The sequence below is a fragment of the Clostridium sp. ATCC 25772 genome (assembly GCF_001573875.1).
In the GTDB taxonomy this organism is placed as follows: Bacteria; Bacillota; Clostridia; order Clostridiales; family Clostridiaceae; genus Clostridium_J; species Clostridium_J senegalense.
In genome coordinates, this window is the sequence record NZ_LFRG01000021.1 from 1 (window position 1) to 57044 (window position 57044).

Sequence of the window (57044 nt, forward strand, 5' to 3'; positions counted from 1 at the left end):
ATAACTGCAAGTAGAGTATGCACATTAACTAATTATGGAATAGAGCTTCTCCGACATAATAGTAAATATAAAAACATATTTAAAAAGTTCATAGCAAAAGAAGCCTCAATAATTTAGTGATTTTTTGAAAAAATTAAAGAGTTGATATTATAGTAGCTTTAAAATTGTACAAGCTATCATAAACTATTTAAAAAAATCAATTTTGGTAAATTCAATTTACTACATACTAAAAATTAATGTATTTAAGTCGTATTTTTAGTGACGGTAATTAAATATTAAACTGATAATTATTATAAAAAGTGACATTTAATAAATATTAAATAAGTTAGTTAGTATATATAGTGACGGACAATAAGAAAAATATTGTATTATATAAAATAACTAATATTTTGGGGGGAGAATATGATTAAAGATAAAAGGGAATTAATAAATCTTTGGGATAAGGTTGGAGTGAATTTTAGTGAGATAGGGCCTAATTATTGGAAGAGGTTTGGAGAAAGACTTATAGAGTTATCAGATATAAATGCAGGGGATTTCGTTCTAGATATAGGTATAGGTCGTGGAGCATCATTGTTTCCAGCAGCTCAAAGAGTAGGGGAAAATGGACAGGTTATAGGTATAGATATCTCAAAGGTTATGGTAAATGAAACTAAAAAACAAATTATAAAAGAAAACATAAATAATATAAAAGTATTTCAAATGGATGGGGAGGATTTAGAGTTCAAAAATGAATATTTTAATAATGTAGTATCAGGATTTAGTATAGGATATATATTGAATGAGGATAAAGAGCTAAATAAGATTCTAAAAGTGTTAAAATTTAAGGGACAATTAGCTTTGAGTTTATGGGGGGTACAAGAAAGTCAAAATTGGTTAACAGATATAATAAATGAGTATTTATTTATTCATAGCAATAAAGGTAATAAAGTTAAAGATAAAAAAGAAGATGATACAGTATTAAATACTGTGTATGGAGTAAAAAGTTTTCTAAAAAGTCTAAATTTAAAAGATATTAAAGTGTATGAAGAAGATAATGAGGTAATATATTTAGATGAAAATCAATGGTGGAGTGAAATGTGGAATAATGCATTAAGAGGTATTTTAGAAAGTATAGAAAAATTAGGTGATGAAAAGTTTGAAAGTTTTAAATTAGCTGTAAATAAGACGCTGGAAAAATTTAAGACTGAAAAGGGTATATGCTTTAATATGAAAGTGATATATGCATATGGAAAAAAAGAATAGCCTTAATAATTTATTATCAAAAGTAAGTTCTATAAAATATACACTAAGAAAGGAAGTGGGCTTTTAGTGGGGGTATATAAGTATCATGCATTTTCTCACTAAACATAATTTATGTTGAAGCATAAGGGCACAAAGAATATAAAAACAGAAAGATTATTATTAAGAAAATTTAAAGCTTATGATGTAAAGGATATGTTTAAAAACTGGGCAAGTGATAGTGAAGTTACAAAATTTTTAACATGGGAACCACATAATAGTGTAAATGATACTAAGGTAATTATAGACCAATGGGTTAAGGAATATAAATATAGTAACAGTTATAATTGGGCTATAGAATTAAAAGAAACAGGAAAAGTTATTGGTGGTATTTCTATAGGTAAACTAGAAGAAGAACATTGCTGTTGTGAAATAGGTTATTGTATAGCTAAAAGTTATTGGAAAAAGGGGATAGCCACTGAAGCATTAACAGCAGTAATTGATTATTTGTTTAAAGTGGTTAATTTTAATAGGATTGTAGCAAAACATGATACTAAAAATATAGGTTCAGGAAAAGTAATGATTAAAAGTGGAATGAAGTATGAAGGAACTTTAAGACAAGCAAAAATACGTAAAAATAAGGAATTTTATGATTTAGCTGTATATGCAATATTAAAATATGATTGGTTAGAGAGAAATAAGTAATATTAAAGAAAAACTTATTTTGTAGCGATTATATAGATTGTATGTGTTAAAAATTTAATTTGTTTTTAGATCAGATATTTAGGAGGGGGTATTATGCCATTTAAGCATAAATCAATTTCATATGGGCTTCCTCAAGACCCATTTGATAATGAAAAATTAAAGGAATACTGTGAGGATTTACAATGTGCTTTAAATTTAAAAAGAAAACCTGTTGGGGTAAAATTTTATTTTACAGAAGAAGATTATAATAATTGTGAGAAAGATGAACCTTCAGGTCCATTGTCATATTGTTGTATAGTTGAAAAAGCTACCCGTGGAAAAAGTTTTAAAGCTAGATTGCAACATTTAAATTGTGATGGTGGAACTACTGCCTTAGGACTTGAAGATTCAACACCACGTATAGAATCAGGTATGGAGTATTTTTCATATAACTTATATAGTACTCCAGCAGTAGCGAGAAGAGTAAGAGAAGGTGTTATGGGATTATATAGAACAGGTGCAAGTACATATGGAATTGAAGTAGCATCGTTGGAAGACTTTATTGTTGCGCCTGATATAATAATATTTATTGTGAATCCTTATGAAGCGATGAGAATTCAACAAGGGTATGTATATCATACAGGAGAAAGAATAACAGCCACTCTAGCAGCTATGCAAGGTATTTGTGCTGAAATTACCGTTGAACCATATCTTACTGGAAAGATGAATATTTCTACATTATGTCCAAGCACTAGGTTTTTAGCTAAATGGGAAGATGATGAAATGGCCATTGGTATACCTTATGAGCAATTTGAAAGTACAGTAAAAGGTATAATAGCTACTATAAACACTACAGATTTAAAGTATAGAAAAGAAGAAATAGTAACGAGATTTGGAAATAAAAATAAAGATGCAGGTTTTATAATAATAGATAAATATTAAAAGAATATTAATTGTATAATCTATAAAGATTGTAACAAAATTAGTTTTGTATTTATTTTGGTAATGGGAGATATAAAAAAAGTGAAAAAAGATAGAAAAACAATACTTGCAAAAATTATATACTTGTTATTTGTAAGTGGAACTATTGGAGCAATATTTATAGTTTATAATGACATAGATAGTAAAATAGCTACAACTTTTATAATTAGTTATGTAATAATAGCCTTTATATTTATTATGTACAATGCAATTATGACAATTCTAAATTCAAGAAAGTTGCAAAGAAAAGATTTAAAAATAAGATTTTTTAAATTTTGTATATTATTTTGCATATTATGGGTATTAGGTTATGTTTTTGATTATTTTATAAGTCCATCAGGAATAAATTTAATGAAAGAAATTTCAATTGCCTTTGGAGCTTCATTTGGGATATGTTTTACAGAAGTGACATTATTAAAAGAAAAATAATTGGAATAAAGTATAAAAAATTAAAGGACTATTTTATTTAAAATAGTCCTTTAAAAAAGTTTAATTTAATAAATTAGAAGTATCTATATTTCAAAATCAATACATTTTTATATATTTATTCATGTAAGGAGAGTTTTTATATAAGGTTCTTTTTCCATGAATTTTTCTACAAGTATATTAGAATTTTTATGAAGTGTTAAATTATATATTTCAAAAGTAAATATTTTGTAAAACTAAAAAATGAGAAAGGTATGATAATGGTGAGAATAAGAAATTATAGAGAAGATGATAATTTAAAATGGGTAAGGTGTAGGGTTTTATCATTTTTAGACACTGCTTATTATGATGATGTATTAAAAGAAAAACAACATTATAAAAATTCTTCAATTGAATTAGTTGCAGAAATAGACGATAAAATAGTAGGACTTATGGACACAGAGTATGAAATAGAAAAAGGGGCAGTTTGTTATAAATCAAATGAGTTAGGTGCAGTAATATGGCATTTAGCAGTATTACCTGAATACAGAAACAAAGGTATATCAACTGCTCTTTTAAACCAAACAATTAATATATTGAAGGGAAAAGATATTAAAGTCCTCCAGGCATGGACAAGAGACGATATATGGGTAAATGATTGGTATAAAAAAAGAGGATTTAATTGGAGAGAATCATATTTACATGTTTATAAGAATAGGAAAGATTGTGATGAATTTGTTCAAATAAAAGTTGAAAATATGGTTATTTGTAGTTGTTTTGCACATTATGTAGGTACAAATAAGGAAGAAATAAAAGATACATTTGAAAGGGTACATGAATGCAATTTGTATGAGCTTACAATTTAATATATTATTTTAAATATAGAAAAAACATGATGATAAATAAATATTTATTGGAAAATATAATATATATTTATATAAATTGACATATAATGTAGAAAGTGGTATCGTTTACTTAGATGAAAGTTTCAATTTTTTATTATATTTAATTAGGGGGAGAGTTTAATGAAAAAAAATCCAAGGGAAATGTTAAATGATTTTCAACAAGGACTAAATGATTTTGGAAAAACTAATTTAAGTCATGTTAAAGGTTTTATGAATCTTTTAGGCACTACATATAAAGAAGGTGCATTATCAACTAAAAATAAAGAGCTTATAAGCGTTGCAATTGCAGCTTATAATCGTTGTGAATATTGTATAGTTTTTCATGTTTATAAGGCTTTAGAAGCTGGAGCTAAAAGAGAAGAAATATTGGAAGCAGCTATGGTTTCAGTAGCTTTTGGTGGTGGTCCAGCTATGGCATATACTGTTACATTATTGAAGGATTCATTAGATGAATTTGAGAAGGATTTTGCTAAATAAAAATTAAAAATTAATGTAATATAAAAAGAACTAGTAGTATGCTAGTTCTTTATTTTTTTATAAATTATAATGAATATGTTATTTTGAAAAAGTGTTTTTAAAGTTTAATGGAGATAATCCAGTTACTTCTTTAAATACATAAGAAAAGTAACTTTGTGTTTTAAAACCACAGATGGTAGCAATGTAGTGCATAGAGTAGTTTGTATTAGTTAGTAAATGTTTTGCCTTATACACTCTTAATTTTTTTATATATTCTGTAAATTTGATACCCATATCTTTAGTAAAGCAAAATGAAAGATAGTTTTTACTTACGTGAATTTGATTTGATACAAATTGTAAATTGAGATTTTTACTTAAGTTTTCATTTATTATTTCTACTGCGCTTTTTAATACAGTTTTATTGGAATTTATGCAACAATGAGAAATCTCAAAACTGAAGGTATCTATAACTACATTTCCATAATTTAAAAGTTCACTTTTATTATTTATTTTGTCTAAGTCCTTAATAAGTTCAAAAGCTGTTGTATGAAAGGTATATTCTATATCTGTGTTTAATGATAAGTTGATATTTAAATAATTTATAAAAGAAATAAGATGATTTTTTATAGAACAAATTTCAAAATTATAAGAAAGCTTTATCTCTTGAAATAGAATAGAAAGCTTTTCATAGTACTTTTTTGCACCGTCAAAATCTAAAAATTTAATTTTATTACATATTTCCTTTTGTAATGTTAAATAATCCAAGTTCATAAAAACCTCCAAAATTCTAAATTTACCTATTAAAAATAAATAAAACTCATATAATATAATGGTAAATGAAAATCATTTTCAATTATAACATAAATATTGATATTTTAAAATAAAAGAAATTAATAATAATTAAAATATTAATATAATATTTATAAAATTGGATAGTAAATACTTAGATATGTAATCTTAAAATAATTATTGAATCAAATATTAGTTAAGATTTAATTATAGTTCATTATAGTTCATTATATAAATAAAAGGGAAATAGTTTTATATTACTTAATTATATTGTTTTAAAATTTTTTTAACTTTTTCACATTTTAAAGTATTTTTAAAACTTTGTGATAAAATATAAAATAACTTTAATTATATATAATCTAAGGACTTAATATTAGAGGGGGAATAATGTGGAAATTTGTAGAGCATATAAAGATGAAGTTAGTTATTTAAAGTATGAAGAAAGTTATTTCCATAATACAGCAATTATAGCAAAGAATAAGGAAAATATTGTAGGTGTATTATAGGGAAACAAGCTCAAATTTAAATTTATTTAATAACTTTAAAATATTTTTATACAAAATATAGTGTTGAATTCCAAGTGATTCAGAGCATGTCTCACTATTTTGCATATCCAAGTTTTGGAATGGATAATTTTAAAAGTCAACTTGGAATCCTATAGAGTATAATATTTTGAATTTTAAAACTGCACAAATAGTTAACATAAGTATATTTGATGAAGAGGTTAAATATGAAACTTTGAAAGGGTTAATAGAAGAAATTAGTTATTGGAATCCTTATTTAAAAGAATATATTTATAAAGAACAAAGTGGAAATATTACTATAAAAGATTTAAATACTTTAGGCTTTATTAAGAAAGAAAATTGGGTTAAATTAATAGATAATAATATAAAAGTTTTTAAGATATATATGAAAGATATAAAAGTTGAACAGCTTACAGCTGATCGTGATAAATTAAAAAATGTAGAAAGGTGGATAAATGCTCCTGAAAACATAATTATTACCTGTGTTTTAATGAATGATAAAATTGTTCCTATAGATGGATATTCAAGACTTATTGCGGCATATAAAAAGGGATTTCCTTATGTTTATGGTTATCTGGAAAATGAAAAAGATGTGAATATGGATTTTTTAAAAACCTGTATTAAATGGTGTGAAAATGAAGGAATCTTTACTATAGATGATTTAAATAACAGAATAGTTTCAAAAGAAGAACATAAAAAAATATGGGTATACAGGTGTAGAAAATATTTTGAAAATAATTAGGCGCAAATGTAAGGGGTGTTATCTATGAAAGTTGAAAGAAGTTGTGGTGGAATTCTCTTTAGACGAAATAATAAAAAAATAGAATTTTTATTAGTAAAAAGTATAGGAAGAAGAGGATATTGGGGATTTCCTAAAGGTCATATGGAAAGTGGAGAGACAGAGCGTGACACAGCTTTAAGAGAGATTAAGGAAGAAACTGGATTAAGTAATATTAAGTTATATGAAAATTTAAAGATAACGGATAGTTATTCAATAAAAAAAGATAATATAAAGGAAGTTACATTTTTTATAGGAGAAGCATTAAGTTATAATGTAAAAATTCAAGAGGAAGAGATAGCAGATTATATGTGGGGAACTATAGAGAGTTGTCTTGATGTTTTAACTTTTGAAAGTATTAAAAATATGTTAGATTATAGTAACAACTTAATTAGAAAAGAAATAATTACTTATTAATAAGTAATTTAGATAAAATATTAAATTATGAAAGGAACTAAAGTGAAATATGAATTTTATTGTGAAAAAATTTGATGAATTAAAATTAGAAGAACTTTATGAAATATTAAAATTAAGAAATCAGGTATTTGTTGTTGAACAAAATTGTCCATATCAAGATTGTGATGATAAGGATAAAAAATCATATCATATATTTCTAAAAGATGGTAAAGAGGTATGCTCATATGTAAGAGTATTGCATAAAGGTGTTTCTTATGATGAAGTATCTATAGGAAGAGTGGTGGTTAGTCCTAAGCATAGAAAAGGTGGTTTAGGGAGAAAAAATATGTTAGAGGCTATAGATTTTATTAAAAATATTCTTAAAGAAGATAAAATTAGAATTTCTGCTCAAGAATATTTAATAGAGTTCTACAAAAGTTTAGGATTTGAACCTGTTTCAGAAGTTTATTTAGAGGATAATATTCCCCATATAGAAATGTTATGGAATTTAAATACAACTAACTTGTAATTCAAAAAACCAAAAAATAAGGGCGTGCAAAATTGTGCATACCCTTTAAATGGTATAAAAATAAACATATTGGTAATAAAATTTAATGATATGCATATAAGAATAAAATGATTTTTTATATGTATGTCTATAAATATGTCAAAATAAATTAGTTTTACAAATATGTTTTATTTTAAGGTTATTTTAAATTTTTAACTGATTATTGATTTCAAAAAAGAAGCTGCTTCTTTTTCACTTATGTTTTTGCTTAAAACTATTTCTTCAATTATAAGTTTTTTAGCATTTGTAAGTAATTGTTTTTCGCTTGAGTTAAGAGGTTTTTCGCTGTTAGCAGTAACTAAAGTAGAAATTACCTCTATTCCTTTTTCGAAGGAACCAGATTTGATTTTCTTCATATTTGTATTATATCTTTCTTTTGAATTAAGATTTTCCTCAAAGTCTAACTCGCCATTTTGAGCTCTTAATAATGTTTTTTCTAAATCCTCAGGCTCACATAATAAACGTAAGTTAGAATCAACTATTTTTTTAGCAGGAATCATAAGTTTCATGTTATTATTTAATATTTTTATTATATAGTATTGCTGTTTTTCACCATTAAACTCTTTTTCTTCTATATTTTCTATAACACCTGGCCCCTGCATTGGGTAAACAACTTTATCACCAATTTTAAACAAATTAAAGGCACCTCCTACAAATTTAAATTAATTTCTTAATATAATTATAACACAATTAGTAAAATAGTCAAATTTATAATGATATCACAGCTAAAATGACAATGTCAATAACTTTTTAGGAAAAATAGTAAAAATTTTTTCTCTGTTTTTCTATAACAAAAAAAATATATATATTAAGGTTAAAAAGTGATTTGTTATATTTGAATTTTTGATAAATTATTTATGTATTATAGAAAAACTATATAATATGGAAAGAAGAATAAATAGTCTATTTGGTGTAATATCTAAGATATAATTACTATATATTTTTAGGAGGAATTATGATGGAAAGACCTTTAGTAAATATAAAAATAAAAAGTGGAAAAAATATAAAAATAGAGCTATATCCAGATAAGGCACCAGAAGCAGTAAAAAACTTTATTATGTTAACAGAAAAGGGGTTCTTTGATGGCTTGTTTTTTTGGAGGGTAGAAAAAGGAGTACTTATTCAAAGTGGTTGTCCGGATAATGATGGTACTGGAACTTTAGGATATAGTATTAAAAGCGAATGTAAAGAAAATGGAGTTAATAATGATTTGAAATTTATAAGAGGAACTTTAGGACTTGGAAGATTCGAATTTAATACTGAATGTAGTGAGTTTTTTATTACTATAATAAATAGTCCTCAATTAGATGGAAAGTTTACTGCTTTTGGAAGAGTTATAGATGGAATGGATGAAGTTGAAAGAATAAGTAATGTTCAATGTGAGAAGGTTGTATTTTTTCATAGGGCTATAGAAAAAGTATATATTGAAAAAATAACAATAAATACATTTGGAAAAGAGTATGATATGCCAGAAAAGTTGCCAGGATTTACAAAAGAAGAAATGATTAAGAAAAACTATGAAATAATTAATCAGCGTAGGAAAAATGGAATTAAACTTGTTTAAAGTTATAAGGTTTCAAGTTGACTTTAAAAATAATCCATTCAAAAACTTGAATACCAAAATAATGAGATATGCTCGAAAATGCTCAAAATTCAACACTACATTTTGGATAACAATATTTTAAAGTTATTGAATAAATTCAAATGGGAACTTGTTTCTCTATACAATATTTATTATATATAATAATTTTTTAGAAAAAACTTAAAATTAAAAATATTAGAACTTAATATTGATAAATAATTATTTTTAAAAAGTAATGGATATTGTTTATAAAAAATAATATAATATACATATCTTAGAAAAATTATAAATTATAAAGGTAGTATTTAAGGAGGATTTTTTATGAAAGATTTACTAGAAAAAGGAGCTGTGCTTCAAAGAGATAAAGAAACTTATGCAATAGCACCTCATTTAACAGGTGGGCTTGTTACATCAGAACAACTTAGAAAGCTTGCAGATGTTGCAGATAAATACAATGCATCGGCAATAAAGGTTACAGGTGCTCAACGTATAGCAATAGTTGGCTTAAAAGAAGAGGATATAGATAATGCATGGGAAGATTTAAATATGAATCCAGGTGCAGCTATAGGATTATGTGTGAGAAGCGTTAAAATATGTCCTGGAACAACATTTTGTAAAAGGGGACTTCAAGATTCAGTAGGTGTAGGTGCTAAATTGGATGAAGCATATCATGGTAGAAACTTACCTAATAAACTAAAAATAGGAGTTAGTGGTTGTCCAAATAGTTGTGCAGACAGTCATACAAGAGATATAGGACTTATAGGTGGACCTAAAGGATGGTCTGTTTATGTTGGAGGAAAAGGTGGAGTTAAACCAAGGCTTGGTGATAAGCTTTGTATGAATGTAAGTGAAGAAAGGTTATTTGAATTAGTAGAAGAAATAATAAAAGTATATGATGAATATGCTACAGGAAAAGAGAGATTAGGTGACTATATAGATAGGGTTGGATTAGAAGTGGTTAAAGCTAAATTATCCTTAGAGAAATTTATATAATTTTAAAATAAAATGGTTGCAATGGAAATTCATTGATGTTAAAATAGTTGCTAACGCAACTATTTTTGTTATTTAAATTTAAAAAGAGAGGTATTTATGAAAGGAAAAAATAAATGTGAATCTTTAGGAAAATATATATCTGAACTGTACAGGGTTCAAAACAGTTATCTTAGTAAACGATTTAATAAATTAAATATAGGTGCAGGACAATATTTATTTTTATTACATCTTTATAAGTATAGGGGAGCAACACAGGAAGAACTTACTGAAATGCTAAAAGTAGACAAGGCTACAACTACCAGAGCTATAAAGAAGTTAGAAGATAACGGGTATGTAATAAGAGATAAAAGAAAAGAAGATAAAAGAGCATATAATGTGATACTTACAGAAAAGGCTTTAGATATAGAACCAAAATTTTTTGAAGTTTTAGATGAATGGAAAAAGAAACTTAAAGAAATTTTAACTGAAGAAGAAGAAAATACACTTTTAAAATTACTAAAAAAAATATCTATTAGCAATTTAATTTAGTAGTTGTGTTATTGAATACTAATAAAAATAAAGGAGGAATTTTATGAATCATCAAAATAAATTAGGTGAAGAAAAAGTATTTAAATTACTTTTAGAGTTTTCGGTACCTGCCATAATAGGCATGGTTGTTAACACTCTATACAACATAATAGATAGGATGTATATAGGGCATATACCAGAGGTAGGAAATTTAGCTATTACTGGTGTATCAATTACTATGCCTATAATGACTATAATGCTTGCCTTTGGTATGCTTGTTGGTATAGGAACTTCGGCAAAGATTTCTTTAAAACTTGGACAAAATGATAAAGAAAGTGCTGAAAAACATTTAAGTAATGCATTTACATTGTTAATTATAATAAGTATTTTAATTACCATTTTTGGACTATTGTTTATGGATAAGCTATTAGCAATATTTGGAGCTAGTGAACAAACTTTAGTTTTTGCTAGGGAGTACATAGAAGTTATATTTATAGGTACAATATTTAATATGTTAAGTTTTGGATTAAATCATTCCATAAGAAGTGATGGTAATCCTAAAATTGCTATGTGTTCTATGCTAATAGGGGCAATTACCAATATAGTTTTAGATCCTATATTTATATTCACTTTTAATATGGGAGTTAGAGGTGGTGCTATAGCAACTGTTATATCACAAATTGTAACAACTATATGGGTATTATATTATTTTATAAAAGGTAAAAGTGTATTAAAAATAAGAAAAAAATATTTAAAATTGGATAAAACAATAGTTTTAAGTATTTTTGCAATTGGAATTAGTCCTTTTAGTATGCAGATTGCTCAAAGTGTAGTACAAGTAATAGCAAATAATTCCCTAAGAAAATATGGTGGGGATAATGCAATTGGGGCAATGGGTATAATATCAAGTATATCTATGATTTTTTTAATGCCTGTGTTTGGTATAAATCAAGGCTCACAGCCTATTATAGGATTCAATTATGGAGCTAAGAAATATAAAAGAGTAAAAGAAACTGTAAAATATGCAGTTTCTGCAGCAACTGTTTTAACAGTTACAGGATTTTTATCAGTTCAATTAATTCCAAATGTACTTATATCAATGTTTAATAGTGATCCAGATTTAATAAATATAGGTGTTAGAGGCTTAAGAGTTTATCTTATGATGTTCCCTATATTAGGATTCCAAATAGTGAGTTCAAACTTTTTTCAATCAATTGGTAAAGCGAAAATTTCTATGTTCTTAAGTTTGTTAAGACAAGTTATAATATTAATACCATGTATGATAATACTTCCAATGAGATTTGAATTATTAGGAGTTTGGATGTCTGGTGCAGTATCAGATTTGGTAGCTGCAATTATAACAGGAACTATATTCTTTAAGGCAATGAGAAATCTTAAAGAAAAAAAAAAATTGGATATTCAAAAAGCTTATAGATAGGTTTAGGTAAAATGAATAATAAATAGAAAAAAAGCTGTCTTAAAATAGGAATAAGGTTCTATTTTGAAGACAGCTTTTTAAAGTCTTTAATTATGAATAGTTATTTTTTTATTAAGTCCCAAAATTTAAGTGTAGCTTCAAAATCTATAGTAATACTATTATCAGCTACAGATAAATCTTTTATATCTAAATATTTAATAGCCGAGAAATTTAGAATTATATTATCATTGGCTTTATCTACTTGAATAAAATCAGTATCTTCTATAGCTGAAAAAATTTTTTCACTTGAAACAGGAATAAAACCTATAGAGCCTTTTTGGTATTTAAGTAGAATTGTATTATTTTCTGCATAAGGTTTAAATACAAACTTTGTTCTAAAAGGAATTTTATTATATTTAACATTTGCATTTAAAATTAATGAATCACCATCTATTTCAATCTTTAAACCATCTAGATAGTTATTTAAATTAGAGTCTTTTTTTGCAGCTAAAATGCATAAATCTGTAAGTTCCTCCTCATTTAATGTTGTATGAGATTTTAAAGAAAGCTCACTAAGATTTAATTTAAAATCTTTTGGTAAAAATTTATCTACAAAGTCTTTCTCATTAAACTCTATAGTAGAATCCATAGATTTAAGTGTAGTATTTGGATAAAAACCGAAATAATATAAGGCGGCTAAGGAAAAAAATAATGATATAATAACTATTAAAATTTTAATTGATTTTTTCATAATAATATTAAGGCATTATAAAAATAACTGTTAAATTTTATTATTAAAAAGGTAGCTAGGATTTACCTTTTGTATATTTTATATATTTATTAAAATATACCGTAGTTAAATTTACTAAGGCCTCTTTCTCCTATAATAAATTATACCTTAATTTTATAATTTTTAAAGAGTGTATATAAAAATTAGCTTTTAAACTTAATAAATATTAATTTTAAGTATAAAAAAAACCTTTTTAAGTATAAAATGAAAATTTGTAATATAAAAGATGCTACAATATATTAAAATAATATAATAATTAGGGGGAGAGGAAGTTATGGAATATAATAAGCTCAATATTAACTCAAAAAAATCGTGGCTTATAGCAAGGTTAATAACAACTATTATATTTGGAGTTATTTTATACGGTGGACAGTGGTTTTTAAAAAAACAGTTTAATTGGAAGTGGTTAATTAATTATAATACTACTATAAACATAGTTATAGGAATAGTTATGGTATTTTTATTATTAAACACTTTTTTATATCCTATTATAGAATATAATCAATGGAAATACATAATAACTGAAGATAAGGTTGATTTTACAGAAGGGATTTTTATTTTAAAAAGAACTGTAATACCAATTTTAAGAATACAACATATAACAGTTACACAGGGACCTATAAATAAGTTATTTAATTTAGGTGATATATCTATAGTAACTGCTGGAGGTAGTCATAAAATCCCTAACATAGAAATGGCAAAGGCGGAAGAAATAAGTGAATATTTAAAAAGTAAGGTAAAACAAAAGGTGGAAGAAAATGAGTAATTTAGAAAAACCTAATAGAAATCATTGGGTTGTAATTTTATCTCAACTATTTAAAATTATTTATGAATCGATAGTCTTTGTTGCAATAGTCTTTGTTAAGTTAAAATGGTATTACGGAGTTATAATTACTGCTTTAATGGTTATATATTCTATTATTAAATGGAGACGAACTGTATTTTATATAAAAGATAATATGTTAGTCTTAAAGACTGGCGTAATTACTCTTTCAAAACAAGAAATTCCACTTTCTAAAATAACTACTGTAGATACACAGCAAAATATTATAAATAGAATACTTAATGTTTCTACTTTAAAAGTTGATAGTGGAGCTGTTGGTGAGGGAAAATCTGAATTAAAAGTAACAATAAAAACCAATCTTGCAAACAAATATAAAGATGCACTTTTAGAAAATAAAGTTGAGAGCATTAAAATAAAAGATAATGATGATAATGTTATAAAAGCTACAAAAAAAGACATTTTTATTTATGGTTTAACTAAAAACAAATTAGGATGGGTTTTCGGTTTATATGTTTTTCTTTCACAATTTACAGATTTTATAAGTGAAAAAATAGTAAACTCTGTTGGTGATAGTGCTCATAAAATTTTTCTTGGAATGCAGGGTACAATAAGTGGAAAATCTATAATTATTATAATAATGTTAAGCTTACTGTTAACAGTTTTTATATATATTATAGTGGCTTTAGTAGCTACATTGTTAGAGATTATAAAATATAATGATTTTAAGCTTTATAAAAAGAATAAAAAAGTAAATATAGAATATGGATTTTTTACAAAGAAAAAGTACTCATTATCACATAATAAAATACAAGGATTAAAATTAAAGCAAAACTTTATTCAACAATTTATGGGACTTTATACTATTGAAGGAATAATAGTTGGGTATGGTGACATGGAAGATAAAATTGCTATGATATTTCCTATAGCTAATAAAAATCAAAAGGATAAAATAATACAAAATATCTTTGATGATTTAGAATTTGAAGGAAATTTTAAAAAGCCAAAGAAAAGGGAGATTAGAAGGTTCATAATAAAAAGGTTGTTAATAACGATTATAATCACTTCTACCATTTGTTATTTTATTCCTAAAATTAATTATAAAGTAAAAATAGGAGTTGTTGTTATATTAGCTTTATGGCAAATAATATTAGGCTACTTAAACTATAAAAATACATCAATAGGTTTAGATGAAAATGTTATAGTTATGTCTAGTGGATCAAGAACCAAAATTACTCACTTAATAAAACAAAAAAGTGTACAATCTATAACAAAAAGTGAAAATTTATTTCAAAGATATTCAGGGGTTTGCGATTTGAACGTAGATATTTGTACAAATAATTTTGGAGAAGTGGTAACAGTTAGACATTTAGATAAAAAATTAATGATAACCTTAGAAGAAAATTTAATAATATAACATAAAAGGTGGATATATATCCACCTTTTATGTTATTTAAACAATATATTCATTAATAATATCTTTTAAAGTTTGTGTATTGTTATTTATAAGTTCGTCAAAAGTTATGTTTTTATTTTTTATTTCAAGTGCAAGTTTGTATAGCATTTTTGGAACACTATCTTCAGTGATATCACCATAAATTTCTCCAAGACATGCTTTCCCATATCCAAAAGCACCACCAATATGAAGCTCGAAACATTTAGTAGAAATATTATTAACTTTTTTCATTTTACCAGTTAATCCAATTTCTCCAACTTGGTGAACACCGCAAGAATTAGGACAACCAGAAATATGAATACTTGGAAGTATATCATCTTCAAGATTATTTTTCTTAAAATAGTCTATTATTGCATTAAGAGTATTTTGACTCTCTGCAACTCCCATTTGGCATATTGGTACACCTATGCAAGATACAGATTGTTCAAGTTTATTTTCTCCACCTAGATTTTTAGTAACTTTTAAAATTCTTTCAGCCTCTTCCCCATTTAAGTTTATAAAATATAATCCTTCTGTCATAGAAAGTCTAATCATTGGTTTTTCTATTTTTTCAAGTTCATCTAATATTAGTTTGAAATTATCCATAGATAATTGACCACCAATAGGATGGAAGTAAACACTATATAACCCTTGTCCTTTTTGAGGTATAAGTCTTGAATTTTTCAAGCCTGTATTTATACCTTTTTTATTATAATTTATAGGTGTAATATTTAGATCTAAATCATAGTTTTCTATTGCAAATGCAAGATGTTTTTTATATTCTTTTATAAAACCATCTACTCCAAGTTTTTCAACTATATATCTAATGCGGGCCTTACTTTTATTTTCATAATTTCCTTCGGCTACAAAAAAATTAGTCATAGCTTCTACATGATACATCACATCTTTAGGTTCTACTAGCTCATCTAGCTCTATAGCTACTTTACCATTTCTTCCAAGTCCACCACCTAAATATACTCTAAAGTAGTTTTTAGAATCTTTAGTGCAAGCTAAAAAGCCAAGATCTTGAATTGTGCAATGACCTTCATCATTGTTACTACTAGAAAAAGATACTTTTAATTTCCTAGGTAGTTTATATGTTGTGATTTTTTTAATGAAGTGTTCATTAACAGCTAAAGCATATGGTGTAACATCAAAGGCTTCATTTTTATCTACACCAGAAAGGGGAGACATAGCAACGTTTCTAGGAAAGTTTCCACCACCACCTCTAGTATATATTCCTTTATTTATGCTTTCTTTCATAACAGAACAGACATCTTCAATTGAAAGACCATGAAGTTGAATTGCTTGACGAGTTGTTAAATGAACTTTATCTAAATTATATTCTTTTGCAATTTTATAAATGTCTTTAAGATTTTCTAATGAGGCTACTCCAGAAGGAACTCTAAGTCTTATCATGAAATGTTTACCATCTCTGTGAGAATACACTCCGAAACCTCCAGAAATACCTTTGAAATCTCCTCTTGAAAGTTCTTTGTTAATAAATTTTAAACCGGTTTTTCTAAACTCAGGAATTTCACTTAAAAATAGTTTTTTTAACTCACTCATTCATATCACCTTATATCCTTTTATTTTAGACTTAAAATATTAATAAACTATAAAAAATTAAGTTTATACGTTTTCTTATACAATAATTATTTTAAAACATATAATTAAACTTTAAGTATTTTATAGGGATGTAATCTATAGCTTAAATCTACTCCTGTAGTAAAAAGTTTAGCTTTAAATATATATAGCGTTCTAAGTTGACTTTTAAAATTATCCATTCCAAAACTTGGATACCTAAAATAGTGAGACATGCTCCGAATCACTTAAAATTCAACACTGTATCTTGTGTGAAAATATTTTAAAGTTATTGAATAAATTTAAATTGGAGCTTGTTTCCCTATAGTTATATATTCTATAATCTAACCTACTTTTGAGTATGCAATTCGTATAAACTCATAAAATTGTAGTAAAGCACTTTAATCTTATATTGCAAATATACAACATAAGGTTTAAATATACAATATATGAAAATTTTAAATGAAAATCATTAAAAAAATTAATGGTTTAACTATAACAAATAATTTTATATAATAAATATATCATTTTAAGATTATCAATTAAAAAAATTGTATAAATAAAATAGGGGAATATGCTTTGAATTATTTTAAATTTAATAAAGTTATAAAAATAGAAAAAGCAGCTTTAAAAACTGCTTTCTGAAATTATTTTATTTTAAATTTATAATAAAATATTAAAACTACAATTATAAGTATAACTACTAAAATTAAATATGACGATATTCTAAATGTTGAGTTATTAAAATGTAACCATCTAGAACTACTACTTACTTTTGAAGTGTTTTGCTTATATGTAGAACTTTTAGAGTTTGTAGTGGTTTTATTTGTTTCACTACTATTACCTTTAGGAGTAGTAAAACTACCAGACTTTACTTTTGATTCATTTGGAGTTGTGTCATTTTTAGATTTTGAACTATTAGATTTCTGATTAGAGAAATTTCCAGAATTAATTTTTGAATCATTTACAGTTTTATCTGTAGACACACTACTTTTAGATTTATCAGTAGTAGATTTTGATTTGGTATCTGTTTTAGGTTTAGAAAAGCTACCGGAACTTGCTTTTGAATTAGTGGTAGATTTACTTTTAGTTATATCGCTTTTTGGTTTAGTTGAAGATTTTGAACTATCAGACTTAGAAAAACTACCAGACTTTACTTTTGAATTAGTTGTAGGCTTATTTTTAGTAACATTACTTTTAGGTTTAGTTGAGGATTTGCTCGTGGAAGTACTAGACTTGGAAAAGCTACCAGAACTAACCTTGGAACTACTTTTAGATTTACTTACAGAGGTAGTTTTTAATTTTGAATGGCTACTAGATTTAGCAAAAACAACTTCATCATTACTAAAAAATCCAGTGAAAACAAAAATAGATAAGAAAATTATAGCTAAAAATCGAGCTAATTTATTATTCATAACAATTTAGCTTAACAAAAGAATCATATATTTTATCTAAATCTTCTTTAGTAATAGGTAAATACTCTACTTCACCATTTAGATATTTTATATATTCTAATATATGTTGATTATTTCTATTATTGTTTTCTACTAAGTATATATAGTATTTATTTTCTTTTAAATTTTCTAACAGTCCTAGAGGTTCAAAGTTTACATCTCTTTCTTCATCGTTAGAATATAAAGTAATAGTATTTAGCCCCTTAGTTATACAGTTATCCATCTCATTGCAGTTATGAACATAGTAAGATGGAAGGCAATTTAAACATTTTTTAAAAGAACAGCTGGATATGCATTTTAAACATTTACACTTTCTACAAAGTTCTAATTTTTTCAAATCGTTAATTATAGTAGATTTATAATTTAAAACTTCAGTTTTATATTTTTCATCACTTTTTAAAAAATCAAAAAAGTCTTTTTTATCAGCTTTATAATCTGCATCATCTAACTTATCCAAATAATCTTTTATTATATGAACTTTCTTTATAAAAAATCTACTATTATAATCATCTTCATCTAGCAATTCGCTAATATTATCTATAGATAGTATTAAGTCGGTATACAAATCTTTATAGTGATCTCTTTCACTATTTGTAAATTCTTTTATTTTATTCAAATATTTCACTTCCTTGTTTTATTAAAGTATAAAGGTTTAAACTTCATTTTGAAGGTTGAATACATAAAAAAGTAATACAAGCTCCGAATCACTTAAAATTCAATACTATATCTTGTGTGAAAATATTTTAAATTTATTGAATAAATTTAAATTGGAGCTTGTTTACCTATAGCTATCTATATTTATCTAGTTCAGATTTTAAGTCCTGTGAATTTGAGTTTTCATTTAAATAGGACTTTAACTCATCTTCTGGATTTTCTTCTTTGAATGATTCTAGACCATTAGCATAATTCTCTTTTTCTTGTATTTTTCTTTCAATGTCATCTATGGAAATGTTAGAATCTTTATTTACATTAGTTAAAATCTCATTAACTTTAGCCTGAGCTTCAGCAGTAGAATATCTTGCAGCAAGTTCTGATTTTTTTGATTTTAATTCTTCAACTTCATTTTCAAGCTTTTTTATATTTTCTTTAACTAAATTAGCACTAGTAGAGATTTTTTCTATAGTAATATTTAAACTTTCAAGCTTTTTATCTAAATCTTTTTTCTTAACTAAAAATTTAGTTGCTTTTTCTTCATCGTTGTTAGATAAGGCTTTTTTAATACCTTCCTCATATTGAGAAATTGTACTTTTAAGTTCATTTACCTCTCTTCTTTTTTCATTGATAGAACCTATAAAAGATGCACTTTCTCTTTTAGCATTGTCTACAGCAGTTTGCCTATTTCTTATAGCTACATCTATTTGTTCAATAGGATTTTCTAATCCGTCTAGAACTTTATTTGCTTTACCACTAAGTATATTTGATAATCTTGTAAAAACTCCCATTTTTAATTACTCCTTTTAAAATAAACTAGTATTATAAAAAACTAATTTATTCTTTAAATTTAATATATTTTATTATATTATACATAAATTATTAAAAAAAACCAATAAATTCAATAAATTAACAGTGAAAATTAAAATATATTTGTCGAAGTTATAATAAGAATATCTTAATATGCGATTCAATAAGGGTATGTTGAAAAATTATAATTACAATTTCTTTGGATAAACTATTATTATTAAAGCTAAAAAGGTGGTGCAGTTTTGAAAAAATTAATTAAAGAATTTAAAGAATTTGCAGTAAAGGGTAATGTAATAGATTTAGCTGTAGGTGTAGTAATCGGAGGAGCATTTAGCAAAATAGTTACATCTATGGTAAATGATATAATAATGCCAATTGTAGGATTTTTTACAGGAGGAATTAATTTCTCACACTTTGCTATTGAAATTGTTAAGGAAACACAAAATAAGCCAGCAATAACACTGAATTTAGGAATGTTTTTGCAAAACGTGGTAGATTTTTTAATTATAGCATTATCTATATTTATAGTTATAAAATTTATAAATAAGTTTAAGAAAAAATATGAAAAAGAAGAATTGAAAGAAATGAAAATAAATGAAGAGTTAGAAATCTTAAAAGAAATAAGGGATCTTTTAAAAAATAAATAAAATAAATTAAAGTTTCACAAGTTGTTCCCATAAAAATATTATAGTTAGTGATAGTTATAATATTTAACTGCCTAGGGCAAATTTAAGGTGATTTATTAACTAGCAGTAAATTATTAATCCTAAATTCTAAATATATGTTTAAAAATAATTAGATATAAAAAAGATAAAGTCAGTATAGTTTGACTTTATCTTTTTTATAATTTTTACATTTAAATTAATAATTAATTCCAGATGCAAGTATATTTTCTTTATTCATAGAACTACAAGGTGTAACACCATAAGTCATATTACAGTGTGGACATTTATCCACATGTGTAGTCATTATAAATGTATTACCACAAGAACATTGTATTTCATGTTCAACTTTCATTTTTAAATCTTCTTTTTCTTTACTTCTTACTAAATCTACTATAGCCTTCCCGTCTTTTTCTAATCCAGTACATCCACAACTCATATTTAAATCCTCCTAAAATGTAAACTTTAAATTAAAACATTATTTTATTCATGTAATTTTTATAATTTAATAACTTGAATATATTAAGTTAGAAAGTATATTTTAACTCATTTATTTTATTATATAAAATATTTTCACGAAAATCCGTAACTAATGTTACCAATTCTTGATTTTCATAAAATATTATGCTCTTTATATATTATTAGATTTGTAGTATAATTTTAAAAGATTAATAAAAGGTGAATCATGATTCATAAAAAATAAATTCAAGAAGGAAGGAACTATTTATGGAGTCAAATAATACAGATTTAAGCAAAGGTAATATAGGAAACTTATTATTTAAATTAGCTACTCCAGCTATCATAGCTCAAATAGTAAATGTACTATATAACATAGTGGATAGAATTTTTATAGGAAGAATAGAAAATGGAGATATAGCTATGGCAGGTGTTGGTATTGCTTTTCCTATAATTATGATAATATCTGCTTTTGCAGCTTTAATCGGAATGGGTGGGGCACCACTTGCTGCTATAAAAATGGGTGAGAAAGATAATGATAGTGCAGAAAAAATACTTAGCAATAGTTTTTCAATGCTTATAATAATATCATTAATTTTAACGGTTACATTTTTAATTTTTAATGAACCAATATTGTGGGCATTTGGTGCAAGTAACGCAACTATAGGGTTTGCAAAGGATTATTTAATTATATATTTAATAGGTACACTGTTTGTTCAAATATCATTAGGAATGAACCCTTTTATAAATACTCAAGGTTTTGCAAAAATAGGAATGATTACTGTACTTATTGGCGCTGCTGTAAACATATTATTAGATCCGATTTTTATATTTGTATTTGATATGGGTGTTAAAGGGGCAGCAATAGCTACAGTTACTGCTCAATTTGTTTCAGCATTATGGGTTATATTCTTTTTATTTGGGAAAAAAAGTATTTTAAAAATAAGAAAAAAATATATGGTTCCAAATTTAAAAATTATTTTTCCAATTATAACGTTAGGAGTTGCACCATTTATAATGCAATCCACTGAAAGCTTAGTTTTAATTACATTGAATAATAAACTTCAGGTATATGGTGGTGATTTAGCAGTAGGAGCCATGACTATAATGAGTAGTATTAGTCAAATAGTAACGTTACCACTTACAGGGCTTACTCAAGGTGCACAACCGATAATAAGTTATAATTTTGGAGCAAAGAATATTGATAGGGTTAAAGATACTTTTAAATTGTTATTGAAATCTTCGATAATTTATGCCGTAGTTGTATGGATATCTCTTATGGTATTCCCAGAAGTTTTTGTCAGTATATTTAATGATAAAGCAGAACTTTTAGCTATAACTTCTTGGAGTATAAAAATATTCTTTGGTGGAATTTTTGCTATAGGAGCTCAAATAGCATGTCAACAAACTTTCTTAGCATTAGGACAAGCTAAAACATCGCTATTTCTTGCATTGTTAAGAAAAATAGTACTTCTTATACCGTTAACATTTATAATTCCTATTTTTATGGAAAATAAACTTCAAGGAGTATTACTTGCAGAGCCAGTTGCAGATATAATTGCAGCAATTACTACAGTAACTTGTTTTACTATATTTTATAAAAAAACATTGACTAAAATGGAAAATCAACTTAATTAACTATTTAATTGCTTAAGATATAACTTAGAAAATTATAGATGTAAAGAGGCTGTACAAGAATGTAATTTTATAACTTACTTCTGTATAGCTTTTTTATATTTATTTAGGTTATTTTTTTGTTTTAGAATTAATTTATACCTATATAGGAATAATAATTTTAAACATTACAGATAAGGAGGGTTTTTAGTGTCAATTGAAGAAAAATTAAAAGTTATTCCACTAGGTGGTTTAGGGGAAATAGGAAAAAATATTACAGCTATAGAATATAAAGAAGAAATTATAGTTATAGATTGTGGAGCAGCATTTCCAGATGAAGAAATGTATGGTGTAGATTTAATAATACCAGATGTTACTTATTTACTTAACAATAAAGAAAAGGTAAAGGGAATTTTTATAACTCATGGTCATGAAGATCATATAGGTTCACTACCTTATATATTAAAACAAATAAATGTACCTGTATATGGTAGTAAATTAACTTTAGGAATAATTGAAAAAAAGCTAAAAGACAGTAATTTAAAGTTTGAATATAAATTAAATGTAGTTGCTCCTGGTAATATTATAAAACTTGAAAATTTAGCAATAGAATTTATAAGAACAACTCATAGTATTGCAGATTCTTGTGCCATAGCAATTCATACTCCACTTGGAACAATACTTCATACTGGTGATTTCAAAATAGATTACACACCAATTGATGGATTATTTATGGATTTACAAAGAATATCTGAGATAGGAAAAGAAGGTGTATTACTTTTAATGGCCGATAGTACTAATGCAGAGAGAGGTGGCCATACTATATCAGAAAAATCCATTGGAGAAACTTTAAATAAAATATTTTCTAAAGCTGATGGCCGTGTAATTGTAGCTACATTTGCGTCTAATATTCATAGAATGCAACAAATAATAAACTCATCTATCAAACATGGAAGAAAAGTTGCTTTTAGTGGAAGAAGTATGGAGAGTATATCAGAAGTTGCAAGGGAGTTAGGATATTTACACATACCAGATGATTTTGTTATAGAAGTTGATGAAATTGCTGGAATGGATAATGATAAAGTTACTATAGTAACTACAGGAAGTCAAGGAGAACCAATGGCAGGATTGGCACGAATAGCTTTTTCTACTCATAAAAAAATCAAAGTAGAACCAAAGGATTTATTTATTATATCTGCATCACCAATTCCAGGTAATGAAAAATTAATATCAAGGGTTATTAATCAGTTATTTAAAAAAGGGGCAGATGTAATATACGAGGCTTTAGAAGAAGTACACGTATCAGGTCATGCTTTTAGGGAAGAATTAAAATTGATGCATAGATTAGTAAAGCCTAAATATTTCATACCGATACATGGAGAATATAGACATTTAAAACACCATAAAGATTTAGCAGAAAGCTTAGGTATGGAAGAAAATAAAATATTTATATTGGAAAATGGTAGTGTCTTCGAAGCAACAAAAGATAATGCAAAATTATGTGGAAAAGTTAAAACAGGGAATATACTAGTAGATGGTCTTGGTGTAGGTGATGTAGGAAATATAGTGCTTAGAGACAGAAGACATTTAGCACAAGAGGGAATGGTGACTATTGTTGTTGCAATAGAAAGAGAAAGTTATACACTAATTTCAGGTCCAGATGTCATAACTCGTGGATTTGTTTATGTAAAAGAGTCAGAAGAGTTAATAGGTAAAGTAAAAGAGGTTGCTAAGAAAGAATTAGAATATGCACTAGAAAATCAAATAATTGAGTGGTATCTTTTAAAATCTAATATGAAAAGAGCAGTTGAGACACTAATATACGAAAAGACTAAAAGAAGACCTACAATTTTACCTATTATAATGGAAATTTAAAAAAATAAAGAGACTGTATTTTATACAGTCTCAAGTTTTAGTTAACTATAGCTAGTAAAGTTTCTGGTTCAGTTATAAATTTAACACCTTCAGGAAGAGGTATATCTTTTACATAAATTTTATCGTTATATTCTTTATCGCCAACATATAACTCTATAAATTCAGGTATTTTTTCGACTTCACCTTGAAGTTCAACTTCATTTAAGAAGTTTTCTACAACTAATCTCTTTAAGGCAAGGTTTTCATGACCTTTAAGACTTACTGAAAGTTTTAATTTAATTATCTCTTTTTCAACAACTTGTTGGAACTCAACGTGCAATATCTTTCCTGACACTGCATCTTTATCAACTTTCTTAACGACACAAAGTTTTGAAGTTCCATTAAGATTAAGTTTTATTATTGAACCTTCAGAATTTGATCTAAGTAATTTAATTAATGTAGAATTGTCAATTTTAACTGGTATATTTGTTTCTAAACATTTCCCAAATATTATTCCAGGAACTTCTCCATGTGCTCTTACTTTTTTACCTTTTTCATTTGCATTTCTTTCTTTTATATCAACTATATTCATATCTTAAACTCCTTAACTGTAAAATTATTTTTTTTGTCATTATTACTTATAAAATTAAATTCTAAAGCAATTTAAGATAATACTTCACATATTAGGAGGCCTTAAATCTGCTTAAGAAATTGTAAGTACCCCTCCACATATGCATCACTCTCCTTTTAGGTTATAGTATTAACTCTATTTTAACTGGAAAAAAAATAAAATAAAGGGAATATAGTAAATGTTTACATTTTGTTAATAAATATTATAAAAAATGTTAAAATAAACAATAATTTGTAAAATATATTTGCAAATAGTAAAAAAAATATGTTATTATAATACATGAAACGCTATAGAATTATTTTATTAGGGAGAATTTATGATAGAAACTATTTTTTTAGCTTTTTTAATTGGAAAAATAAAAGGGTATAAAATAAAGCCTATATTTAAAACTTGGCAGATATATCCTCCGATATTATTAGAAATAATTTGCTTTATATTACAAGTTAATATTTTTCGTGGAAATTATCATACTATAATTTATTTTAAAAATATAAAGACAATTTATTTAATGTCCTATATATTTTTAATTTTAAAATATAAAGAATATGTACAAGCTATTATAGGGTCTGTATTTATTTTTATAGGTAGTTTTTTAAATAAAATAGCTATATTAAAAAATAATGGTAAGATGCCTGTGTTTCCAACTTTATCATATAAAACTGGGTATGCTACAAAGGAAGCTTTTAATATAGTTAAAGATATACATATATTAGGTGATGAAAATAGTAGTGTGATTTTTTTAACAGATATCTTTGATTTAGGATACAGTGTTTTAAGCATAGGAGATATATTAATTCGTGCTTATGTATTTATTATAATTTACACTTCTATTAAGTTGGCAAGTAAAAAACAAGAACAAGACGAAAATAGTTCATTAAAAGTAATATAAAATAAATATAATAAGATTTTAGGATTAAATTTTATACTTTTAAACAAACAAATGAGAAATTCCTGTATATATGGAGGTGTAAAAAAAGATGCTTAGTTTATCTTTTTTAGAAATAGTGTGCAGAGTATTGCCTGAAAGTCTTATAATTTTATTTGGCATGTATACATTTTCAAGAACAGAATTTAATATGAAAAATTATATAAATTCTAATATAGTATTGGTTATTTGTATATACATTATAAGGAAATTGCCTATAAATTTTGGAGTTCATACTATTTTAAATATACTTATATTAGTGGTGATAAGCCATATCTTGAATAATATAGATGTAATTTCAAGTGTTAAGATAGCAATTAAACTATCTATACTTCAATTTTTTAGTGAAGGTCTTAATATATTATTTATTAAAAACATTTTAAATAAAAATATAGTTTACATTTTTAATGATAGTTATATGAAAGTTATGTATGGTTTACCATCTTTGGTAATTTTCATTGCTTTAATAAGTTTAATAAGGTATGGATTTGGAAGGGAAAGTGAAGAGTTTTAAATTATGCTTAAAATAGTAAATGCAATCTCTAAATGGATGGCAATAAAATTAGATTTAGATGATGAAAAAAAAGATGTTATAGCGTATGGTATGTTTGCATTCTTTCAAAGTATATTTTGTATTTTATTAGTAATTATAGTAGGATTCATTTTTCATGTACTTGTAGAAGCATTAATAATATCATTTTCTATAGCTATTTTAAGAAAATCTTCTGGTGGAATTCATGCAAGTACTCCAGGAATATGTGCAATAGTAGGAACTTTAGTGCCTATAATTTGTTCTTTGATTATAAAAAATATTAATATAACATTATATGTAGTTATATTTTTTGGAGTAATAGCATTTTTAATATCTTATATGTTAGTATATAAGTTAGCGCCGGTAGATAGTATAAAAAAACCTATAAAAAATATAAAAAAACGCTTAAAACTTAAAAGAAAATCTATAATAACAATTAGTGTATATTTAGTTTTAGTCATATTAAATCTTATAGCATATTACATATGGGAAAGCTATGATTTAATGGTTTATTCTTTATGTATTTGTAGTGGGATGTTATGGCAAGTTTTTACGCTTACTAAAATAGGACATCTTTTGTTAAGTAAAGTAGATGATTTTTTAAGTAATATAATTAGTTATGAGGCATGTGAAAAAAGATAGTAGATTATAGTTACAAAAGAAACAAGTAAATTAATTTATTATTTAATTTAATATGCCATATAAGGGAGGGGAATTTTATGAGAAAATCTAGAAACAAAATATTAATGTTAGTAGCAACAGCTATGACAGTTGTAGCTTCAACAGTAGCATCAGCAGCATGTTACTGGGCATTTTATCAACCAGAAGAACCTAAAAGTTTAAGAGATGAATAGTAAATAAAGATCGGTTTATCCGGTCTTTATTTTAAAAATTAAGTAAAAAAGGGTAAATTCTATGAAAGATAGTGAAAAAGTAAAGATAAAACAAATCAATGATATTGTATCTATAGTAAAAATAGCATCATTATTTTTTGTTACTATAATATTTTTTGATGTGATGTTTCAAAAAAATGGATACTTAGATATGTTTATATACAATAATATAGATTTTATATGTTTTATGCTTCCTATTCTTTTATTAACAGGTATTTATACACTTTGGACATTTTCAATTAGCAGGAGATATTGTGAAAAAAGTCATAAGAAAATACATATAATTGAAAATATGATTTTTGTAGTATTATTATTCTTTTGTATAATTGTTTCAGGTGGTTATACTAGTGAATATAAATTAATATTTTTATTTATAATTATAACCTCTACCATACAGTGTGGCATGAATCATGGGTTGCTTATAGCGGCTAGTTCTTCCATCTTAATATTAGCATTAGATTTAATATGTGGACCTAATAAAAGTGTTAATCAATATTTTCAAAGGGATTTAATATTAAGTGGTATTTTTATGTTAACTGCTTGGCCCCTTGGTTATTATGTAAAAATAGAAAAAGAACACATCAAAGAGTTAGAAAAAGCAATTAACAAAGATGGATTAACAAATGTATATAATCATAGATATTTTCAAGATAAAATACGAGAACAAATAAGAATAGCAAAAGAAGCTAAGGATTCTGTTGGTATTATATTTTTAGATATAGATTTCTTTAAAAATTATAATGATCTTTATGGCCACCAAAATGGAGACAAGGTTCTTTTTAAGGTGGCAAAACTATTAGAACAAAACGTTAGAAAATGTGATATAGTTTCAAGATATGGCGGTGAAGAATTTTCAATTATTCTACCTTCAATAGATGAATGTGAACTTATAAAGATTGCTGAAGACATAAGAAAAATTATTGAAAAATATAAGTTTTATGGGGAAGAAAATCAACCTAAAGGTAAACTTACAGTGTCAATAGGGGTTTCTTTATATCCGTCTAAAGCTGATGATGCAGAAGAACTTATTAAAACCGCTGATGATGCTTTATACAGAGCTAAATTCTTAAGTAGAAATAGAACAGAGTTTTATGAGTGTATTTTTGAAGGAATTAATTTTAATGTATGTAAAGAGGATGCTGAGAAAATAACTTCTATAAAAACATTGATAAGTGTTATAAATTCTAAGGATAAGTATACCTATGGTCATTGTGAAAGAATGGTTTTTTACACTAAATTAATAGGTGATAAAATAAAATTAAGTAATAATGATATAAAAACATTAGTATATTCAGCTTATCTTCATGATGTAGGAAAAATTCATATTGATAAAGATATATTAACTAAAAAGTCCACTTTAAATGAGAAGGAGTGGAATATTATAAAGGAACATCCCATAAAAGGTGCTGAACTTATAAGCCAAATTAATCCATTAAAGGATATATCTGAAATAATATTGCATCATCATGAAAGGTATGATGGAAATGGTTATCCAAGTAAATTAAAAGGAGAAGAAATACCCTATTTATCTAGAGTATTGACGGTAATTGATAGTTTTGATGCTATGACATCAAACAGACCATATGGAAAAAAGAAAGATTATAAGGAGGCAATTGAAGAATTGAAAAGATGTAGTGGTTCTCAATTTGATCCGGATATTGTTAGGATTTTTATAGATGCTATATATGAAAAAAAAGATATGTTGGAATTTTAAACTTTATGAAAATATATGATTGTTTAAATTTAATAATAATCATATATTTTTTTATTTTTAAAAAGAATAACTTAAAATTTATGCTAAACTTTAAGTTATCCCTTTAAATCTTTAAATCATTGGTGTTAAGTAAGTTTTTTTAGTGGTTTTGTTAATAAGTTTTGAGGCTATATCATTTATAATTGCAACACCTGCTTTTATTTCATCTACATTAGTGCCAGCAAAACTAATTCTTATAGTCTTATTCATATTATCACATTTGGAAGTATAAAATATTTTACCTGGTACTAAAAGCACATCTTTTTTTGCACATTCTAAATAGAGTTTTGTTGCATCTAATTCTTTAGGTAGCGTTAACCAAAAATTAAGTCCACCCTGTGGTTTAAAAAAAGTTATACCATACTTTTCAAGTTTATTAAGTTCATATACCATTGCATCATATTTACTTTTATAAATATTTTTCATATAAGATAAATGATTTTCCCATTGTCCTTTTTCAAAATATATATGAAGTGCCCTTTGTATTAAACCTGATGAAGAAATATCAGTTGTGTGTTTAGCCATCATAAATTTATCAACAATTATTTCAGGACAAGTTACAAAACCTATTCTTAAACCTGGCATTAAAAGTTTAGAGAAACTTTTTACATATATTACACGGTCATTTGTATCTAATGATTTTAAAGTTGTATTCATAGAAAGGTTAGAAAATGAAAGACCTGCTAATGAATCATCTTCAACTATATAAAAATTATATTTATCAGCCATTTTTAAAATTTTGTATAGTTTTTCTTCACTATAAGATATTGTAGTTGGATTTTGAAATTTAGTCATAAGATACACAAGTTTTGGATGATATTTCTTTACATTTTCTTCTAAAATATCAGTATCTATACCATCCTGTAACATTGGTACTCCTACAATTTGAGCGTCTCTAGATTTAAAAACAGAAACAGCGCCACTATAAGTAGGATTTTCAGTTATAACATAATCACCAGGGTTTAAAAGGCATTTTCCAATAATATCAATACCTTGTTGCGCACCAGAAACTATTTGTATAAAATCTGATGGAACCTTTATTGAATTTGATCTTAATAAATAATCAGAAAGAGCTTCGCGTAAAGGTTCATAGCCATTACTTTCTTGATATCCGAATGCAAAGCCTTTATCTCTATCAAGAACTTCGTTTAATGCACTTTTAAATATATCTACAGGAAATATGCTAGGGTCTGGCGTAGCACTAGCAAAGTTAATTGCATTTTCAGAAATTTCAATTTGGCCACTAGTCATAAGTTTTATATTTTCGTATTCATAATCGTAGTCATCATTTTGTATCGGTGAAAAATATTCTTTTGTAGTATCGCTCGGTACAATTTTTTTAAATTTTTTATCTTTGATATAATATCCACTACCTTTAACAGCAGTAACATAATCATTAACTTCTAAATGCTTATATGCATTTACTATAGTTACATTATTTACATCAAGTTTTGTAGCTAATTTACGTATAGGTGGAAGCTTATCACCAATAGATAGTTCATTTTTATCTATAAGTTTTTCTATACTATTAGCAATTTGCATATACATTGGAACGCTACAATTTTTATCCAATTGTATCGATAAAGTATCCATTAAAAACATTCCTTTCGAAAATTGTATTATAAATCTTAAAATTGTATTGACAACCTTAAAATTGTATGCAATAATTTAATTGTTGAAACGATACAAAATATATTTTTAGTACATATATCTATAAATAGAAACAAATTGTATCGTTACACTTATTATATATTAATATTTTAGTTTTGTAAAGGGGAGATATTATGGGGAACAAATATGAATCAAAGAAAAATATTGCCGAAATGTTAAAAGGCGGAGTAATTATGGATGTTGTAAATGTAGAGCAGGCTAAAATAGCTGAAAAAGCAGGAGCTGTTGCAGTAATGGCTTTAGAACGTGTTCCATCAGACATAAGAAAACAAGGTGGAGTTGCAAGAATGTCTGATCCTAAAATGATAAGAGAAATAAAAAAAGCAGTATCTATTCCTGTAATGGCAAAAGTAAGAATAGGACACTTTGTTGAAGCTCAAATTTTAGAAGCGATACAAATAGATTATATAGATGAAAGTGAAGTTTTAACACCAGCAGATGAAGATTTTCATATAGATAAAAAAGCTTTTAATATTCCATTTGTATGTGGTGCAAGAAATCTTGGAGAAGCTTTGAGAAGAATAGGAGAAGGAGCCCTAATGATAAGAACTAAGGGTGAAGCTGGAACAGGTAATGTAGTGGAAGCAGTTAGACATATGAGACAAGTTACAGATGATATAAAAAAAGTAAAAAGTGCTACAAGGGAACAACTGATGACAATTGCCAAAGACATGGGAGCACCTTTTGATTTAATAGAATATGTTTATGAAAATGGAAAGTTACCGGTTGTTAATTTTGCAGCAGGTGGTATAGCTACACCAGCAGATGCAGCACTTATGATGCAACTTGGTTGTGATGGAGTTTTTGTAGGATCTGGAATATTTAAATCTTCTAATCCAGAAAAAAGAGCAGAAGCTATAGTAAAAGCAGTAAAATATTACAATAAGCCAGAAATTCTTGCTCAAATATCAGAGGATTTAGGAACGGCAATGGATAGTCTTGATATAAGAGAAATTCCGGAAAACAGTTTATATGCTAATAGAGGATGGTAGTATACAATTAGTAAAGATATTTATATGTTATTAAAAAGATTATAGGATTATTTCATTTAAAATTTTTATAGCTATAAATAAGTAAAAAGTAAAATGAAAATATTTTAGAGTTATTGAATAAATTTGAAGAGGAGCTTGTTTCTCTATAGACTATGTCAAAATAAAATTAAAGTTTTGGCATAGTTTTTATTTTTTTATCTAGATGTTTTCTATAGCTATAGATTTATTGTTAATAAGGTAAACTAATGTTATAATAAAGAACTAAAGGAATTTTTATGAAACGTAAATATTAAGGTCATAAATTACATATTAAGGAGATTTATATGCTTAGGTTTTTAGATAGTGGAGAATCCCATGGAAAAGCTTTGGTAGCAATATTAGAAGGACTGCCAGCTAATTTTTGTTTAGATTTAGATTTTGTAAATAATGAACTTTCTAGAAGACAATGTGGCTATGGTCGTGGCAACAGAATGAAAATTGAGAAGGATAAAGCGGAAATTTGGTCAGGATTAAGAGGCAATAAAACAACAGGAAATCCAATGTCTATTATAATTTTTAATAAAGACTATGAAAATTGGAAAGAATTTATGGAAAATGAGACAAAGGATGAGGAAAAAATAGTAATTCCAAGACCAGGACATGGTGATTTAGTTGGTTATTTTAAATATAATACTACAGATATAAGAGATACTATAGAGCGAAGTTCTGCAAGGGAAACTGCTATAAGAACAGCTGTTGGTGCCGTATGCAAAAATATGCTTTTAGAACTTGGTATTGAAATAAGAAGTAAAGTTAACTCTATTGGTCCTTATAAAGATAGTAATATGGATTTATTTGATAATAGAGTATATGAAAGAATAAATAATAGCGATGTTAGGGTGTTTGATAAAACAACTGAAATAAAAATGAAAAAACTTATAGACTATTGCAAAGATAAAGGGGATACTGTAGGTGGTAGTATAAAGGTTGAAGTGAAGGGTGTTCCACTAGGACTTGGAAGTTATGTCCACTATGATAGAAAACTTGATGGCATTTTATCAATGGCAATTATGTCTTTGCAAGGAATTAAAGCTGTTGAAATAGGGGATATATTAAATAAAGATAAAGTCTTTGGTAGTGAATTTTTAGATGAAATGTACTTTGAAGATAAAAAACTAAAAAGGGCTTCCAATAATGGTGGAGGAATAGAAGCGGGAGTTTCTAACGGTGAAAATATAAAATTAACAGCTTATATGAAACCAATCCCATCTGTAAAACTACCTTTACAATCTGTAAACTTAAAAGAAAATACTAATGTTACTACTCGTTATGAACGTTCAGATGTTTGTGGTGTTGTACCAGCATCAATTGTAATTGAAAACATTGTTGCATTTGAAATATTAAAAGAAATATTAAAAGTATATCAACAGGATGATTTTAACAAATTAAAGTGTGACATACAAAAACTTTAAGGCATATGAAAAGAGATAAGAAATTGAAGATTTTAGTCATATTTATAAGAAAACAAGAAGATGAAATTCAGATATAGTAGTTATATGTCTGGATTTTTCCAATGAAGTATTTGGAATAAATAGGCAAAAATATTCATTTATTATTTATTTCATTATTCCTAATATAGAAATATGAGGTGATTATATGAGTAAAGAAAAAATGCTTATTTTAGATGGTCATAGTTTAATGTATAGAGCATTTTACGCTATGCCTAATTTAAGTAATTCGGAAGGATTATTTACAGGTGCTATATATGGATTTTCTAATATGCTATTTAAAATGATAGATGAAATAGAGCCAGATTATATAGTAGCTACTTTTGATAGGTCTAAACCAACCTTTAGACATGAAAGCTTTCAGGATTATAAAGCCGGTCGTAAAACTATGCCAGATGAACTTAGAATGCAATTTCCAATTGTTAAAGATATGCTTAATAAGATGGCAATAAATATTTTTGAGTTAGATGGTTTTGAAGCAGATGATTTAATAGGGACATTAGCTACATATGTTGAAAAAGAAGGTATGGAAGTATATATAGTTACAGGAGATAAAGATGCTCTTCAACTTGCAACTGAAAATATAAAAGTTGTTATAAATAAAAAAGGTGTAACAGAAAAAGAAATTTATGATAAAAAAAGAATGATAGAAGAATATGGTGTAACTCCAGAAGAATTTATAGATGTAAAAGGACTTATGGGGGATAAATCTGATAACATACCAGGTGTTCCTGGAGTTGGGGAAAAAACAGCTTTTAAACTTATAAAAGAATTTAAAAGTATTGAAAATCTTCTTCAAAACTTAGATAAGGTAAGTGGTAAAAAACTTAAAGAAAATTTACTTGAAAATAGCGAGCAAGCTATATTTAGTAAGAAGCTAGCTACTATTGTAAAAAATGCTCCTATTGATATTAATATGGATGAAATAAAATCTAAAAAAGAGTATGATACAAATGGACTAAAAGAACTTTTCTTTAAATTAAAGTTTAAAGCTCATATAGATAGATTAAACAAAGAAGATGGAAATTGTAGCAAAGAAAATAACTGTGATATAGAGTTTGAATTAATAAAAAATATAGATGAATTAAAAAAAATATTAAATATAAATACGGAAAAATCATTTTTTACATTTAATATAAAAGATGAGAATGTTTTCTCTAAAATATATTTAGAAAAATTATATATGTGTTTTGATAATAAATATTATGTAATAAATATAAAAACTATAAAAGAAGAGAATTTAGAGGAAGCTTTAAAAGTTTTAAAAGAGTTCTTTGAAAATGAGAAAATAGAAAAAGTATCTCATAATGTTAAAAACCTTTATAAAGTTTTACAAAAGGATGGTATAGAGCTTAAATCATTAGAATTTGACGCAGAGATTGCAGCTTACTTAATAGATTCATCAAAGTCCGAATATAGTTTAAAAACTTTATCATCTAATCTTTTAATGGAAACTGTTGAATCAGAGGATGAAGATAAATTACAAATAACTTTACTTTCTAAACTAGAAAGAATATATGAATTAGAAAAAGAAAAAATTGAGCAGTTAAATATGCAAGAACTATTATACGATATAGAACAGCCATTAACTAAAGCTATTGCTGATATGGAAAAGGAAGGTTTTAAGATAGATAGAACTACCCTTGAAGATCTTGGAGTAGCATTTAAGGGAGAATTAGACAGTTATACTAGTGAAATTTATGGTCTTGCAGGGGAAGAGTTTAATATAAATTCTCCCAAACAGCTTGGAAAGATATTATTTGAAAAATTGGATTTACCTATAATTAAAAAAACTAAAACAGGATATTCTACAAATGCAGAAGTTTTAGAAGCTTTAAAAGAGAAGCATCCAATAATAAACAAAATAACTTATTACAGACAACTTTCAAAAATTTATTCTACTTACGTAGAAGGATTAAAACCTGTAATCGACGTAGATGATAAAATTCATTCTAGTTTTAATCAAACAGTTACTACAACAGGAAGGCTTTCAAGTACAGAGCCTAATCTTCAAAATATACCTATAAAATACGAAATGGGTAGAAAAATAAGAAAGGCATTTATTTCACATAATGATGAATCTGTATTACTATCTGCAGATTATTCTCAAATAGAACTAAGGGTTCTTGCCCATATTTCACAGGATGAAAATTTAATAAACGCCTTTAAAAAACACAATGATATTCATACTATAACTGCATCAGAAGTCTTTAATGTCAGTGTAGATGAAGTTACTAAAACAATGAGAAGTAATGCAAAGGCCGTAAATTTTGGAATTGTATATGGTATAGGAGATTTCAGTCTTTCTCAAGATTTAGGTATAACAAGAAAAGAAGCTAAAGAATATATAGAAACTTATCTTTCTAGATACCCAAAGGTAAAGGATTATATAGATAACATAGTTGATGAGGCAGAAAAAACAAGTTATGTTACAACAATTTTAAATAGAAGAAGATTTATACCAGAAATATTATCTTCTAACAAAATACTTAAAGCATTAGGTAAAAGATTAGCAATGAATGCACCAATACAAGGTAGTGCAGCAGATATAATAAAAGTTGCAATGGTTAAGGTGAACAATGAGCTTAAAAAAGGAAACTTTAAAAGTACACTTATACTTCAGGTTCATGATGAACTTATATTAAATGTATATAAAGATGAACTTGATGATATAAAAGAACTTGTAAAAAAATCAATGGAAGAAGTTTTAACTTTAAATGTCCCCCTAGAAGTAGACATAAATACAGGAAATACATGGTATGACACAAAGTAATACTATAGTAGTAGGACTTACAGGTGGTATAGGAAGTGGAAAAAGTACCATATCTAAAATGATAATGGAACAAGATATAAGTATAATTGATGCCGATAAAATCTCAAGGGAAGTTTTAAATATTTATCCAGAAATTCTTTTAAAGATAAAAAATGAATTCGGAGAAGAATATTTTTATGAAGATGGTTCTTTAAATAGAAAAAAGTTAGGACAATATGTATTTTCTAGTGAAATATTAAAAAAAACTTTAGAAAATATCATAATACCCTATATAAAAAGAGAAATATTTGATAAAATAAAAAAGTGCAGAGAAAATATGGAAGAAATTGCAATAGTCGATGCACCAACATTAATAGAAAATAATCTGCAAATTTATATGGATTATGTTATTCTAGTTATGGTTGATGAAAAAACTCAAATTCTAAGGGTAATAAAAAGAGATTTACAATCTAAAGAAGAGGTTTTAAAGAGGATAAGAAATCAACTTTCACTAGAAGAAAAAATCCAATACGCAGATTATGTAATTGACAATAGTAAAGATTTAGATTTTACTAAAAGTCAATTAGCACATATCTTAAATGATATATTACTAAGGGGGAAAAATGAGAAAATTTAAAGCATTAATTAAGTTAGCTTTGATAGCTTTAGTAATTATCTTAGTCTTTAATCACGATGCTATATTAAAAAATATGTATCCTCTACAGTATGAAGGTTACATAATAACCTATTCAAGAGAATATAGCGTTGATCCTAATTTAGTAGCGGCAGTCATTAAAGCAGAAAGTAAATTTGAAAACAAGGCAGTCTCTCATAGAGGTGCTTATGGATTAATGCAAATAATGCCTGATACTGCTGATTGGATCGCATCCCAAAGTGGAATGGGGGAAATAACTTATGATGCTTTGTATGACCCTGAAACCAATATAAAAATGGGATGTTGGTATCTTAATAATCTTAGCACTGAATTTGAAGGAGATTTAGACCTTATGCTTGCAGCATATAATGGTGGAAGAGGTAATGTTCAAAAATGGTTAAAAGATGATAATTATTCTAAAGACGGAGAAAATCTTCATGCTATACCATTCAAAGAAACTAAAAACTATGTAGAAAAAGTTAATAAGAATTATAATATGTATAAAAAAATATATGATTTGAAATAACTACAATTTAAAATGATAAAATTTATTGAAATAAATAACTAGTTTAGTCCTTAAAGATTAAACTAGTTATTTTTCTTTTTATTAAGTGTAGATAATGTTTTAAAATTAGACTATATAAAAAATTTCATAAATTTGTTATAATTTTAAATATGACTTCATATAAAAATAATTTTTATATGAAATCCAGTATAAATTTTAGAAGGGATGTGCCTTAATGGCTGAATATAATTTAAAAAGTAAAAAAAGTTTTTTAACTATATGTAAAGCTTTAAAAAAAGATGATATAAAACTTATAGCTATTCAAAGCTATAATAGATTCTATAAAATTGGTGAGTTTTCTGTTACTTTTGGTGAAAAGTGTTGTTATGAGTATGTTTTAGCTACAATATTAAAGCATTATAATAAAGATGTATTAAATAAAATAGATGAAAAAATTATGTTAGTATTTTTAGAAATGTATAATCCAACAATGTTTAAAGAAAGTTTAAAACCTATTATAAAGGAAAGTAAAATAGATTATAAAGAAGAATGGTTAGTAGCTATAGATTATTTTAGTAAATATCATAGTTGGATTGAAGATGAGATATATGGTAGAGAACTTGAAGATAGTTTAAAAAATAATCTAGGACCTTTTGCTTTAATTGATTTAGAGGTAAATAAAGCAGAGAGTGGTTATCAATGTCCATTCTGTAAAGAACATATGAACAGTATTAATTTTGCAGATAACAGACCCTTTGAACTTTCTACATATGAAGGGATAAAACATATTGATACAATATATAGTTGTAATAAATGTAAAGTATTTGTAGCACCACAACAGGATAAAAATATGAATGAGGATAAAATGTACTATAAAAAAATGATATCTTCTAATAATTACAAGATACATTTGGATATATTTAAAGGTAATTTATAAAATTTATTATATTTTAAAAAAATATATATAGTAAATGAAAGATTACATATACTATTATAAGGCAATGGAAATAATAAGCCTCTTTATCATGTAAAAAAGTAGGTGGTATTATTAGCAAGAATTATGCTTTATTAAAAAACAAACTTTTAAAGTACAATATATCAAGTGATATAGACATTGATAAAAAAGTATATCATTATACTAATATTAGTGCTTTATACCAAATTTTAACCCAAAAATCATTAATGGTTACTAATAGTGAATTTTTAAATGACAGAGAAGAAATATTATATAGTATAGATATTATAGAAGAAATATATAAAACTATAGACAATGGAGTTATAGACATAAAGACTTTAAAAAAACTACTAGTTGATTCATTAAAATATAAATTTATTTTAAGTTTTTCTTTAAATAATGATTCAATAGGACTTTGGGGAAACTATACTAACTTTGAGGGATATAACATTGAAGTTGATTTAAAAAATATAGTAGGTTCAAAAGAAAATTTTAAAAAATATATAATTGCAAATAATAAAAGCATTACTCCAAAAGGAAACAATGCATTTTATCATGAAGCTTTTGGAAAAGTTATATATGATACTGTAGAACAAAAGGAAATTTTAAAAAGTTTAATATTAATATTGAACCAATCTTTAGATAAAAGTTTCAATTTAACAGAAGAAGAAAGAAAAATTATTAAAGAAGATGTTTTATCAAAAATACTTTACTATATAAATATATTTAAACATCCTGGATTTAAACAGGAAGAAGAATATAGGCTTGTTTTTACTTTAAATAAAGATAGTTATGATAGAGTTATTAAATTTACTAATAGAAATGGTGTAATTATACCTTATATAGAGATTAAGTTTATAAACAAAGATGGTAAATGGGAAATTCCCATAACATCCATAACTATTGGTCCTAAAACCAATATAGAACTTGCTCAAAAGGGTCTTGAAAGATTATTAGAATTACATCAATTGTACCTAGATAGTAAAGGGGAAAAAGAAGATATAACTATAGTAAAATCTCAAATACCATATCGTTAATATTATTAATTCTAAAGAGTTACCATATTAAAAATATTTTATTATGGTAACTCTTTTTAAATTTATTTCCATATATGGTACTTATTAAGAGAAGATGATGTATAATTTATATATAATATTTTATTGTTGTATTAATGTTATGCATATGATTGCAACACTACAGCATTTTATAATAAGTTTTAATATGGAGTGAGGAAACATGGAAGAATGGTTTACAATTGAAAATATAGATGAGAATACCTACTCAATAAGTGAGTATGGTCATTGGGAAAAGGTACATTCATATTTGCTAATAGGAAAGGAATATGCACTTTTAATTGACACTGGATTAGGTATAGGAAATATAAAAAAAGAAGTTGATAAATTGACTAATTTGCCTATTATAGTTATTACAACTCATGTGCACTGGGATCATATAGGAGGACATAAATTCTTTAATCATATTTATGTTCATAAACAGGATGCAGAATGGCTAAGCAAGGGAATTCCCATTCCTAATAGTGTAGTTTGTAAAAATATAATGATGGAGCCTTTTATTAAAAATCCACCAATAGATTTTAAAATAGAAGATTATAAAGTTTACATTGGTAATCCAACTAAAATAATAGAAGATAATTATATTATAGATATTGGTTCAAGAAAACTTAGGGTTATACATACTCCAGGACATTCGCCAGGTCATATTTGCTTATTCGAAGAAGAAAAAGGGTATTTATATACAGGCGATTTAATATATAAAGGAACTTTATATGCGTTTTATCCAAGTACGGATCCTCAATTATTTAAAAAATCAATTGATAAGATAAGTAACTTAAAGGGGATAGTGAAAATATTACCTTCTCACAATGAGTTAAATATAAATGTAAATTTAGTTGAAAAAATTAAACATGGATTTAAAGAAATTGAAGACAATGGTGAATTAAATCAAGGAAGTGGCTTATTTGATTTTGGTGACTTCAAAATAAAAATATAGTAAGACAAATTACAATTTTAAAATAAATATTAAATATATTAAAGAATTCATAACGGTGTTATTTTTAAAGATATACTAAATTTATAATATATAATTTAAAAAACTGCCTAAAATAGAATGAAACTTCTATTTTAGGCAGTTTTTATAAGGTTCTAAGTTAACTTTTAAAATTATCCATTCAAAAACTTGGATACTTAAAATTATTATTTCTCTAATAATTCGTCATAAGGCCAGTTTTTTTGACCATCTTTAAGGATGAATAATCTTCCTTCGTCAATTCCTTTTTCTTTTAAATATCCATAAGTTCTTTCAGCACCACCAGCGCCACCAGGACAAACTATAACAATTGGATCCTTAGATTCATTAAGCTTGTCTAAAACTTTATCAAGCTTTGCTTTATCTTCATCAGTTTTCACTGGATAAGCATGTGTAGGGATTACACCTTTTATGTGGTGTTCGTTAAATTCTTCTTCAACTTGTATATCTAACATTACAACTTTATCTTTGTTTTCTATGGCTTTTTTTAACTCTTCAGCAGTGTAATATTTAAATTCACTTTTATTTTCATCTTCTTTTTTGTCTTCTTTTTGTTCACTACTTTGATTAGTAGCTGTGTTATTTTTACTTTCATTTTTAGTGTTGTTTGCTCCACATCCAGCAAGTGTAACAGATGTAGCAACAAGTAAAGCTAACATTAAACTAGCAGTTTTTTTCATAATATTCCCTCCTGTATAGAAAAATTTACATCTTTACAAACAATGAAAAATTTGTAAATTCAAATTACATTATACTATAATTTGATGAAATATACATATATGAAATACAAATAGAAACATATATAACTATTTGTATTTCATATACTGCTATTGTTAAATATTTATTTAGTTATATTTATTTTTCTTATCAGTTAAGAAAAAATAAGTACAACTATAGTTAGTTAAAAATTAAAATATAGTAATAAATTTAAGTTAAGATTCATACTAATGCAATAGGAATTTAAAATTGTAAAAACAAAACTAAGGTGTAAAGTGGGGGAACAATAATGGCAGTTGATACTATTAAAAATGACAAATGTTTAACTTTAAAAGATATAGCAAGTTGGGTTAAAAGTAAGGAGTGCCAGTATTATTTTGTAGAAGATATTATAGATTATAAGAGTACAAATCCTATTACTAATAAAGAATATAATAAGCTTATAGAACTATTTAAATCATATTCAGATAAAAATATAAAAGATATAAAAAAATTAAAACTTATAGAAAAAGATATACCCAGTGAAGAGGAATTTATTGATACTTTAAAAGAATATAAGATTTTAAAAAAATATATAGATAATATAGAATTAGAAGATATAAATTCAATTTTTAATAATAAAAATTTTAATATAAAAACTATAAAATATAGTTTAAATTCAATCAAAAATCAATTATTGTTTTTAAATAATAATGGCTTTGAAACTTTAGTTAGTCAATATGAAAAAGAAAAAAATGTGCCAGTTAAATTAAATAATTTTTATACAAATTCAATGAAACTTTTAAAAAAATTAGCATTTTTTAATAAAAGAATTTATTCTATGAATATCTATGTTCCTAAAGATATAGAAATATTGGACTTTAAAAAAGAGTTAAATGAAATATATAAAGATATAAAAGAAAATGGTAAATTAACATTAAAGTGCAAGATGAAAAATATAGCTATTTTTAATCTAATAAAAAGATGTAGAATAAACAAATGTAAAATAGAAACTGTAAATCACTATTTAGTAATGTATAATTATATGAAAATGAAATCAATGGAGAAAAAACTTATCAATTATTGGAATGAAAACTGTAATGAGTTCTATTTAGAAAGAATTAATGAAATAAATATAAGTAAGTTATTGTTTATAGAAAATAAGCTACAACAAATAAAAAATATTATAGATTTTGAAGATAGTTATAAATCACAAATTTTAAAAGAATTTGCTAGAGATAATTTAAGAGAATTTTCTATATATAACATAGATAATATAGAAGATTTATATAATTTAGTTTTAATAAAAGAAAGAGAATCTACATTGAAGAATTTAAAAAGAAAAATAGTAAAAACAAGTAGAATGTTCTCTGATATAAGTATTTTAAAAGAGTTCTATACCTATGCTTATAATTATAATTATGAAGGTATAAAGAAAATGTATACCATAATAGAAGATAATCTAAAAAAATATGAAGATATTATTATTATGGAGGAAATAATATCTAAAATAAAGTCAACACTTCCAATGTTTTATGTAAATTTAATGTCAAGAAAAAGTGAATATTTCAAGTTGGACTATGAAGAATTATTTGAGTATGTGAAGTATAAATCTTTATTAAGCGGAAATTTAAAAAAAAATAAAAATATTAGATGTAGTACAGCGATTAAAGAAAAGTATAGACAATGCTCTTAACATAAAAGTTATATAGGGAAAGAGCTCAAATTTAAATTTATTTAATAAGTTTAAAATATTTTTACTCAAGATGCAGTATTAAATTTAAAATGTTTTAGAGAAGTTCTCATTATTTAGGTATCCAAGTTTTAAAATAAATAAACTTAGTAGCTAAATTGAAATCTTATATACATGATTGATTAAAATTAAAGTCAATCATGTATTTTTATTTTTTAAAATTAGAAAATATTATATAAAATTTAAAAAATAATAAAAAATAAACAGTTCAATTAGCATAAATGTCGAAAATTGATATATTTTAACAATAATGATATAATAAATGCAAATTTATAGATTTTATACTATATTTTTAAAATTAAGATTACTTATCTATAAAGTATAGATATGAGGTGTTATTAATGAGCAAAAATACCAAAAAAGTATTGTCTTTTGTAGCGTTAACATATGTAATTACAATTTTATTTTTTATAATGCTTCAAGGAGTTGGTGGAAAGTCAAATCCAAAAACTTTAAATCTAATAGGATTATCAATGACCTTTCCTCTTATTTCAATTATTATTGTTGAAAAATTTATATTTAAAGATACTTTAAAAAATTTTATTAAGGTTTCTTTAAAATTTAATATTTGGTTTTTTATTGGAGTATTAATACCAGTGGTGATGGGATTAATTATTAACATAGTTAGCATTATTAAGTTTAATACTATTATTTTTTCACAAAAGGAATTTGTATTTAATGTGATAATAGGATTATCAATTGCAGCCATATCAGCCTACATAGAAGAAGTAGCATGGAGAGGATTTTTATATAATAATCTAAAATTTTTAGGAATATTTAAGTTGTCCTTATTAATAGGATTCATATGGGCATTATGGCATACCCCTGTTACTATTTTATATAAATACCCTAGTAATCCTATTATAGGAGTAGTTATCAATTTTCTACAAATGTTTATTATATCTATAATTATTACATATATTAGGGATAAATCAAGATCTGTATTTGCAGCAGCCCTAATACATGGAATGTTTAATACTATGATTTTGTCAAGTAACATGGATGATTTCAAAATTGTGTTAATAAAGATTTTTTTAGGTATTCTAATTATAACTGCATTAACTATATATGAATTTTATAAAAAAAGTGCAAATTTAATTAATTATAAAATATAGGGATATAGGGAAACAAGCTCCAACTTAAATTTATACATCAAGTTTTTGTTATCACTTAAGAAAAAATAAGCACAACTATAGTCAGTTTCTTTCAATTAGAGGCATTAAATCTTGAATTTGAGATATAAAATTAACTGAAGCTATATCCAAGATATACAGCCGTAATAAGAAGGACAGGCGTAACAAAATATATTATCCATAAATTATTTTTCAGTTAAATTGAAAATTTAGTAATAAATATATATTAAGTAAAGCCGGTTCTAGAAAAAGTATGTTCAGTATTACTAGGAGTACATCCACTAGTAATTAACCATAATTGTTAACATATAACAAAGAATTTATAAATTAAAATGGAATAAAAATGTGGTTTTATATTAAGTTTATGTTAAAAAATAATTAATATATTTAAAAAAGTAAAATATCGTATTATACTAAAATTGTATGTTACAAAATAATACAATATAGTACAAAGTTTTTAAATGTAGGGAGATAGATAAAATGTTCAATTTAAACCCAAAAGAAGAAAAGTTTTATAAGATGTTTTGTGAGCAAGCAACAAATGTATACAATTCAGCTTTAGTTTTAGGTGAGGCTATAAATGATTTGAAAAACAAAGAAAATGTAGCTAAGAAACTAGAAAAGTTAGAACAAGAAGGTGAAGATATTCTGTCCAAAGTGATTAAAGAACTTAACACAGCATTTATAACCCCAATAGACAGAGAAGATATTTATTCTATAAGTAAATCTTTGGAAAGTATTACAGATTTAATTGGTGGGACTATGCATAGATTTACAATGTTTGATATAAACGAATCTAATGTACAAGCTGAAAATTTATGTAGCATGATTGTTAATGTTACAAAAGAAATTATGGAATTAATGAATGAAATGAAATTATTGGATAAAAAGAATAATATACCTACAAAAATAAAAAATATAAAAAATATAGAATTAAACGGCGATAAATTGTTTAGAAAAACAGTTACAGAGTTATTTAAAAATGAAAAAGATGTCCTTACAATTATAAAGTGGAAAGAAATATATCAAATGTTAGAGGATACACTAGATAGTTGTGAAAATGTAGCAAATATAGTTGAAGGGGTTGTCATGAAACATGCATAGTACATTTTTAATAACTGCAATAATAGTTGTGTTAGTAATAATATTTGATTTTATTAATGGATTTCATGACACAGCTACAGCAGTAGCAACTTCAATTTCAACAAGAGCATTATCTCCTAAAGTGGCGATTTTATTATGTGCAGTATTCAACTTTATAGGAGCCTTTATGGGAACGGCAGTTGCTAAAACAGTAGGTGATAATATTGTAAGTCATAGTGCTATACCACAATGGGTTATTATGATAGTTTTAATAGCAGCTATTGCATGGAATCTTTTAACTTGGTATTTTGCAATACCAAGCAGTTCTTCACATGCCCTTATAGGAGCCTTAGTTGGTGGAGGAATTGCTTATACATATACACTGGATGTAGTTAATTGGTATAATCTTTTTCATAGTGTAATTTTATGGTTATTTTTATCTCCAGTTATAGGTTTTGTTGCAGGATATATAATAATGGTATTATTAAATTGGATTTTAAAACCATTTAAAGTACAGGTTGTAAATAAATTTTTCAAAAAACTTCAAATTGTAGCAGCATCTTTTATGGCACTAAACCATGGAGGAAATGATGCACAAAAATCTATGGGAATGATAACGATGGCCTTATTAAGCGGTGGATTTATAAGTGAATTTAAAGTTCCTACATGGGTTATAGCTAGTTGCGCGTTATCAATGGCTCTTGGAACTTCCGTAGGTGGTAAAAAAATAATAAAAACTATGGGAAGTGGAATGGCAAAGCTTAACCCGGTAAATGGTTTTGCAGCTCAAACAGGAGCGGCAACAGTAATATTAGGAGCTACGTTATTTCATGCTCCAGTAAGTACAACACATATAATTTCAACAACTATTATGGGTGTTGGAGCATCTAAAAATATAAAATCTGTAAAATGGTCTGTTGCTCAAAATATAGTATGGACATGGGTTTTAACTATACCTGTTACTGCTTTATTTTCAGCTATACTTGTATTAATAGCTAAATTATTTGTATAAAAGAAATCCTAAAATGTGAATTTAATAAAGCATTTTAGGATTTTTTTATGTAAATTAATATAATTATATACAGATTACTAATTTATTTAAAATATCTTATATGATATAATATTTTAAGTATATGAAAAAAATGCCAAGTAAAGCATATCAGTTAATTAAATTGTAAAAGTTGTAAGAGTTATAGGTTAATTTGGTTTTATACATAGAGGTGTAAGCTCTAATTATAATTTATACATGAAAAATTTTCACTTAATTTATGTATAGGTTAAAATTCTAGAGAAACTATAGTATGTTTATGTACAAGCTTTTAAAAATTAGGGGGAAAAATAATTTTTATGGAGGGCGAATAAGTGGCAAAAGAAAATTGGATTAACAAGAAAAGTATGAGAAAACGAATTTTAGTTATAATAGGAATTTCAATAACTCTATTTATATATTTATTTATAAGATTAGTATATGTAATGATAATTAAAGGTGATAACTATAAAAATCAGGCAGTTATACAATGGAATAATAATGTTACAGTAGGTGCTAAAAGAGGAAGCATATTAGATAGGGAAGGAAATGAACTAGCGGTAAGTGTAGATGTTTACAGGGTTGACGTAGATTTAAAATCACTTAGAGAGTCTTTAGAAAGAGAAAATATGAAGATGACAGAAGTTTCTTCTGCTGTTGCAGGTATATTAGGTATGGAGAAAGATGAAGTTAATAAAATGATGACAGCTAAATTACCTAATGGAGATCCAGTAAACAATATAATTTTAAAAAGAAGAATAGAAAAAGAAATAGCAGATAAAATTCAAGATTATCAAAAGAAAAATGGTCTTATAGGGTTTATAATATCTCCAGATACTAAAAGATACTATACAAATAATAATTTTGCATCACATGTATTAGGACATACTAATTCAGATGGTGAAGGATTAACTGGTGTTGAATTATACTATAATAAATATTTATCTGGTGTTCCAGGAATAAAAATTGATGAACTTGATGCTTTTGATGAAAATATTCCATATGAAACAGTAGATTATACACAACCGGTAGATGGCAGGGATGTTATATTAACATTAGATGAAAATATTCAACTTTTCACAGAAAAGGCTGCACAAAAAGCGTTAGATGATAATAGTGCAAAAGCAGTTTCAATTATAGTAATGAATCCTAATACTGGAGAAATTTTAGGAATGTCAAATAAACCAGATTATAATCCTAATGCTCCTTGGGACGGAGATTTAAATAGTGAAGAACTTCAACAACTTTGGAGAAATAGGGCAGTTAATGATGCCTTTGAACCAGGATCTATATTTAAGGTTATAACTTCTATAGCAGCACTAGAAACTGGAACAGCACACGCCGGTGATGTTTTTCAATGTAACGGAAGTTTAACAATAGATAATGAAACAATACATTGTTGGGATAGAAACGGTCATGGACCTCTTACTTTTGAACAAATTATGGAACAATCTTGTAATGTTGGGTTCATGGAACTTGGAGCAAAAATGGGTAAGGAAACCTTATATAAGTATATAGAGCAGTTTGGCTTTGGTAAAAAGACAGGAATAGATCTTCCAGGTGAAGCTATAGGAATTGTAAAAACTCCTGAGCAAATAAGTAATGTAGATCTTGCTACAATTTCTTTTGGACAAACTAATACAGTTACTATAATGCAATTTATGCAAGCATTTAACTCCATAGTTAATGGTGGAAAGCTTATAACACCACATGTTATGAAAGAGATAGCTCATTATGATGAGTCTGGAAATAAAATAGTAGACCAAAATTATAAAGCAACGGTTACAGATAATGGTGTTAAAAAAGAAAGCTTAGATGAAATAAAAAAACAACTTGAATCTACAGTTGAAGCTAATGGTGGAACAAGTGCATATGTAAAAGAATATAAGACTGGTGGTAAAACTGGAACTGCTGAGAAAGCTGGGAACGGTGGATATGCTGCTGGAAAATATGTTTCATCATATGTTGGCATGATGCCAGTAGATGATCCACAAGTAACAATTTTAATTTCTGTAGATGAGCCAGATTCATCAGCATATTATGCTAGTCAAACAGCAGCTCCAATAGGTAAAATGTTGTTTGAAGAGCTTGGTAATTATTTAGCTTTAAATCCTAGTTATTCATCTAATAAAGCTGGTACAGGTAAAGATGTAATAGTTCCAGAGGGTAGAGGATTAAAACAATCAGAAGGAATAGATTTAATAAAAGCAAGTGGACTAAATTACAAATTAGATGGTGAAGGTGAGTATATTACAGATATTTTACCAAAGCCAGGTCACACTTTAAGTGAAGGAACTGAAATAATTGTTAAATTAGGAAAGCTAAACAATGTTGATAAAATGGTTGAAGTACCAAATTTAGCTAATTATAGTGAGACAGAAACAAATGAAATATTAAATAAATTGGGATTAAAAGGTGAATTTGAAGGTACAGGAATTGTAAAATCTCAAAATATAGCTAAGGGAAAAGTTGTTAATAAAGGTACAGTTATAAAGTGTACTTTAGAAAAATAAATATGGATTTTAAATCCTTAACAGAATAAATTTAAACTGGTATTTAAGATGATATACTTCACCTTAAGTATCAGTTTTTTAAGATTGAAAAATTATGGAGGTTATTATGGAAAAAATTTTACTTGTAGAAGATGATAGTTCAATAATTTTAGGAATAAAATATTCATTAGAGCAGGAAGGCTTTTATGTGGATATTGCAAAGACTTTAAACATTGCTAGAGATTTTATAAAGGATAATAACTATAGTCTATTGCTTTTAGATATAAATTTGCCTGATGGAAATGGTTATGATTTTTGCAATGAAATTAGGGGAAATAGCGATGTAGGTATTATTTTTTTAACTGCTTGTGATGAAGAAGTTAATATAGTAATGGGATTAGATATTGGTGGAGATGATTATATTACAAAACCTTTTAGAGTAAGAGAACTTATTTCAAGAATTAATGCAGTTATAAGAAGGAAAAAGAAATTAATCAATTATGAAGAAAAGAAGATTTTAAAATTTGATGATTTAAAAATAGATACTTTAGCTATGAAGGTTTTAAAAAAAGGTGAAGAAATCATTTTAACATCATCAGAGTATAAACTTTTACTCTTATTTATAAATAACTTTGATATAACCCTTACAAGAGAAGTTATATTAGATAAATTATGGGATGATTCAGGTGAGTTTGTAAACGATAATACTTTAAGTGTTTATATTAAAAGACTAAGAAGAAAGATAGAGGATGATCCTTCTAATCCTAAATATATTATAACTATTAGGGGACTAGGTTATAAGTGGCAATGTAGAAGGAGTGAAGATTAATAAATGAGTAAAATTTTAAAAAATCCAGAGGTAAAGAAAATTTTAACTTTATTTTTAATAGTATTTTTAATAGCTACAGTTTTTGCTACAATCATGTCTATATATTTTTGTAATGCTATGAAAAAAGAAGTTATAAATTATAAATCAGCACTTGTAGGAGCTATTTCTGATAAATATCCTATGGAGAAAGAAACAATAGTAAGATTAACTATCTCTGATAATAAAAAAGATAAAATTCATGTTTTAAAAGGAACGAGTTTGTTAAAACAATACGGTTATTATAATGATATGAACTTTGAAAATGAACCTATAGTAAAACATACATTTAAAAATTATATGTTTTTTACCATGGCTTTAATTTTTACAATATTCATGTTGTTTCTAATTATCATAATCATAATACTAAAAATTTATTATAAAGAAATATATTTAGGTATAAATTTTACTGAAAGCATAATAAAGGGAAATTATAATTATAATTTAGATTCCTATAGTGATGGTGATATTGGTATTTTAAAAAGTAATATTGTTAAAATGACCTCCATTTTAAAGGAACATTTAGATAAAGAAAAAAGAATAAAAGTGTTTTTAAGTGACACTATGGCAGACATATCTCATCAATTAAAAACACCAATGACATCACTTATAATGTTTAATGAACTTATGATTAACCCTAAAATGGATTGGAATATAAGAAAAGAGTTTTTAGAAAATAGTGAAATTCAGCTTAAAAGAATGGAATGGCTTATAAAGAGTTTATTAAAACTTTCAAGATTAGATGCAGGTGTAGTTAAATTTAAAAAAGAAAAAATAAATATTAAAAATTTAATAAGTGAAGTTAAATCTTCATTATGGTCTTTTATAAAGGAAAAAAATATAGAAATTATTTTAAATGGAAATGAAGATTCTTATTATATAGGAGATACACAATGGTCTATAGAAGCCTTTACTAATATAATGAAAAATTCTGTAGAGCATACTCCCAAAGATGGAACTATAATTATAAATTATGAGGAAAACAACCTTTATTCTGAAATTAAAATAAAGGATAACGGTATTGGAATTAGTAAAAAAGATTTACATAACATATTTAGAAGATTTTATAAAAGTAGCAATATTAATAAGAGTGATAGTGTTGGAATAGGGCTTGCCCTTTCTAAAACTATAATAGAAAATCAGAATGGTTCTATATATGTAAAAAGTCATGAAGGTAAAGGTGCAGAATTTATTATAAGCTTTCTAAAATAGTTTATAAAGATTAGTGACTAATTTGTCACTAAAATATTCACTATAAAGTAATCTTAAAGGATTACACTTAATAATGTAAGTTGAAAAAATAACTTATTAAGTTTTAGAAAGGATGTTGTAAAAATGGAAATACTTAAAGCTAGAAATTTATCAAAAATATATGGAGATAATAATAATAAAGTATATGCATTAAAAGATGTTAATTTTTCTGTAAATAAAGGAGAGTTTGTTGCCATAATAGGTGCTAGTGGTTCTGGAAAATCAACATTATTGCATTTATTAGGAGGGGTAGACAAGCCAACTGAAGGAAAAGTTTTTGTTGAAGATGTAAATTTAGGTTCGTTAAAAGAAAAGAAATTAGCAGTTTTTAGAAGAAGAAATTTAGGAATAATATTTCAATTCTACAACCTAATTCCTGTATTAACAGCAAAGGAAAATATAACACTTCCAGCAGAATTAGATGGCAAAAAGATAGATAAAGAGTATCTTGAAGACATATTAAATACATTAGGACTTAAAGAGCGAGAAAATCATCTTCCAAATCAACTATCAGGAGGACAACAACAAAGAGTAGCCATAGGTAGAGCTCTTATAAATAAACCTTCTGTAATTTTAGCTGATGAACCTACTGGTAACTTAGATAGTAAAAGTACTAAGGAAATAATGGAACTTTTAAAATTAACAGTTAAAAAGTATAATACATCATTAATACTTATAACCCATGATTTAAATGTTGCATCTCAGGCAGATAGAATAGTTAGAATAGAAGATGGAATATTAAGTGAAGATGAGGTGATATAGTTATGGGCTTTTACTTATCACTGACAATGAAATATATTAAAAAAAATAAAAAAAGAACTATAGTAACTATTATAGGAATAATACTTTCTGCAGCATTACTTTCAGGAATAGGAACAATAGCTGTAAGTATGCAAGAAACTATGACAAGAGATGTTATTAATGACAATGGAGATTACTATGGTATATTCAAAAATCTAAAAGGAGATAAAGTTAATGTTCTAAAAAATCATGTAAAAGTTGAAAAGGAACTAATATGGAATACCTCTTATATAGGCGAAGTTCCTAATGAAAAAGGAAAAAGTATTGTTATAAACAAAGTAAATAAGTTTAATGAAACATTACAACCGTATAATGTAAAAGAAGGAGAATTTCCTAAAAAAGAAGATGAAATAGCAGTCACTAATAAAGCTTTAAAAGTGTTAGGCAATAAAAAAATAGGAGATAGTATAACTTTAGATGTATTAAATGAAAATAAAAAATTAGAAAATAGAACTTTAAAAATTGTAGGGCTATTAGATAGTATAGGAATAGAAAGTAGAAGTAATAATGTGTTTATGGCATTAAGTAATTTAAACAACGTTGATAATTCTACAAATTATGATGTATATGTAAAGCTAAAAAGTAACAGAAATATAAGAGCAGAATTTGAAAGTATTGCAAAGGATTTAAATATAGAAAAGATTGATGGTAAATTACCTATTGAGTATAATGATAGATTACTAGATTGTTATGGTCAAAGCGATTCAGAAAATTTAAACGGTGTATTATTAACTATGTCAATAATAATTGGATCTTTAGTATTAATTGCAACAATAGCTACTGTTTATAATTCTTTTTCAATATCAATAGTAGAAAGAAAAAAATTGTTTTCAACATTGGCTTCAGTAGGTGCAACAAAATCACAAATTAAAAAAATGGTTTTTGCAGAAGGAATACTTATGAGCTTAATTGGAATACCAATAGGGATTTTCTTTGGAACTGCAACATTAAATTTACTTTTTAAACTTATGAATTATTTTTTAAAAGATTCAATGATAGGGTCATTAAATTTACAAACTGTTATAAGTGGTAAAATTATTTTAATAAGTTTTATAGTTGTATTTATTACAGTGTTAATCTCTGCTTTAGCTCCTGCACAAAAAGCATCAAAGGTCTCTATAATAGATGGAATTAGAGGAAATACAGACTATAAATTAAAAAAAGTAAAATCAGGCAAATTAATAAAACTTGTTTTAGGTGTAGAAGGACAATTTGCATATAAAAATTTAAAGAGAAATAAAAGAAAATATAGAGTTACTATTGCATCTTTAGTATTTAGTATAATACTATTCTTAACTTTTAATGGAATGTTAAGTGTTTTTACTACTGCTTTTGACTCAATGTATTCTTTATCCAATTATGATTTTTTTATACCTATATATGATAATTTAAAAGATGATGTTAAAGATAAGATTTGCAAAGTAGATGGAATTGAACGTGTTTCAAATTTAAAACTTTTAAATTGCAATTCAATTATAAAATTATCAAATTTTACAGATGAGGCAAAGGAACTAGTTGAAAATGAGGAAAATGTAAATTTAGCTGCTAATTATATGACTGTTGGAGAGAAAGAGTTTGATATAATTAATAAAAAATTAATTGATGGAAATTTTAATGAAGAAGAAGCTTTAAAAGATAATGGTGCTATTTTAGTTTTCACAAATAAGATTATAGATAATGGTAAAATATCAGATATTGAAATGTTTAATTTAAAAGTTGGAGATTATATAACTTTAACCAAAAAGGATAAAAATATATCAGTAAAAGTTAAAATAGTGGCTCTTACAAATGAAGTTCCAACTGGCGTAGATAATGCTTTAAAAGGACCTATACTTATAACTTCTGATAAAGTTTTTGATAGTGTATTAAATGAAGTGAAAAAACAAGATAGTACTGTTGAAGTTAATAATTCAATAAGCATAAAGTCATCGAATCCAAAAGAAACAAAAACACAGTTAGAAAAAATATCACAGGAATATTCAAGCTTTAATATAATTGATTTAACAAGCGAAAAGGAATATATGCATAGAAGTAAGGTTGGTATAATGATATTTTTAAATGGATTTATAGCAGTGGTAACACTTATAGGTGTATCTAACATAATAAATACAATACAAACTAATATTGCTCTTAGAAAAAGAGAATTTGCTATGATACAATCCATTGGTATAACACCGCAAGGGTTAAATAAAATACTATATTTAGAGAGTATATATTATGGTGTTATGTCCCTTATAATAGCCATACCTATAGGGCTGCTTTTATGCTATGGCATTCAAAAATCAATGAGTATGTTAGTAAATATCAAGTTTGTATTTCCATATACATCAATAATAATTTCTATAATAGGGATATTCTTTATAGTTCTTATAGCTGGATATTTTCCAATTTCAAAATTGAAAAAAGAAAATATAATAGAAAATATAAGATTAGAAAATGTATAAAATATAAATTAACTAAGCCACCTTCTCAAAATTTTGTGAAAAGGTGGCTTGAAACTTTTAAAAAAGCTAAAACAAATATAGGGAAACAAGCTCAAATTTAAATTTATTCAATAACTTCAAAATATTTTTATACAAAATATAGTGTTGAATTCTAAGCGATTCAGAGCATGTCTCACTATTTTAGGTATCCAAGTTTTGGAATGGATAATTTTAAAAGTCAACTTGGAACCCTATATAGGGAAACAAGCTCCAATTTAAATTTATTCAATAATCTTAAAATATTTTATACAAGATGCAGTGTTGAATTCTAAATGAGTCTGAGCATGTCTCACTATTTTAGGTATTTAAGTTTTTGAATGGATAATTTGGAAAGTCAACTTGAACTCTATAAAATATAGTAAAAGTAGTAACATTATATATAAAAGTTAATAATTGTATATATAATGTTGTAAATATATTATATAATGAGTAGTATTAAGGAAAAATAAAATTTAGAGGAGGACTTAATGGTTAAAAAAAGATATGAAACTAAAATACCAATTATAATTATGATTATATTATTTGCTATAGTTGGATTTTTTTCTGGAGCTAAATTAAGCGTTTTTCAAATACCAATAATTCTTAGATTATGCTTAGTAGTAATTTTTACTTCTATATCTATGATATTTAATATAATAATTCATGAAATAGGACATATAGTATTAGGAGTAATAAGTGGATATGAGTTTAAAGAGCTAAAAGTATTATCGTTTACTATTTTAAAAGATGATAATGGTAAGTTAAAGATAAAAAAGGATACAAAATTAAAAGGTACTGCTTATGGTGGACAAGCTGTTTTAAATATAAATAGTAAAAACTTTCATAAAAACTCCATGATAAAGATGTTTTTAGGTGGTGGGCTTTTTAATTTAATATTTTCAATTATAACTTTAATTTTAATCTTTATTATAAACAATCCATACACTAATATATTATTTGCTTTAAATTCAGTTGTAGGAATTATGTTATTTATACTTAATTTAGTAATTTACAAATCAAAGTATATGTTAAATGACGGTTATTGGATATATTCTTTAGTTAAAGATAATGAAGCAGTAGATTTATTACTTTTAGAATATTTAATAAAGGAAGGGGTAGAACCTAATAAATTAAATGATAAATATCTAAATGGTAATAAAGAAAAGGCTTCAAAATATTGCTCTGTTGCCTTAGAATATTATAGATATCTTAAAGCTATACATAATTTAGATATGGAAAGTGGAAAAGAAAAAATTAAAACTATAATAGAATTTGATAGTGAATATGATATAACACCACTTACAGGAACAATGTTTACCTACACACATGATATATTCTTTTATTATGCAGTAATAGAAGATAATATAGAAAAAGCAAAAGAATATTATGATAACAACAAAAGTTTTATAGAAAATAGCAAAGCTATAACAAAAGCAAGAGCATTAGCTACCTATGAAGCAAAAATAAATAAAGATACAGAAAAAGCTAAAGTAGTCTTTAAAGAAGAGTTTGAAAAAATAAAAAATAATGAAGATAAGGGTCTAATCACCTTTGAAGAGGAATTTACAAATAAAATGTTATTTTAAATAAAATAATGAATTTTACCAGTAAAATATTCATTAAAAACTTGTAATGCTTTGAAATTACTGAGTTTAAAAGGTGTTTTGCTGGTTTGCTTTAAAAAATAAAAATCACTGGTAAAAAAACAATAAAACCTAGCAAAATCAATGGTTAAGATGTATAATAAAAAATAAAGAATGGCTATTTTTCAATGGTTGAACCTTAACATAAGATGTATTTAAATTAAATTACTTCTATGTAATTTTTACCTGTTGTCCCGTTGAACCTTAACATAAGATGTATTTAAATCTTATTAAAAGTGGAGCGTGTGAAATGTCTAAAATATGTTGAACCTTAACATAAGATGTATTTAAATATGGTAAAATATGGATTATAAAAAGTATACATCAAGTTGAACCTTAACATAAGATGTATTTAAATATGTTTAATACTTCTTTACCGTCCATTATTCTTCTAGTTGAACCTTAACATAAGATGTATTTAAATCAATTAGGAATGCCAAGTTTTGAGAAAGCTGATGAGTTGAACCTTAACATAAGATGTATTTAAATTATGATATTAACCACTAATCCAGTCTCAAAAAGTAAGTTGAACCTTAACATAAGATGTATTTAAATTTAAATCACCATCATTATATTCATATATATTGTAAGTTAAACCTTAACATAAGATGTATTTAAATTCTCTTTTCACTTTCATTTATTTCATAATTTAAATTTGTTGAACCTTAACATAAGATGTATTTAAATAAAGGAAAAACTTCGTATATTGATTTTAAATCCTGGGTTGAACCTTAACATAAGATGTATTTAAATGGTGATAATCCTTCATCCATTATGATTTTGCTACCAGTTGAACCTTAACATAAGATGTATTTAAATGCAGTTTAAATTTAATTTATTATAGTAAAGGTTATAGTTGAACCTTAACATAAGATGTATTTAAATAGCAATAGGAATTATTGAGCAATGAAAAAATATAAGTTGAACCTTAACATAAGATGTATTTAAATTTTACTGCTTCTGGGTCTAATATTTCTAATCTTGGTTGAACCTTAACATAAGATGTATTTAAATAAATTTACATCGTAAGGAATTATTCGATCATAAAGTTGAACCTTAACATAAGATGTATTTAAATGAAAAAAAATGAAATAGCTAATATTAATGAAATATAGTTGAACCTTAACATAAGATGTATTTAAATAAGGAAAGAGCTAGAGAGGTTCTTCATAAAATACAAGTTGAACCTTAACATAAGATGTATTTAAATTTTGTAACTTTCATGAATCTAGCGTAGTTATCTACCATTAAATCTTAACGTCAGATGGAGTGAAGGTTCATTTTCTTAGAATCATGTAATGGCAAATATTTAATAAAAGTACTAGTGATTTGTTTATTTTATTATATAACTAGCCACAAATGAACCTATCCATCTTGTTATGGCATAGAGATCTTTAATCATTGTCCGTTTAAAAGTTTTGATTTAGATTTAAAACTTCTCATTGATAAACGGATAAGTTTTAGAATTACAATCTTATGGCTGGTGCATTAACAAAAATCATAACCTAAAAGTTCTTTTTCTAATTTATCAAAATCATATTTCCTTTGATGAAAATTATTAAATGTATCGTTGTTAGAAGATGAATTTTTATATTGCCTTTGCATTATCTTTTTACCGTTAATTTTCCAATTTTTAAGAATACCTTCAACATAGCAAAGTCTAACATTTTCTTTGCTAATTGCTTCTTCCATAGCATCTATAACAGTAAATGTGTCATTATCATCTACAAGCCTATCTAAAGTTAAA

General features: G+C 25.6%; 53 protein-coding genes and 1 CRISPR repeat array. Of the genes, 41 read left to right on the plus strand and 12 right to left on the minus strand.

Going from position 1 to position 57044, the window contains the following annotated elements:
• Positions 1-402 precede the first annotated feature (402 nt).
• The 6 genes from AZI32_RS09565 to AZI32_RS09590 all read left to right on the plus strand — a co-directional run bounded on the left by AZI32_RS09565 (position 403) and on the right by AZI32_RS09590 (position 4670).
• Positions 403-1242, plus strand: a complete 840-nt coding sequence (locus AZI32_RS09565) for a class I SAM-dependent methyltransferase (RefSeq protein WP_061995619.1) — start codon at positions 403-405, stop codon at positions 1240-1242.
• Positions 1243-1353: 111 nt separating this feature from the next.
• Positions 1354-1923 (plus strand): GNAT family N-acetyltransferase, encoded by a 570-nt coding sequence (locus AZI32_RS09570; protein WP_061995620.1) that lies wholly within the window; start codon positions 1354-1356, stop codon positions 1921-1923.
• A gap of 93 nt (positions 1924-2016) precedes the next feature.
• Positions 2017-2844, plus strand: a complete 828-nt coding sequence (locus AZI32_RS09575; RefSeq protein WP_061995621.1) for a DUF169 domain-containing protein — start codon at positions 2017-2019, stop codon at positions 2842-2844.
• An 81-nt stretch (positions 2845-2925) separates the two neighbouring features.
• Entirely contained in the window at positions 2926-3312 is a 387-nt protein-coding gene (locus AZI32_RS09580; RefSeq protein WP_061995622.1) for a hypothetical protein, read from the plus strand.
• 251 nt (positions 3313-3563) lie between these two features.
• The gene (locus AZI32_RS09585; RefSeq protein ID WP_242865290.1) at positions 3564-4154 is read left to right on the plus strand and encodes a GNAT family N-acetyltransferase; all 591 of its coding nucleotides are present in this window, start codon (positions 3564-3566) and stop codon (positions 4152-4154) included.
• 159 nt (positions 4155-4313) lie between these two features.
• Positions 4314-4670 carry a carboxymuconolactone decarboxylase family protein gene (locus AZI32_RS09590; RefSeq protein WP_061995623.1) on the plus strand — a complete coding sequence of 119 codons (357 nt, stop codon included), beginning with the start codon at positions 4314-4316 and terminating at the stop codon, positions 4668-4670.
• A 78-nt stretch (positions 4671-4748) separates the two neighbouring features.
• Here AZI32_RS09590 and AZI32_RS09595 read toward each other — a convergent pair whose 3' ends face one another.
• Entirely contained in the window at positions 4749-5420 is a 672-nt protein-coding gene (locus AZI32_RS09595) for an AraC family transcriptional regulator (protein WP_061995624.1), read from the minus strand.
• Between the two features lie 690 nt (positions 5421-6110).
• Between AZI32_RS09595 and AZI32_RS09600 the strand changes: the two genes are divergently transcribed.
• The 3 genes from AZI32_RS09600 to AZI32_RS09610 are packed head-to-tail and all read left to right on the plus strand — an operon-like array spanning position 6111 to position 7665.
• Entirely contained in the window at positions 6111-6704 is a 594-nt protein-coding gene (locus AZI32_RS09600) for a hypothetical protein (protein WP_061995625.1), read from the plus strand.
• Positions 6705-6728: 24 nt separating this feature from the next.
• Positions 6729-7157, plus strand: coding sequence for an NUDIX domain-containing protein (locus AZI32_RS09605; protein ID WP_061995626.1), 429 nt, complete (start codon positions 6729-6731; stop codon positions 7155-7157).
• Between the two features lie 49 nt (positions 7158-7206).
• Positions 7207-7665, plus strand: coding sequence for a GNAT family N-acetyltransferase (locus AZI32_RS09610; protein WP_061995627.1), 459 nt, complete (start codon positions 7207-7209; stop codon positions 7663-7665).
• A 191-nt stretch (positions 7666-7856) separates the two neighbouring features.
• On the opposite strand, the gene AZI32_RS09615 is transcribed toward AZI32_RS09610, so the two are convergent.
• A complete protein-coding gene (locus AZI32_RS09615) occupies positions 7857-8339 on the minus strand; it encodes a CarD family transcriptional regulator (RefSeq protein WP_082761207.1) in 483 nt (160 codons plus the stop codon).
• A 323-nt stretch (positions 8340-8662) separates the two neighbouring features.
• On the opposite strand from AZI32_RS09615, the gene AZI32_RS09620 reads away from it, so the two are divergent.
• From AZI32_RS09620 to AZI32_RS09635, 4 genes are all read left to right on the plus strand, one after another.
• Entirely contained in the window at positions 8663-9268 is a 606-nt protein-coding gene (locus tag AZI32_RS09620; protein WP_061995628.1) for a peptidylprolyl isomerase, read from the plus strand.
• A gap of 339 nt (positions 9269-9607) precedes the next feature.
• Positions 9608-10279, plus strand: a complete 672-nt coding sequence (locus tag AZI32_RS09625; protein ID WP_061995629.1) for an NAD(P)/FAD-dependent oxidoreductase — start codon at positions 9608-9610, stop codon at positions 10277-10279.
• A gap of 96 nt (positions 10280-10375) precedes the next feature.
• Positions 10376-10807 (plus strand): MarR family transcriptional regulator, encoded by a 432-nt coding sequence (locus AZI32_RS09630; RefSeq protein ID WP_061995630.1) that lies wholly within the window; start codon positions 10376-10378, stop codon positions 10805-10807.
• 43 nt (positions 10808-10850) lie between these two features.
• Positions 10851-12224: an MATE family efflux transporter gene (locus tag AZI32_RS09635; protein ID WP_061995631.1), complete on the plus strand. Its 1374-nt coding sequence runs from the start codon at positions 10851-10853 to the stop codon at positions 12222-12224.
• A 100-nt stretch (positions 12225-12324) separates the two neighbouring features.
• Here the strand turns inward: AZI32_RS09635 and AZI32_RS09640 are convergent, their stop codons facing one another.
• A complete protein-coding gene (locus tag AZI32_RS09640; protein ID WP_061995632.1) occupies positions 12325-12954 on the minus strand; it encodes a hypothetical protein in 630 nt (209 codons plus the stop codon).
• Positions 12955-13267: 313 nt separating this feature from the next.
• On the opposite strand from AZI32_RS09640, the gene AZI32_RS09645 reads away from it, so the two are divergent.
• Entirely contained in the window at positions 13268-13759 is a 492-nt protein-coding gene (locus AZI32_RS09645; protein ID WP_061995633.1) for a PH domain-containing protein, read from the plus strand.
• Positions 13752-15191: a PH domain-containing protein gene (locus AZI32_RS09650; RefSeq protein ID WP_061995634.1), complete on the plus strand. Its 1440-nt coding sequence runs from the start codon at positions 13752-13754 to the stop codon at positions 15189-15191. The genes AZI32_RS09645 and AZI32_RS09650 overlap by 8 nt, the downstream gene beginning before the upstream one ends.
• 36 nt (positions 15192-15227) lie before the next feature.
• Here AZI32_RS09650 and AZI32_RS09655 read toward each other — a convergent pair whose 3' ends face one another.
• From AZI32_RS09655 to AZI32_RS09675, 4 genes are all read right to left on the minus strand, one after another.
• Entirely contained in the window at positions 15228-16778 is a 1551-nt protein-coding gene (locus tag AZI32_RS09655; RefSeq protein ID WP_061995635.1) for a nitrite/sulfite reductase, read from the minus strand.
• Positions 16779-17440: 662 nt separating this feature from the next.
• On the minus strand, positions 17441-18208 hold the full coding sequence (locus AZI32_RS18415) for a hypothetical protein (protein WP_157450883.1): 768 nt from the start codon (positions 18206-18208) through the stop codon (positions 17441-17443).
• A complete protein-coding gene (locus tag AZI32_RS09670) occupies positions 18201-18863 on the minus strand; it encodes a hypothetical protein (RefSeq protein WP_061995638.1) in 663 nt (220 codons plus the stop codon). Before AZI32_RS09670 ends, AZI32_RS18415 begins: the two co-directional genes overlap by 8 nt.
• Before the next feature lie 172 nt (positions 18864-19035).
• Entirely contained in the window at positions 19036-19689 is a 654-nt protein-coding gene (locus tag AZI32_RS09675; RefSeq protein ID WP_061995639.1) for a PspA/IM30 family protein, read from the minus strand.
• A 261-nt stretch (positions 19690-19950) separates the two neighbouring features.
• Here AZI32_RS09675 and mscL point away from each other — a divergent pair, with 261 nt between their 5' ends.
• Positions 19951-20355, plus strand: coding sequence for a large-conductance mechanosensitive channel protein MscL (gene mscL, locus AZI32_RS09680; RefSeq protein ID WP_061995640.1), 405 nt, complete (start codon positions 19951-19953; stop codon positions 20353-20355).
• Positions 20356-20569: 214 nt separating this feature from the next.
• Here the strand turns inward: mscL and AZI32_RS09685 are convergent, their stop codons facing one another.
• Positions 20570-20809, minus strand: coding sequence for a hypothetical protein (locus AZI32_RS09685; protein WP_061995641.1), 240 nt, complete (start codon positions 20807-20809; stop codon positions 20570-20572).
• Between the two features lie 287 nt (positions 20810-21096).
• On the opposite strand from AZI32_RS09685, the gene AZI32_RS09690 reads away from it, so the two are divergent.
• Both AZI32_RS09690 and AZI32_RS09695 read left to right on the plus strand, forming a co-directional pair.
• Positions 21097-22464 (plus strand): MATE family efflux transporter, encoded by a 1368-nt coding sequence (locus tag AZI32_RS09690; RefSeq protein ID WP_010295534.1) that lies wholly within the window; start codon positions 21097-21099, stop codon positions 22462-22464.
• A gap of 186 nt (positions 22465-22650) precedes the next feature.
• Entirely contained in the window at positions 22651-24315 is a 1665-nt protein-coding gene (locus tag AZI32_RS09695; RefSeq protein WP_061995642.1) for a ribonuclease J, read from the plus strand.
• A 37-nt stretch (positions 24316-24352) separates the two neighbouring features.
• Here the strand turns inward: AZI32_RS09695 and AZI32_RS09700 are convergent, their stop codons facing one another.
• A complete protein-coding gene (locus AZI32_RS09700; protein WP_061995643.1) occupies positions 24353-24886 on the minus strand; it encodes a 50S ribosomal protein L25 in 534 nt (177 codons plus the stop codon).
• A gap of 355 nt (positions 24887-25241) precedes the next feature.
• Between AZI32_RS09700 and AZI32_RS09705 the strand changes: the two genes are divergently transcribed.
• The 5 genes from AZI32_RS09705 (at position 25242) to AZI32_RS09725 (ending at position 28989) form a co-directional block, all read left to right on the plus strand.
• Positions 25242-25814 carry a DUF5317 family protein gene (locus tag AZI32_RS09705; RefSeq protein WP_061995644.1) on the plus strand — a complete coding sequence of 191 codons (573 nt, stop codon included), beginning with the start codon at positions 25242-25244 and terminating at the stop codon, positions 25812-25814.
• A gap of 88 nt (positions 25815-25902) precedes the next feature.
• Positions 25903-26364, plus strand: coding sequence for a hypothetical protein (locus AZI32_RS09710; protein WP_061995645.1), 462 nt, complete (start codon positions 25903-25905; stop codon positions 26362-26364).
• Positions 26365-26367: 3 nt separating this feature from the next.
• Entirely contained in the window at positions 26368-27024 is a 657-nt protein-coding gene (locus AZI32_RS09715; protein WP_061995646.1) for an accessory gene regulator B family protein, read from the plus strand.
• Between the two features lie 77 nt (positions 27025-27101).
• A complete protein-coding gene (locus AZI32_RS09720) occupies positions 27102-27236 on the plus strand; it encodes a cyclic lactone autoinducer peptide (RefSeq protein WP_010295521.1) in 135 nt (44 codons plus the stop codon).
• Between the two features lie 61 nt (positions 27237-27297).
• Positions 27298-28989, plus strand: coding sequence for a diguanylate cyclase (locus tag AZI32_RS09725; RefSeq protein ID WP_061995647.1), 1692 nt, complete (start codon positions 27298-27300; stop codon positions 28987-28989).
• 111 nt (positions 28990-29100) lie between these two features.
• On the opposite strand, the gene AZI32_RS09730 is transcribed toward AZI32_RS09725, so the two are convergent.
• Entirely contained in the window at positions 29101-30621 is a 1521-nt protein-coding gene (locus tag AZI32_RS09730) for a PLP-dependent aminotransferase family protein (protein WP_061995648.1), read from the minus strand.
• Between the two features lie 191 nt (positions 30622-30812).
• Between AZI32_RS09730 and pdxS the strand changes: the two genes are divergently transcribed.
• The 8 genes from pdxS to AZI32_RS09770 all read left to right on the plus strand — a co-directional run bounded on the left by pdxS (position 30813) and on the right by AZI32_RS09770 (position 40055).
• On the plus strand, positions 30813-31691 hold the full coding sequence (gene pdxS, locus AZI32_RS09735; RefSeq protein WP_061995649.1) for a pyridoxal 5'-phosphate synthase lyase subunit PdxS: 879 nt from the start codon (positions 30813-30815) through the stop codon (positions 31689-31691).
• A gap of 323 nt (positions 31692-32014) precedes the next feature.
• Positions 32015-33142 carry a chorismate synthase gene (gene aroC, locus AZI32_RS09740; RefSeq protein WP_061995650.1) on the plus strand — a complete coding sequence of 376 codons (1128 nt, stop codon included), beginning with the start codon at positions 32015-32017 and terminating at the stop codon, positions 33140-33142.
• Positions 33143-33326: 184 nt separating this feature from the next.
• Positions 33327-35951, plus strand: a complete 2625-nt coding sequence (polA, locus tag AZI32_RS09745) for a DNA polymerase I (protein WP_061995651.1) — start codon at positions 33327-33329, stop codon at positions 35949-35951.
• Positions 35938-36567, plus strand: coding sequence for a dephospho-CoA kinase (coaE, locus tag AZI32_RS09750; RefSeq protein WP_061995652.1), 630 nt, complete (start codon positions 35938-35940; stop codon positions 36565-36567). Before polA ends, coaE begins: the two co-directional genes overlap by 14 nt.
• Entirely contained in the window at positions 36554-37111 is a 558-nt protein-coding gene (locus AZI32_RS09755) for a lytic transglycosylase domain-containing protein (protein ID WP_061995653.1), read from the plus strand. Before coaE ends, AZI32_RS09755 begins: the two co-directional genes overlap by 14 nt.
• Before the next feature lie 214 nt (positions 37112-37325).
• The gene (locus AZI32_RS09760) at positions 37326-38027 is read left to right on the plus strand and encodes a hypothetical protein (protein WP_061995654.1); all 702 of its coding nucleotides are present in this window, start codon (positions 37326-37328) and stop codon (positions 38025-38027) included.
• Between the two features lie 245 nt (positions 38028-38272).
• Positions 38273-39082, plus strand: a complete 810-nt coding sequence (locus AZI32_RS09765; RefSeq protein WP_061995655.1) for a DUF2971 domain-containing protein — start codon at positions 38273-38275, stop codon at positions 39080-39082.
• A gap of 199 nt (positions 39083-39281) precedes the next feature.
• On the plus strand, positions 39282-40055 hold the full coding sequence (locus tag AZI32_RS09770; RefSeq protein ID WP_061995656.1) for an MBL fold metallo-hydrolase: 774 nt from the start codon (positions 39282-39284) through the stop codon (positions 40053-40055).
• Between the two features lie 203 nt (positions 40056-40258).
• On the opposite strand, the gene AZI32_RS09775 is transcribed toward AZI32_RS09770, so the two are convergent.
• Positions 40259-40771 carry a rhodanese-like domain-containing protein gene (locus AZI32_RS09775; protein WP_082761209.1) on the minus strand — a complete coding sequence of 171 codons (513 nt, stop codon included), beginning with the start codon at positions 40769-40771 and terminating at the stop codon, positions 40259-40261.
• 326 nt (positions 40772-41097) lie between these two features.
• Between AZI32_RS09775 and AZI32_RS09780 the strand changes: the two genes are divergently transcribed.
• From AZI32_RS09780 to AZI32_RS09825, 10 genes are all read left to right on the plus strand, one after another.
• On the plus strand, positions 41098-42483 hold the full coding sequence (locus AZI32_RS09780) for a hypothetical protein (protein WP_061995658.1): 1386 nt from the start codon (positions 41098-41100) through the stop codon (positions 42481-42483).
• 398 nt (positions 42484-42881) lie between these two features.
• Positions 42882-43655: a CPBP family intramembrane glutamic endopeptidase gene (locus AZI32_RS09785; RefSeq protein ID WP_061995659.1), complete on the plus strand. Its 774-nt coding sequence runs from the start codon at positions 42882-42884 to the stop codon at positions 43653-43655.
• 498 nt (positions 43656-44153) lie between these two features.
• On the plus strand, positions 44154-44777 hold the full coding sequence (locus AZI32_RS09790; protein WP_061995660.1) for a DUF47 family protein: 624 nt from the start codon (positions 44154-44156) through the stop codon (positions 44775-44777).
• Positions 44770-45768 (plus strand): inorganic phosphate transporter, encoded by a 999-nt coding sequence (locus tag AZI32_RS09795; RefSeq protein WP_061995661.1) that lies wholly within the window; start codon positions 44770-44772, stop codon positions 45766-45768. Before AZI32_RS09790 ends, AZI32_RS09795 begins: the two co-directional genes overlap by 8 nt.
• Positions 45769-46118: 350 nt before the next feature.
• Entirely contained in the window at positions 46119-48296 is a 2178-nt protein-coding gene (locus AZI32_RS09800) for a stage V sporulation protein D (RefSeq protein ID WP_061995662.1), read from the plus strand.
• 106 nt (positions 48297-48402) lie between these two features.
• On the plus strand, positions 48403-49104 hold the full coding sequence (locus AZI32_RS09805; RefSeq protein WP_061995663.1) for a response regulator transcription factor: 702 nt from the start codon (positions 48403-48405) through the stop codon (positions 49102-49104).
• A 3-nt stretch (positions 49105-49107) separates the two neighbouring features.
• A complete protein-coding gene (locus tag AZI32_RS09810; RefSeq protein ID WP_061995664.1) occupies positions 49108-50352 on the plus strand; it encodes a HAMP domain-containing sensor histidine kinase in 1245 nt (414 codons plus the stop codon).
• A gap of 123 nt (positions 50353-50475) precedes the next feature.
• Positions 50476-51153 (plus strand): ABC transporter ATP-binding protein, encoded by a 678-nt coding sequence (locus AZI32_RS09815; protein WP_061995665.1) that lies wholly within the window; start codon positions 50476-50478, stop codon positions 51151-51153.
• Between the two features lie 2 nt (positions 51154-51155).
• Positions 51156-53636 carry an ABC transporter permease gene (locus AZI32_RS09820; RefSeq protein ID WP_061995666.1) on the plus strand — a complete coding sequence of 827 codons (2481 nt, stop codon included), beginning with the start codon at positions 51156-51158 and terminating at the stop codon, positions 53634-53636.
• A 506-nt stretch (positions 53637-54142) separates the two neighbouring features.
• The gene (locus AZI32_RS09825) at positions 54143-55240 is read left to right on the plus strand and encodes a site-2 protease family protein (protein WP_061995667.1); all 1098 of its coding nucleotides are present in this window, start codon (positions 54143-54145) and stop codon (positions 55238-55240) included.
• Positions 55241-55372: 132 nt separating this feature from the next.
• Positions 55373-56507: direct repeats of the CRISPR family, unit length 30 nt; unit sequence GTTGAACCTTAACATAAGATGTATTTAAAT.
• Positions 56508-56785: 278 nt separating this feature from the next.
• On the opposite strand, the gene AZI32_RS09830 is transcribed toward AZI32_RS09825, so the two are convergent.
• The coding region (locus AZI32_RS09830; RefSeq protein WP_157450884.1) for a DnaD domain protein at positions 56786-57044 on the minus strand (259 nt) is incomplete at its 5' end.

Coding starts and splice junctions, on each gene's coding strand:
- AZI32_RS09685 (WP_061995641.1), bottom strand. CDS start 20,809: ATGAGTTGTGGATGTACTGGATTAGAAAAAGACGGGAAGGCTATAGTA.
- AZI32_RS09565 (WP_061995619.1), top strand. CDS start 403: ATGATTAAAGATAAAAGGGAATTAATAAATCTTTGGGATAAGGTTGGA.
- AZI32_RS09820 (WP_061995666.1), top strand. CDS start 51,156: ATGGGCTTTTACTTATCACTGACAATGAAATATATTAAAAAAAATAAA.
- AZI32_RS09825 (WP_061995667.1), top strand. CDS start 54,143: ATGGTTAAAAAAAGATATGAAACTAAAATACCAATTATAATTATGATT.
- polA (WP_061995651.1), top strand. CDS start 33,327: ATGAGTAAAGAAAAAATGCTTATTTTAGATGGTCATAGTTTAATGTAT.
- AZI32_RS09595 (WP_061995624.1), bottom strand. CDS start 5,420: ATGAACTTGGATTATTTAACATTACAAAAGGAAATATGTAATAAAATT.
- AZI32_RS18415 (WP_157450883.1), bottom strand. CDS start 18,208: ATGAATAATAAATTAGCTCGATTTTTAGCTATAATTTTCTTATCTATT.
- AZI32_RS09675 (WP_061995639.1), bottom strand. CDS start 19,689: ATGGGAGTTTTTACAAGATTATCAAATATACTTAGTGGTAAAGCAAAT.
- AZI32_RS09805 (WP_061995663.1), top strand. CDS start 48,403: ATGGAAAAAATTTTACTTGTAGAAGATGATAGTTCAATAATTTTAGGA.
- AZI32_RS09690 (WP_010295534.1), top strand. CDS start 21,097: ATGGAGTCAAATAATACAGATTTAAGCAAAGGTAATATAGGAAACTTA.
- AZI32_RS09810 (WP_061995664.1), top strand. CDS start 49,108: ATGAGTAAAATTTTAAAAAATCCAGAGGTAAAGAAAATTTTAACTTTA.
- AZI32_RS09575 (WP_061995621.1), top strand. CDS start 2,017: ATGCCATTTAAGCATAAATCAATTTCATATGGGCTTCCTCAAGACCCA.
- AZI32_RS09700 (WP_061995643.1), bottom strand. CDS start 24,886: ATGAATATAGTTGATATAAAAGAAAGAAATGCAAATGAAAAAGGTAAA.
- AZI32_RS09625 (WP_061995629.1), top strand. CDS start 9,608: ATGAAAGATTTACTAGAAAAAGGAGCTGTGCTTCAAAGAGATAAAGAA.
- AZI32_RS09770 (WP_061995656.1), top strand. CDS start 39,282: ATGGAAGAATGGTTTACAATTGAAAATATAGATGAGAATACCTACTCA.
- AZI32_RS09755 (WP_061995653.1), top strand. CDS start 36,554: ATGAGAAAATTTAAAGCATTAATTAAGTTAGCTTTGATAGCTTTAGTA.
- AZI32_RS09590 (WP_061995623.1), top strand. CDS start 4,314: ATGAAAAAAAATCCAAGGGAAATGTTAAATGATTTTCAACAAGGACTA.
- AZI32_RS09815 (WP_061995665.1), top strand. CDS start 50,476: ATGGAAATACTTAAAGCTAGAAATTTATCAAAAATATATGGAGATAAT.
- AZI32_RS09705 (WP_061995644.1), top strand. CDS start 25,242: ATGATAGAAACTATTTTTTTAGCTTTTTTAATTGGAAAAATAAAAGGG.
- AZI32_RS09635 (WP_061995631.1), top strand. CDS start 10,851: ATGAATCATCAAAATAAATTAGGTGAAGAAAAAGTATTTAAATTACTT.
- AZI32_RS09720 (WP_010295521.1), top strand. CDS start 27,102: ATGAGAAAATCTAGAAACAAAATATTAATGTTAGTAGCAACAGCTATG.
- AZI32_RS09730 (WP_061995648.1), bottom strand. CDS start 30,621: ATGGATACTTTATCGATACAATTGGATAAAAATTGTAGCGTTCCAATG.
- AZI32_RS09785 (WP_061995659.1), top strand. CDS start 42,882: ATGAGCAAAAATACCAAAAAAGTATTGTCTTTTGTAGCGTTAACATAT.
- AZI32_RS09610 (WP_061995627.1), top strand. CDS start 7,207: ATGAATTTTATTGTGAAAAAATTTGATGAATTAAAATTAGAAGAACTT.
- AZI32_RS09645 (WP_061995633.1), top strand. CDS start 13,268: ATGGAATATAATAAGCTCAATATTAACTCAAAAAAATCGTGGCTTATA.
- aroC (WP_061995650.1), top strand. CDS start 32,015: ATGCTTAGGTTTTTAGATAGTGGAGAATCCCATGGAAAAGCTTTGGTA.
- AZI32_RS09790 (WP_061995660.1), top strand. CDS start 44,154: ATGTTCAATTTAAACCCAAAAGAAGAAAAGTTTTATAAGATGTTTTGT.
- AZI32_RS09655 (WP_061995635.1), bottom strand. CDS start 16,778: ATGAGTGAGTTAAAAAAACTATTTTTAAGTGAAATTCCTGAGTTTAGA.
- AZI32_RS09775 (WP_082761209.1), bottom strand. CDS start 40,771: ATGAAAAAAACTGCTAGTTTAATGTTAGCTTTACTTGTTGCTACATCT.
- AZI32_RS09725 (WP_061995647.1), top strand. CDS start 27,298: ATGAAAGATAGTGAAAAAGTAAAGATAAAACAAATCAATGATATTGTA.
- coaE (WP_061995652.1), top strand. CDS start 35,938: ATGACACAAAGTAATACTATAGTAGTAGGACTTACAGGTGGTATAGGA.
- AZI32_RS09715 (WP_061995646.1), top strand. CDS start 26,368: ATGCTTAAAATAGTAAATGCAATCTCTAAATGGATGGCAATAAAATTA.
- AZI32_RS09795 (WP_061995661.1), top strand. CDS start 44,770: ATGCATAGTACATTTTTAATAACTGCAATAATAGTTGTGTTAGTAATA.
- AZI32_RS09585 (WP_242865290.1), top strand. CDS start 3,564: ATGATAATGGTGAGAATAAGAAATTATAGAGAAGATGATAATTTAAAA.
- AZI32_RS09760 (WP_061995654.1), top strand. CDS start 37,326: ATGGCTGAATATAATTTAAAAAGTAAAAAAAGTTTTTTAACTATATGT.
- AZI32_RS09620 (WP_061995628.1), top strand. CDS start 8,663: ATGGAAAGACCTTTAGTAAATATAAAAATAAAAAGTGGAAAAAATATA.
- AZI32_RS09630 (WP_061995630.1), top strand. CDS start 10,376: ATGAAAGGAAAAAATAAATGTGAATCTTTAGGAAAATATATATCTGAA.
- AZI32_RS09605 (WP_061995626.1), top strand. CDS start 6,729: ATGAAAGTTGAAAGAAGTTGTGGTGGAATTCTCTTTAGACGAAATAAT.
- AZI32_RS09765 (WP_061995655.1), top strand. CDS start 38,273: ATGGTTACTAATAGTGAATTTTTAAATGACAGAGAAGAAATATTATAT.
- AZI32_RS09570 (WP_061995620.1), top strand. CDS start 1,354: ATGTTGAAGCATAAGGGCACAAAGAATATAAAAACAGAAAGATTATTA.
- AZI32_RS09640 (WP_061995632.1), bottom strand. CDS start 12,954: ATGAAAAAATCAATTAAAATTTTAATAGTTATTATATCATTATTTTTT.
- AZI32_RS09710 (WP_061995645.1), top strand. CDS start 25,903: ATGCTTAGTTTATCTTTTTTAGAAATAGTGTGCAGAGTATTGCCTGAA.
- pdxS (WP_061995649.1), top strand. CDS start 30,813: ATGGGGAACAAATATGAATCAAAGAAAAATATTGCCGAAATGTTAAAA.
- AZI32_RS09650 (WP_061995634.1), top strand. CDS start 13,752: ATGAGTAATTTAGAAAAACCTAATAGAAATCATTGGGTTGTAATTTTA.
- AZI32_RS09780 (WP_061995658.1), top strand. CDS start 41,098: ATGGCAGTTGATACTATTAAAAATGACAAATGTTTAACTTTAAAAGAT.